At 39.9% G+C, this 57,671-nt stretch carries 49 protein-coding genes, 3 tRNA genes, 1 pseudogene and 1 riboswitch; of the genes and pseudogenes, 32 read left to right on the forward strand and 21 right to left on the reverse strand.

Going from position 1 to position 57,671, the window contains the following annotated elements:
* Positions 1 to 98 precede the first annotated feature (98 nt).
* The 9 genes from BCU57_RS00005 (at position 99) to BCU57_RS00045 (ending at position 9,059) form a co-directional block, all read left to right on the forward strand.
* Positions 99 to 175, forward strand: a tRNA-Asp gene (locus BCU57_RS00005).
* 680 nt (positions 176 to 855) lie between these two features.
* Positions 856 to 932: transfer RNA gene (locus BCU57_RS00010), tRNA-Trp, on the forward strand.
* A gap of 486 nt (positions 933 to 1,418) precedes the next feature.
* Positions 1,419 to 2,144 (forward strand): class I SAM-dependent methyltransferase, encoded by a 726-nt coding sequence (locus BCU57_RS00015; RefSeq protein ID WP_102436130.1) that lies wholly within the window; start codon positions 1,419 to 1,421, stop codon positions 2,142 to 2,144.
* Positions 2,145 to 2,360: 216 nt separating this feature from the next.
* Entirely contained in the window at positions 2,361 to 4,493 is a 2,133-nt protein-coding gene (locus BCU57_RS00020; protein ID WP_102436132.1) for a hypothetical protein, read from the forward strand.
* 125 nt (positions 4,494 to 4,618) lie between these two features.
* Positions 4,619 to 5,563: a viperin family antiviral radical SAM protein gene (locus BCU57_RS00025; protein WP_102436134.1), complete on the forward strand. Its 945-nt coding sequence runs from the start codon at positions 4,619 to 4,621 to the stop codon at positions 5,561 to 5,563.
* Positions 5,564 to 5,572: 9 nt separating this feature from the next.
* On the forward strand, positions 5,573 to 5,926 hold the full coding sequence (locus BCU57_RS00030) for a hypothetical protein (protein ID WP_102436136.1): 354 nt from the start codon (positions 5,573 to 5,575) through the stop codon (positions 5,924 to 5,926).
* Between the two features lie 169 nt (positions 5,927 to 6,095).
* On the forward strand, positions 6,096 to 7,259 hold the full coding sequence (locus BCU57_RS00035; RefSeq protein ID WP_102436138.1) for a PcfJ domain-containing protein: 1,164 nt from the start codon (positions 6,096 to 6,098) through the stop codon (positions 7,257 to 7,259).
* A 425-nt stretch (positions 7,260 to 7,684) separates the two neighbouring features.
* A tRNA-OTHER gene (locus BCU57_RS00040) sits at positions 7,685 to 7,766 on the forward strand.
* A gap of 309 nt (positions 7,767 to 8,075) precedes the next feature.
* Complete coding sequence (locus BCU57_RS00045) at positions 8,076 to 9,059, forward strand: MDR family oxidoreductase (RefSeq protein WP_102436142.1); 984 nt, start codon at positions 8,076 to 8,078, stop codon at positions 9,057 to 9,059.
* A gap of 112 nt (positions 9,060 to 9,171) precedes the next feature.
* Here BCU57_RS00045 and BCU57_RS00050 read toward each other — a convergent pair whose 3' ends face one another.
* The 4 genes from BCU57_RS00050 to egtB all read right to left on the reverse strand — a co-directional run bounded on the left by BCU57_RS00050 (position 9,172) and on the right by egtB (position 12,979).
* Complete coding sequence (locus BCU57_RS00050) at positions 9,172 to 10,098, reverse strand: LysR family transcriptional regulator (RefSeq protein WP_102436144.1); 927 nt, start codon at positions 10,096 to 10,098, stop codon at positions 9,172 to 9,174.
* A gap of 124 nt (positions 10,099 to 10,222) precedes the next feature.
* Positions 10,223 to 10,603 carry a nuclear transport factor 2 family protein gene (locus BCU57_RS00055; protein WP_102436146.1) on the reverse strand — a complete coding sequence of 127 codons (381 nt, stop codon included), beginning with the start codon at positions 10,601 to 10,603 and terminating at the stop codon, positions 10,223 to 10,225.
* A gap of 124 nt (positions 10,604 to 10,727) precedes the next feature.
* The gene (locus tag BCU57_RS00060; RefSeq protein ID WP_241903446.1) at positions 10,728 to 11,717 is read right to left on the reverse strand and encodes an L-histidine N(alpha)-methyltransferase; all 990 of its coding nucleotides are present in this window, start codon (positions 11,715 to 11,717) and stop codon (positions 10,728 to 10,730) included.
* Positions 11,714 to 12,979, reverse strand: coding sequence for an ergothioneine biosynthesis protein EgtB (egtB, locus tag BCU57_RS00065; RefSeq protein WP_102436150.1), 1,266 nt, complete (start codon positions 12,977 to 12,979; stop codon positions 11,714 to 11,716). The genes BCU57_RS00060 and egtB overlap by 4 nt, the downstream gene beginning before the upstream one ends.
* A 439-nt stretch (positions 12,980 to 13,418) precedes the next feature.
* Here egtB and BCU57_RS00070 point away from each other — a divergent pair, with 439 nt between their 5' ends.
* On the forward strand, positions 13,419 to 13,943 hold the full coding sequence (locus BCU57_RS00070) for a DUF3087 domain-containing protein (RefSeq protein WP_102436152.1): 525 nt from the start codon (positions 13,419 to 13,421) through the stop codon (positions 13,941 to 13,943).
* A 98-nt stretch (positions 13,944 to 14,041) separates the two neighbouring features.
* On the opposite strand, the gene BCU57_RS00075 is transcribed toward BCU57_RS00070, so the two are convergent.
* Positions 14,042 to 14,464 carry an organic hydroperoxide resistance protein gene (locus BCU57_RS00075; RefSeq protein ID WP_102436154.1) on the reverse strand — a complete coding sequence of 141 codons (423 nt, stop codon included), beginning with the start codon at positions 14,462 to 14,464 and terminating at the stop codon, positions 14,042 to 14,044.
* A gap of 421 nt (positions 14,465 to 14,885) precedes the next feature.
* Between BCU57_RS00075 and BCU57_RS00080 the strand changes: the two genes are divergently transcribed.
* Entirely contained in the window at positions 14,886 to 15,530 is a 645-nt protein-coding gene (locus BCU57_RS00080; protein ID WP_102436156.1) for a hypothetical protein, read from the forward strand.
* Positions 15,531 to 15,552: 22 nt separating this feature from the next.
* Here BCU57_RS00080 and BCU57_RS00085 read toward each other — a convergent pair whose 3' ends face one another.
* Together BCU57_RS00085 and BCU57_RS00090 are read right to left on the reverse strand one after the other, a co-directional pair.
* A complete protein-coding gene (locus BCU57_RS00085) occupies positions 15,553 to 16,344 on the reverse strand; it encodes a TIGR03899 family protein (protein ID WP_241903447.1) in 792 nt (263 codons plus the stop codon).
* Between the two features lie 228 nt (positions 16,345 to 16,572).
* The gene (locus BCU57_RS00090; protein WP_102440450.1) at positions 16,573 to 17,772 is read right to left on the reverse strand and encodes an MFS transporter; all 1,200 of its coding nucleotides are present in this window, start codon (positions 17,770 to 17,772) and stop codon (positions 16,573 to 16,575) included.
* 186 nt (positions 17,773 to 17,958) lie between these two features.
* Here BCU57_RS00090 and BCU57_RS00095 point away from each other — a divergent pair, with 186 nt between their 5' ends.
* From BCU57_RS00095 to BCU57_RS00115, 5 genes are all read left to right on the forward strand, one after another.
* Entirely contained in the window at positions 17,959 to 19,383 is a 1,425-nt protein-coding gene (locus tag BCU57_RS00095; protein ID WP_102440451.1) for a hypothetical protein, read from the forward strand.
* An 86-nt stretch (positions 19,384 to 19,469) separates the two neighbouring features.
* Positions 19,470 to 20,633 (forward strand): imelysin family protein, encoded by a 1,164-nt coding sequence (locus BCU57_RS00100; protein ID WP_102440452.1) that lies wholly within the window; start codon positions 19,470 to 19,472, stop codon positions 20,631 to 20,633.
* 250 nt (positions 20,634 to 20,883) lie between these two features.
* Positions 20,884 to 22,461 (forward strand): di-heme oxidoredictase family protein, encoded by a 1,578-nt coding sequence (locus BCU57_RS00105; RefSeq protein ID WP_241903592.1) that lies wholly within the window; start codon positions 20,884 to 20,886, stop codon positions 22,459 to 22,461.
* Positions 22,462 to 22,737: 276 nt separating this feature from the next.
* Positions 22,738 to 23,259 (forward strand): menaquinone-dependent protoporphyrinogen IX dehydrogenase, encoded by a 522-nt coding sequence (gene hemG / locus BCU57_RS00110; RefSeq protein WP_102440454.1) that lies wholly within the window; start codon positions 22,738 to 22,740, stop codon positions 23,257 to 23,259.
* Between the two features lie 66 nt (positions 23,260 to 23,325).
* Complete coding sequence (locus BCU57_RS00115; protein ID WP_102440455.1) at positions 23,326 to 23,856, forward strand: cytochrome b/b6 domain-containing protein; 531 nt, start codon at positions 23,326 to 23,328, stop codon at positions 23,854 to 23,856.
* A gap of 112 nt (positions 23,857 to 23,968) precedes the next feature.
* Here BCU57_RS00115 and BCU57_RS00120 read toward each other — a convergent pair whose 3' ends face one another.
* Positions 23,969 to 24,724, reverse strand: a complete 756-nt coding sequence (locus BCU57_RS00120) for a thiol:disulfide interchange protein DsbA/DsbL (RefSeq protein WP_102440456.1) — start codon at positions 24,722 to 24,724, stop codon at positions 23,969 to 23,971.
* Between the two features lie 509 nt (positions 24,725 to 25,233).
* Here BCU57_RS00120 and BCU57_RS00125 point away from each other — a divergent pair.
* The 6 genes from BCU57_RS00125 to BCU57_RS00150 all read left to right on the forward strand — a co-directional run bounded on the left by BCU57_RS00125 (position 25,234) and on the right by BCU57_RS00150 (position 32,611).
* Positions 25,234 to 25,800 (forward strand): phosphoribosyltransferase, encoded by a 567-nt coding sequence (locus BCU57_RS00125; protein WP_076541549.1) that lies wholly within the window; start codon positions 25,234 to 25,236, stop codon positions 25,798 to 25,800.
* A gap of 141 nt (positions 25,801 to 25,941) precedes the next feature.
* On the forward strand, positions 25,942 to 27,912 hold the full coding sequence (locus BCU57_RS00130; protein ID WP_102440457.1) for a peptidase U32 family protein: 1,971 nt from the start codon (positions 25,942 to 25,944) through the stop codon (positions 27,910 to 27,912).
* 79 nt (positions 27,913 to 27,991) lie between these two features.
* Positions 27,992 to 28,330, forward strand: a complete 339-nt coding sequence (locus BCU57_RS00135) for a DUF3622 domain-containing protein (RefSeq protein WP_102440458.1) — start codon at positions 27,992 to 27,994, stop codon at positions 28,328 to 28,330.
* Positions 28,331 to 28,505: 175 nt separating this feature from the next.
* Positions 28,506 to 29,090, forward strand: coding sequence for a hypothetical protein (locus BCU57_RS00140; protein WP_133126429.1), 585 nt, complete (start codon positions 28,506 to 28,508; stop codon positions 29,088 to 29,090).
* A 214-nt stretch (positions 29,091 to 29,304) separates the two neighbouring features.
* Positions 29,305 to 29,524, forward strand: a riboswitch (cobalamin riboswitch).
* A gap of 132 nt (positions 29,525 to 29,656) precedes the next feature.
* A complete protein-coding gene (locus BCU57_RS00145) occupies positions 29,657 to 31,642 on the forward strand; it encodes a TonB-dependent receptor (protein ID WP_102440460.1) in 1,986 nt (661 codons plus the stop codon).
* Positions 31,643 to 31,858: 216 nt separating this feature from the next.
* Positions 31,859 to 32,611 (forward strand): HDOD domain-containing protein, encoded by a 753-nt coding sequence (locus BCU57_RS00150; protein WP_102440461.1) that lies wholly within the window; start codon positions 31,859 to 31,861, stop codon positions 32,609 to 32,611.
* Between the two features lie 89 nt (positions 32,612 to 32,700).
* On the opposite strand, the gene BCU57_RS00155 is transcribed toward BCU57_RS00150, so the two are convergent.
* On the reverse strand, positions 32,701 to 33,633 hold the full coding sequence (locus BCU57_RS00155; protein WP_102440462.1) for a LysR family transcriptional regulator: 933 nt from the start codon (positions 33,631 to 33,633) through the stop codon (positions 32,701 to 32,703).
* Between the two features lie 346 nt (positions 33,634 to 33,979).
* Here BCU57_RS00155 and BCU57_RS00160 point away from each other — a divergent pair, with 346 nt between their 5' ends.
* Positions 33,980 to 34,198 (forward strand): dodecin, encoded by a 219-nt coding sequence (locus BCU57_RS00160; RefSeq protein ID WP_076541563.1) that lies wholly within the window; start codon positions 33,980 to 33,982, stop codon positions 34,196 to 34,198.
* Between the two features lie 37 nt (positions 34,199 to 34,235).
* Here BCU57_RS00160 and queG read toward each other — a convergent pair whose 3' ends face one another.
* The 3 genes from queG to BCU57_RS00175 all read right to left on the reverse strand — a co-directional run bounded on the left by queG (position 34,236) and on the right by BCU57_RS00175 (position 39,442).
* Complete coding sequence (gene queG / locus BCU57_RS00165) at positions 34,236 to 35,408, reverse strand: tRNA epoxyqueuosine(34) reductase QueG (protein ID WP_241901051.1); 1,173 nt, start codon at positions 35,406 to 35,408, stop codon at positions 34,236 to 34,238.
* A 179-nt stretch (positions 35,409 to 35,587) separates the two neighbouring features.
* Entirely contained in the window at positions 35,588 to 37,543 is a 1,956-nt protein-coding gene (locus BCU57_RS00170) for a tetratricopeptide repeat-containing diguanylate cyclase (protein WP_102440464.1), read from the reverse strand.
* A 3-nt stretch (positions 37,544 to 37,546) separates the two neighbouring features.
* Positions 37,547 to 39,442, reverse strand: coding sequence for a GGDEF domain-containing protein (locus tag BCU57_RS00175; RefSeq protein ID WP_198589987.1), 1,896 nt, complete (start codon positions 39,440 to 39,442; stop codon positions 37,547 to 37,549).
* A 1,180-nt stretch (positions 39,443 to 40,622) separates the two neighbouring features.
* Between BCU57_RS00175 and BCU57_RS00180 the strand changes: the two genes are divergently transcribed.
* Positions 40,623 to 41,057: a DUF3069 domain-containing protein gene (locus BCU57_RS00180; RefSeq protein WP_102440466.1), complete on the forward strand. Its 435-nt coding sequence runs from the start codon at positions 40,623 to 40,625 to the stop codon at positions 41,055 to 41,057.
* A gap of 30 nt (positions 41,058 to 41,087) precedes the next feature.
* Entirely contained in the window at positions 41,088 to 41,771 is a 684-nt protein-coding gene (locus BCU57_RS00185) for a Crp/Fnr family transcriptional regulator (protein WP_102440467.1), read from the forward strand.
* A 160-nt stretch (positions 41,772 to 41,931) separates the two neighbouring features.
* Here the strand turns inward: BCU57_RS00185 and BCU57_RS00190 are convergent.
* From BCU57_RS00190 to rpiA, 5 genes and pseudogenes are all read right to left on the reverse strand, one after another.
* A pseudogene (locus tag BCU57_RS00190) lies at positions 41,932 to 42,003 on the reverse strand (GlyGly-CTERM sorting domain-containing protein); the annotation flags it as partial.
* A 30-nt stretch (positions 42,004 to 42,033) separates the two neighbouring features.
* Positions 42,034 to 43,005 (reverse strand): DUF4097 family beta strand repeat-containing protein, encoded by a 972-nt coding sequence (locus BCU57_RS00195; RefSeq protein WP_241903591.1) that lies wholly within the window; start codon positions 43,003 to 43,005, stop codon positions 42,034 to 42,036.
* Complete coding sequence (locus BCU57_RS00200) at positions 43,002 to 43,619, reverse strand: anti-sigma factor (protein WP_102440468.1); 618 nt, start codon at positions 43,617 to 43,619, stop codon at positions 43,002 to 43,004. The genes BCU57_RS00195 and BCU57_RS00200 overlap by 4 nt, the downstream gene beginning before the upstream one ends.
* Positions 43,616 to 44,161: an RNA polymerase sigma factor gene (locus BCU57_RS00205; protein ID WP_102440488.1), complete on the reverse strand. Its 546-nt coding sequence runs from the start codon at positions 44,159 to 44,161 to the stop codon at positions 43,616 to 43,618. The genes BCU57_RS00200 and BCU57_RS00205 overlap by 4 nt, the downstream gene beginning before the upstream one ends.
* Positions 44,162 to 44,543: 382 nt before the next feature.
* A complete protein-coding gene (rpiA, locus tag BCU57_RS00210) occupies positions 44,544 to 45,206 on the reverse strand; it encodes a ribose-5-phosphate isomerase RpiA (protein WP_102440469.1) in 663 nt (220 codons plus the stop codon).
* A gap of 559 nt (positions 45,207 to 45,765) precedes the next feature.
* Here rpiA and BCU57_RS00215 point away from each other — a divergent pair.
* The 3 genes from BCU57_RS00215 (at position 45,766) to BCU57_RS00225 (ending at position 48,104) form a co-directional block, all read left to right on the forward strand.
* Positions 45,766 to 46,755: a cytochrome-c peroxidase gene (locus BCU57_RS00215; RefSeq protein WP_102440470.1), complete on the forward strand. Its 990-nt coding sequence runs from the start codon at positions 45,766 to 45,768 to the stop codon at positions 46,753 to 46,755.
* Between the two features lie 228 nt (positions 46,756 to 46,983).
* On the forward strand, positions 46,984 to 47,640 hold the full coding sequence (locus BCU57_RS00220) for a cupin domain-containing protein (RefSeq protein WP_102440471.1): 657 nt from the start codon (positions 46,984 to 46,986) through the stop codon (positions 47,638 to 47,640).
* A gap of 92 nt (positions 47,641 to 47,732) precedes the next feature.
* Positions 47,733 to 48,104 carry a HopJ type III effector protein gene (locus tag BCU57_RS00225; RefSeq protein ID WP_102440472.1) on the forward strand — a complete coding sequence of 124 codons (372 nt, stop codon included), beginning with the start codon at positions 47,733 to 47,735 and terminating at the stop codon, positions 48,102 to 48,104.
* A gap of 243 nt (positions 48,105 to 48,347) precedes the next feature.
* On the opposite strand, the gene BCU57_RS00230 is transcribed toward BCU57_RS00225, so the two are convergent.
* On the reverse strand, positions 48,348 to 48,866 hold the full coding sequence (locus BCU57_RS00230) for a hypothetical protein (protein WP_102440473.1): 519 nt from the start codon (positions 48,864 to 48,866) through the stop codon (positions 48,348 to 48,350).
* 393 nt (positions 48,867 to 49,259) lie between these two features.
* Between BCU57_RS00230 and BCU57_RS00235 the strand changes: the two genes are divergently transcribed.
* Positions 49,260 to 50,531, forward strand: coding sequence for an MFS transporter (locus tag BCU57_RS00235; RefSeq protein WP_102440474.1), 1,272 nt, complete (start codon positions 49,260 to 49,262; stop codon positions 50,529 to 50,531).
* 187 nt (positions 50,532 to 50,718) lie between these two features.
* Here the strand turns inward: BCU57_RS00235 and BCU57_RS00240 are convergent, their stop codons facing one another.
* Together BCU57_RS00240 and BCU57_RS00245 are read right to left on the reverse strand one after the other, a co-directional pair.
* Positions 50,719 to 51,306: a NapC/NirT family cytochrome c gene (locus BCU57_RS00240; protein WP_102440475.1), complete on the reverse strand. Its 588-nt coding sequence runs from the start codon at positions 51,304 to 51,306 to the stop codon at positions 50,719 to 50,721.
* Between the two features lie 249 nt (positions 51,307 to 51,555).
* Complete coding sequence (locus tag BCU57_RS00245; protein ID WP_157936463.1) at positions 51,556 to 52,641, reverse strand: GGDEF domain-containing protein; 1,086 nt, start codon at positions 52,639 to 52,641, stop codon at positions 51,556 to 51,558.
* 452 nt (positions 52,642 to 53,093) lie between these two features.
* Between BCU57_RS00245 and BCU57_RS00250 the strand changes: the two genes are divergently transcribed.
* The 3 genes from BCU57_RS00250 to BCU57_RS00260 all read left to right on the forward strand — a co-directional run bounded on the left by BCU57_RS00250 (position 53,094) and on the right by BCU57_RS00260 (position 56,603).
* Complete coding sequence (locus BCU57_RS00250) at positions 53,094 to 53,849, forward strand: outer membrane protein OmpK (RefSeq protein ID WP_102440477.1); 756 nt, start codon at positions 53,094 to 53,096, stop codon at positions 53,847 to 53,849.
* Between the two features lie 268 nt (positions 53,850 to 54,117).
* Complete coding sequence (locus tag BCU57_RS00255) at positions 54,118 to 55,074, forward strand: GGDEF domain-containing protein (RefSeq protein WP_102440478.1); 957 nt, start codon at positions 54,118 to 54,120, stop codon at positions 55,072 to 55,074.
* A gap of 416 nt (positions 55,075 to 55,490) precedes the next feature.
* Positions 55,491 to 56,603: a hypothetical protein gene (locus tag BCU57_RS00260; RefSeq protein ID WP_102440479.1), complete on the forward strand. Its 1,113-nt coding sequence runs from the start codon at positions 55,491 to 55,493 to the stop codon at positions 56,601 to 56,603.
* A 311-nt stretch (positions 56,604 to 56,914) separates the two neighbouring features.
* On the opposite strand, the gene BCU57_RS00265 is transcribed toward BCU57_RS00260, so the two are convergent.
* Complete coding sequence (locus BCU57_RS00265) at positions 56,915 to 57,355, reverse strand: PACE efflux transporter (RefSeq protein ID WP_102440480.1); 441 nt, start codon at positions 57,353 to 57,355, stop codon at positions 56,915 to 56,917.
* Positions 57,356 to 57,671: the final 316 nt, after the last annotated feature.

The following is a 57,671-nucleotide window of genomic DNA, read 5'->3' on the forward strand; positions in this document are numbered from 1 at the left end:
AATTTCTCGTAAGAGAAGCTCGAAAGAGCAAGTCTACTAACTTTGACACGTTAGCGACTTTAAAAGAATTTAGTATACTGCGTAAGCAATTTACTAAAGGAGCGGTAGTTCAGTTGGTTAGAATACCGGCCTGTCACGCCGGGGGTCGCGGGTTCGAGTCCCGTCCGCTCCGCCAACATAAAGACGAAAGCCTCATCGAAAGATGAGGCTTTTTTCGTTGCGTCGAATAAATATCATCATTCTATGATGATATTTAGTTTTAATATTAAGCATTTATTCCAGATGTCAGCAATGGTGATATTTTTACTTTTTAGATTAATTAAATAACTATGAAGTATTTTAAAATCATTAATTTGAGTGTTTATTGTTCAACTTTGTTGATGTTACTACTGTTGTAAATTGTTATATTTCCTCTCACTTATGCTAAATCGTAAACTCTTAGCTGGTTTCTCAAACTCGAAGCGTTAGGTTTTAACGATATCTAAAGCCGTTTCACCTAAGCCGTTATGACCTATTAAATACTTTAGTTCTAAACTGGTGAAGGGCAATAGCTCTAAATGCAGTTCATACCACTTGTAAGTGTTTATAAGCGACTATTCGTTGCGATTGGTAATTGTGCTGCTTGTACTCAAGCAAGTCATTTGTAAGTCTCCTTAAGCTCAGTTACGTAACTGTTTAAGTAGAGTATGTGATCCGACATCATGTAAATACCGTATGTAAGTGAGCTTCGCATTGCCAAAATAGCAAAGTAGATTATAAATTGCTTAATTTGGCTGAAAAACCCACAGTCAGTACGTTTGTGATAAATAATGCTTTACCTTTCGCAGTGGTTTTAGCATAATGCATTCCGTCAACAGGGGTATAGTTCCAATTGGTAGAACAGCGGTCTCCAAAACCGATGGTTGCGAGTTCGAGTCTTGCTACCCCTGCCAAATTTAGAAGGCCTAGCAGAAATGCTAGGCCTTTGTCTTTTCTGGCTTTTATTAATTTCCCTGTCTTCAAATCACTCTTAAACTCATACTCATATTTTTCAGTATTTCCTATTCGGTGACCAAACGGTGACCAAATGGTGACCATAGCTTTTAGAGGCAGCCAATCTTTCTATTGATAGTTTAGAACTAATATCTAGTGTTAAAAGTTTTTCAAAATTAATAACGATAACCGAAACTAGATAGTTAGCTTGGGAAGACTATTTACATTAATAGATAAGAACCTTCCTATTATTAAGCAGGGAAGTCTACACCGCTTTTGTCAGTTTTATTTTTAGAAAGTTATCCTCGATCGACCAACCTTCCATTATTAATAACTTATTGAGCACTTAGACTTTAATCAAAATAAATCACGGTTCTTTACTAAGCTATCGCCATATGTAACCTAGCCGTATATCATGAGTTAACAAGGATATATGGCGCATTTTTATGAAATCAACCTCTCTTTTTTATAGTCAGAATGCTATAGAACTCGCTGAACAATATAATAGTCTTGATTTTAAGTCTGTACACCAATCGTGGAAGTTATATTGGCCAGAATCTGGATCTAATGTTTTAGATATTGGTGCTGGTTCTGGGCGTGATGCTAAGTGGATGAATGAGCAAGGTTGTGAGGTCATCGCTGTAGAGCCAAATAATGCATTGCGTCAAATAGGGCTGCAAAGTGCAGGCCCAGAAGTCACTTGGCTTAATGATTCACTTCCAGTTCTTAAAAACGTGCAAAGCTTAGGAATGCGTTTTGACTTAATACTTGTAAGTGCAGTGTGGATGCATTTAGCCCCTTCATTACGTGAAAGAGCATTTCGTAAACTTTCAAAACTATTATCCCCAAATGGTAAATTAGTCATTAGCTTGCGTCATGGAGAGTTTACTGATGGCCGACAAGGCTTTTCTGTCTCGGTTGAAGAGCTAGAAAAACTTTCAAAAGATCACGGATTGCAACTTCAATTAGTATCGGGTAGTGAAGATAATCTTCAACGGGCACATGTGTCTTGGCAGACTGTTGTATTGAATTTGCCTGATGATGGTTCCGGTAACCTTAACACTGTTCGTCGAATTATTGTTAACGACAGTAAATCGGCGACTTATAAGCTTGCTCTATTGAGAACGTTACTTCGTATTGCCGATGCTCACTCTGGGGCTGTAGGGGTTTAGCAAAACTGGCCACTATTTTGTAGTTAATTGGTGTGTTTGTTGACTTAATTGAAAACTTTCTTTATGGTAAAAAAAGACTAAATTGCAGTCGGCTACCGAGCTTGATGCTCACTTCTTTACTCCGCTCCCATCTTTGCCTGGGAGGTTTCAACTGCAAACCAGATATCGATCTGGATTCTTATTGTGAAACCTAATTCATTTTATATGGAGAAAACTATGTGCATTACTGATGCGTTATTCCACTCTAATTCCCTAGATGAAAAAACAGATCCACAAGAGCGATTTATACAGGCTCTTGATGAGAGTCATATTGGTGGCGATTTTCGTGAATTACTCATTAAACACTTTCAAAACGATTGGCTGCGTTGTTTTGGCTCAGTTTCTAAATTAGAAGATGTTCTAAATCAAACTACTCAGGTAAAAACAGCATCCGAAAAGTGTTTAGCTATAGTCATATCCCAAGACATAGAGCTATCCCTCGCCTTTGAATATTATCGGAGTGGTGTAAAAACGACTAACCCCAGATTTTATGATTTCTTAATTGATGTTAAGAATATTTATTTTCAATTCTCCCCATCAGCACTATACCAAGCAGGCATGAAAGAGATAGCAGGTAACTACTATCAATTTGTGTGTTGGCTTTATGGTGAAGACTATTGTTATTCAAAAGCATTTTTTAATGATGAAGCGCTTAATGAAATGAGTGGACAAGAGCGAGCTAAATATTTCTGGAGATTTTTCGAGTTAATTTCACTTAAATTTCAAACTCTTGATGAGAATCAAAGGATTAATGAGTTAATACGTATTAGTTCTTCAACTGATGATTACGTTGGTCCACTGACAAATGGGTTGAACTTCATAAGAGCCTGGGTTGAGTTTGACACACAAAATCAAATGCTTTCTTCTGATTTATATGACATTTTTTATGGATATCATTCGCACTGGGAGGAGCTCAAAAACTTAGCTCGTGATGAAGTAACTGGTAGCTCTGATATTACAAAGCATCTTAGAAAATGGCTCGATGACTTTCGTTATGATTGCATAAAGCTTTCGCTAATAAACACTGATTTAACCAAGGCATCCAAAGATGAGATTGGAGTGTGGGTTCGCGAGGTTGTAGGTTATTTAACCCATATAGATGTCGGGTTAACTTGGGACGAGCTGAAAAGTAACGAGTTTGAAAGCTTCGAGAAAAATAAGCTTTATGAATTATGTGCCGAGTTCAGTCATGTTCAAATGAGTAAATGGATTGAATGGTCAATACAAGATGATTTTACTAAGATCCTAGGATCTAAAAAAAACTCATTTAAACAGTTAAGTGAATATCACGGAAGATGGATCACAGCCGAACACTTTGAGCTTTGGAAAACAATATTTTTAGAGGAACTAAACAGACTAAACATTGAAGAGCAGTTAATCATTCTGTCTTGCACGCCTCCTTATACTGAAGATTATTATTCAGAAGGGTTTCAATGGTGGTTTGAACTATTTATTAACCTAGTAGACTCTGATGACTTTCCAAAGCACTTATTACCATCTTGGACATGCGTCGCTCTGAACTCAAACATTAGGGACAAGGCTCTTCCTTATGTCGATAAAAGCATTGGAATCTTGCGTGGAGAATTATCTGCTCCTGATAAAACAAATGATGAAATAAAAGACCATCATAAACATCTCTCCTGTTTATTACCTGCTATCGATAAAATATCAATTCGAAAAGGGCTTCGTCATCGCTTAATGTTACAACGTTTTTCAGTTACCCCATACACTAATGATAAGCTCGCGTTGTATAGCGGCGCTCTTTACCAAGGTCACTTTTACGATTGGTATACCTCTTTCAATAATCTAGTTGATGAATTGTCTTGCAAGCTACGAAATAACGATAAAGAAATAACTCAGGCGAGCAGTGAGCAAATTGAAATAGATTTTTATACAGCGTTTTCTTGTGAACTTGTAGAGTTCTTTCTGAGCCGCCTTCGTCTCCGTAAAGGAGAAAAAGCAAATAATGACCAATATGACAATCACCAAGTAACAGAGCAATCAATTATTTGGCGTAAAGGCTATGTGAATGCTTTAAAAGAGCTAGGGTTTGATCTTGGTGGTAAGGTTCATAAAACTATTAATTTTATCAAAAAATCTGATCCTGATGAGGGAGTTAGAGAACTGGCAGGGCAATGTTACAAGGCTGTTCGTAGACATGCTAAGTCAAACCCGTCAGTAAAGGATATAAAGCGTAGCATTGTTGCTGCCGAGTGGTGGCTTTTACTCTGTCAACGACAAGGACTAAAAGAGGAAGTTAATGAGCAAGAAGCAATCAAAACAAGGCGTAACCTAATGCGTAATCCATAGATTACCAATAATTTAACCAATCCAAACTTGGTGTACTGGAGCCTGATGCTCCTCCCCTGACGCTAGTCGTCCGCCATGTTGAAACTTTACGGTCTGCATGTGCAGGCCAGTCAAGGAGTATACGAATGTCTATACAAAACAACTTTGTCGAAAATTCGACTTATCCAACTACCCATAAAATAGATGAGCTAGTCATCAATTGGCACATTACCGAAGTCTGCAATTATGACTGTCGGTATTGTTTTGCTAAATGGGGAAGACCTAATGAGTTACATCGCTCACTTCAAGAAATTGAAAAACTATTAGATAACTTATCTGATTACTTCATCAAAGGCTCACCAGCAATAAAGAACATTTTAGGTTACGAAACTGTTCGGCTCAATTTTGCTGGAGGAGAGCCGATGATGCTCGGAAGTACATTTTTTATAGTGCTGATGTTAGCGAAACAAAAAGGCTTTAAAACCTCAATCATTACTAATGGGCATTACCTAGTAAATAGCCGCTTGGATTTCCCTAAAAATGTGCTGGATATGGTTGGTATTAGCTTTGATAGCCAAGATTTGATCACACGAAAAAAAATCGGCCGAGTTGACCGTAAAGGTAATTCGCTGAGCGCAGAGGATTTAAAAATCGCATTAGAGGGTTTAATAGAAACTCAAATAGGCATCAAAACCAAGATCAATACCGTTGTGAATAGCTTAAATTATGAGGAGGACTTTTCATCACTGATTGGCGAGTTAAAACCTTATAAATGGAAAGTCTTACAAGTGATGCCCTATGGTGATGACGATTTACTTATTTCAAAAGAAAAGTTTAATCAGTTTGTAGAGCGTCATAGTGGTCTAGGGCTGCCACTATTTGCTGAATCGAACTCAACGATGACAGAGTCTTATTTGATGATAGACCCGTTAGGTCGCTTCTATCAAAACTCTGTAAACTCTAGTGGTTACCAGTACAGTGACCGTATTAATCAGTGTGGTGTGGAAAGCGCGCTTGCTCAGATAGCCTTTAATCCTATAACATTTTTATCAAGATATCGTCAAATTGATATCGATGTTATTGAGTCTTAGGAGGCCAATGTGAAAAGTGAAACTTGTTTTGGAAAGGCCTCCGGTAAGGCATTAACACAATATTATTCTGAGGAAGAAGCACAAGATGCTGCGGAATACTCAAAAGAAAATTATGGTAACGATTTGAGTCCCTATCATTGTGGCAAATGTGATTTATGGCATTTGTCGCCTAAAAGTCGACAAACTCCCAGCCAAAAATGCACTCGTTGCACTGGTGGATATGGTGTTGAAAAAGCATCATATCGCTCCAAATGCGAGGCGCGTTTAAGAGCTGATATTATTTATGATGAACAGGGCATTAGCTTACGAGTTTATAAATGCAAGTATGGTTCGGGGTGGCATTTGACGAAGAGTAAATTTTAGGTACTACATAATATATCTAATTAACTATTAAGGGATTACTTAAGTGTCGTATTTCGTTACCTGATTTCGTGAGTCAAATTAGGTAGCGAAAGCTTGTCATTACCGATGAATGACGAAAATGACACTGAATAGTTACCAGTAACAAGTTTGGGATTAAATAGGGGGTTAGATGGGAAAGCTAAGCTATAGAGGTAAAATGAACCAACATATAGTTATACCTACACGAAGCTTGGGCTTTGAGTACGATTTAGAGTTACATAATTGGCATCATAAGCTTAAAGCTTTCAGAGTGTTTGAAGATAAGCCTAAGGAGCCTTTAGATGGTGGACTTGGGCTCAGCTTAAATCTTATTAGTCAGTGTTCGTCAGATAGAGAATGGCAGAAAAGTATACCAGAGCAATACTTAACTAAATCGGCAGTATTTCCAGAGCACCAATTTCAGATGTTATGGCTTGCGGCTAATGCAGAGCAAGCTGCCCAGTTATTACAAACTCGGTTTCTATTATTGGTACTGATTTGTGAAGAATATCCCGTCGACAATAATGTCGCATTAGAAATATGCAAGCTAGGTCAGCGTGAAATTTTGGACCGGTTGGGCTATGACAATGGCAAAGGGGCGCTAAAATTCATAGATAAGTTGTCACTAGACTTTGAGAGAGATATTGAACTGCAGCATGTTAAGAAACAACTCGATGTGCGATTTAGTCGATATAAAGTATTCAAACATTATCCTAGTGTAAACCTTAATGCCCTGAGCATAGATCAGAAATATCCTTTTTTAACCAGCACTCGGTTAGGGAAAATAATTGCTAACGAGGACAAAATAAAAAAAGGGTCACTGTTAGCCTATTTGGCCGATACTTTTACGTTAGGTGTCAATTTAGGTGTCAACGATCCTGCTAAAAGGATAGGGGAACTTCACTCTATTGATGCTTTGGTACAGTTGCATCAATTATGGGTAGATCGACAAAACGATATCAGAATATTGAAAAAAAGACCTGAAGATGCAGATATTTCTTACCCAAAAATGATAGCGGGAAATGAACACATTGTGGCGGTTAATAATTATGATGAACTCTTCGAGGAAGGTGTAAAACAGAAACATTGTATTGCCATTTATCATAGACGTATAGTATTAGGTGAATATTGTGTTTTTTCAATGCTTACTCCTCAGAGGGTGACAATCGGTATTAAAATATTAAGTAAAAAACCAATCATTATTCAGCTTGATCAAATAGCGGGCCTCAGGAATGCTCTTCCTGAAAATAAAACTAGAGAGATAGTTTATAAGTGGCTTGAGCAGGAGAAGCAAAATATTAATAATATTAATTAATGTTAAAATTAAATTTTATTTGGTTGTGAAGGTTGATTGTTTTATTTGATTTAAACTAGGTTGCCATTTATGGAGCGTTTTTATCTGTGATATTGGTCTTTGTGTAGGGCATTTATAATTAAGTTTACAAAGTTAAATGTAAGTTTAAATATAAATTTATGGCCTGTTTATTATAAAGTTGAATTGAAAGTTATGGCGAAAATCGTGCAGATCGCTACCTTATTTATCTTCGTTTTTTGAGTAACCATTTTCCTGTTATGAGTAAAGTCAGTATAAATATTATACTGGAAGTGGTGACCATAATGTGACAAGAAGACTCGTAAATAGCCTTAAATGGGGCCAAGTTGATTTTGAATGTTTATTAACTTTACTGGTTGTAACTTATTGTTTGTTCCGCTTATTTTGTTTGATATCGAAGTTTGTTACTGGGTATCGATTAACAACATTTGGTCTTTAAGCGGTCTCCAAAACCGATGGTTGCGAGTTCGAGTCTTGCTACCCCTGCCAAATTTAGAAGGCCTAGCAGAAATGCTAGGCCTTTGTCTTTTCTGGCTTTTAATTTTTTAGATATAGCCAAATCCGTTTCAAAATCTGTATTGCTTATATTTATCCCTTTGTCTCCTCGCTTATGGCCAATTGTGCCTATACTCATTGATGTTTTTTTGTCTAAATTGGTTTGAATAATTAACATGCAAGTGACTGACTGAAACGTTACTGTGTATGATTACGTTGCATGTGTGGCATGCAAAGTATGCAGTATATTCATGGTAGTTTTTACACTATGATAATTTTATCTAAAATGTAAGGAGCGCCACCATGTTTAACGCACTTGTATTAACCCAAAATGATAAGCAGACCCAAGCTGAGGTTCGCCAATTATCTGTTGCTGATCTTCCTGAAGGTGAAGTGTTAGTTGATGTAAGTTATTCATCGCTAAATTACAAAGATGGTCTAGCGGTCACTGGGTTAGGCAAAATTATTCGTAATTTCCCAATGGTACCAGGGATTGATTTTGCGGGTGTGGTAAGTGAATCTGCAGATCCGCGTTATAAAGCTGGTGATGAGGTAATCCTAACGGGTTGGGGCGTTGGTGAAAACCATTGGGGCGGTATGGCCCAGAAGGCTCGTGTTAAAGCTGATTGGTTAGTACCTATGCCTCAAAATGCTGATGCTGCTAAAGCTATGATGGTTGGCACTGCAGGGTTAACTGCGATGTTGTGTGTGCAAGCATTACAGCAGGCTGGTGTTACACCTGAACAAGGTGAAGTGCTAGTAACGGGTGCCAGTGGCGGTGTTGGCTCTGTTGCTGTGACGTTACTGTCAGCGCTTGGCTATCGCGTTGTGGCAAGTTCTGGCCGTGTTGAGTCTAATGGTGAGCTGCTTAAACAGCTTGGTGCCAGTGAAGTGATTGACCGAAGCGAGTTTGAACAAGCGGGTCGTCCTTTAGATAAACAGCGCTGGGCTGGGGTGGTTGATACCGTCGGTAATCAAGTGTTGGCTACCGCGTTAACCCAAATCAATTATGGTGGTAGTGCCGCTATTTGTGGTTTAGCCGGTGGCTTTGCCTTACCAACCACAGTGATGCCGTTTATTTTACGTGGAGTTAACTTGTTGGGTGTTGACTCTGTTGCTTGCCCGTTTGAAAAGCGCGTGAAGGCATGGGAGCAAGTTATTGCCTTGTTGCCAGAGAGTTTTTACCAGCAAGCCTGTCAAACTGTTGCTCTTGAACAAGTACCTGAATTTGCACAGCAGATTGTTAAAGGTAAGGTGACGGGGCGGGTATTAGTTAATTGCCAATAATTTATTAGCTTGAAGCTATTCATTAAAGATTAATTTTTTAGCTCAAGCATTTATTTAAAAGATCGTAAAGCGGCTTTAATAGCCGCTTTTTTGTGTCTTTTTTTAGTGCTCATTATTGCCTGTTACTGATAAGCAAAGGCTTAATTAAGTCGACTATTTTATCCCTTAGCCAGCGCTGACCTTTATCTAATTCACAGCGTGCATGCCAAAATAAATTGTAGTTTAGTGGCGCTATTGCAAACGGCAGTGGCTTTACAATTAAACCGTGTTTGGCTGCGGCGATTTCAGCCATACCTTCTGGCAAGGTAATAATTAATGGATGCAGGTCAAGCAGTGCCAGTGCACTGTCTAAGTTTGGCGCCCTTAATAACTCTTTACGTTGTGGGAATTGCGCGATAGATGAGTCGACAATGGCTTTAACACCATCACTAATGGCAATGGTAGCGTGGGGAAAGCGTAGGTAATCTTCTAGTGATAGGGCTTTATTTGCCACAGGGTGGTGATTGGATACTAAACAGCTAACGCCCACTAAACCTAACCTTGTTTGTTGTAATTGCTCTGTTTGCCCTATGGCGCGGCAAATTGCCATGTCAGCGCCTTGTAAACTTAGTTGCGATTGAAGGTATTGATGCTGCACCGGAATGACCTCAATGCCAATATTGGGTGCTAGTTGATAGAGCTTAGGTAACACCAGTGGCAGCAGACCTTGTGCGGCAAAGTCAGTGGTAGCTATGGTGAATTTTTGTTGGCATTCTTTGGCAATAAATTCACTGGGGGTAAGCAGTTGTAGTAATTGACCTGTAGGGCCTTGCAGCTGTTGATAGCAATCTAGAGCATATTGGGTTGGTACTAATTGTTGGCCGACCCGTGAAAAGAGAGGGTCGTTGAGCATTTCCCGCAAGCGACTTAAGATTCGACTGGTGGCAGATTGACTCAAGTGCAGCCGTTTTGCTGCTTTTGTAACACTACACTCTTCGACTAAGATTTGTAAGGCGATAAGTAAACTAAGGTCTTGTCGGTAAATTTCTTCAAGTTTCATAAGATTATTAGCAATTATTAGTCGATTTAGGTTTGATGGTTAAGCTATCACGTTAATGATTTACTGGTTTTGAAAGACTTCTATAGATAAGCAAGAAATAGCTTAATTTACGCCTAATGACGGCTTAATACATTGTATTACTATGTTTTGATTCAGCGGGTATTTGTTGAATAGAGTCCCAATGTTCGACTATCTTGCCTTGGTCATCAAATCGAAAGAAATCCATGGTGACATACTGATCGTTACCAGGCCACACTTGATGGGTATGCAGCGCCACTAAATCATCTTCTGCTATGGCCCTGACAAACTCAATTGTTTTTCCTTTATATTCAGCCATCTCAATGAAGTAATCGATGAAAGCCTGTTTACCATCTGCCACAATCGGATTGTGTTGAATGTATTCTGCGCCAACATATTTTTCAACGGCCTTAACAGGGTCGCCTAAATAAGCGCAGCGGTAAAATGCGATAGCATTGTGTTTATTGGCTTGAAGATCTTGGGCCATAGTTCGCTCCTGAGTTTGAATGGTTTTAAGTCTCTTTCATGCAAGGTATTAAATCGCCATTGCCAAAGCCTAGTTTGCCGCTGTTGTTATCGCAAGATGACGTCATAGTATTGAAATAGGGTGGTTACTTGTTAACTTGCCACAATGAATCAATGAAATAGTCGCGCTCATCTGAAAAGTGTTTAATGACCTCAAAACCGGTATGTTGGCTAATAAAGTCAATATCACTTTTGAGAAACTTAAAGGAGTACTCTAAATGAATCGGTTCAAAGGCGTCGAAATGAAATTGTCTTTTTAGCGCCGAGATATAAACATTTTGAGGCTTTGAGGCGATGACGTAGCTTTCCATAGCGCCCAGAAGGGGGCTGTAAATGCCAAAGTGCTGAAAATTATCCACCACAAAGTTAGCCCCAAGCTCGTTGTTGATCCGTGTTAATAAATTCAGGTTAAAGTCTTTGGTGAGTCCACTGGAGTCGTTATAAGCTCGGGTCAGTACATCGACATCTTTTTTTAGGTCAAAACCCACCAGAGCGTAGTCGCCAGCATTCATGCTCATCCACAAACGACGTAAAAAGCCTTGGTTTTGAACTCGATCAAAATTGCCAATATTGGAGCCTAAAAACAATACCAGTTGTTTGTTGGTCGATTTTTCTCTCACCAGCCTTAAGCCTTCAAAGTATTCCGCTACTATGCCGTGACATTCAACATTAGGGTGATCGCAAATGTTGTCTTCTAACATCAGCATGGCTTCTTCTGAAATGTCGATGGGGTAGTAATTGACTTTGCAGTTGTGATCCACGAACCCATCAATGATTAATTGGCTTTTATGACCGTCGCCTGCTCCGAGTTCGATAATATCAATTTCCTGTTCACCTATAAGCTCCGCCAGTTCATGTTTGATGGTGTTTAAAATTTCAAACTCAGTGCGAGTGGGGTAGTAATCTTCATGTTGGGTAATTTGCTGAAAAATCTTACTGCCAGTATCGTCGTAGAAGTATTTAGCTTGTAAGGTTTTTGGGCTAGCGCTAAGGCCAGTTAATACATCAATCGCAAATTGCTCTTTATTTATTGCGTCAATATTGTCACTTTTATAATCAATTTTAGAAATCTTCACACGATATCCTTTGCTAATCTGATCCCTGAAAACATCCATTGCTGGTGTGGTTGATAAAAATTTCTATAACTATGTCGATAGTGATGTGGCGGTGTGGCAATACAGCCGCCTCTAAGCACAAACTGATTACACATAAACTTGCCATTGTATTCTTCTAACTTGCCTTCAAAGGGCTTATAGCCGGGGTAGGCTGAATAATGGCTTTGGCTCCAACACCAGACTTGACCTGAAGTATCACCTGCATTGATGGGGTGTAACTGAGGTTGATGATAACTTGCTGGTGGCAGGCCTTGGGCTGAGATTAAGGCTTGATTGTCGCTACTGCGTAAATAATGCTCTAGCTCTTGCTCTGTGGGTAAGCGGCATTGGCGCCAATTGGCAAAGGCGTTGGCCTCAAAATAACTGACATGAACCACAGGGGCACTTAAGTCTAAAGGTGTTAGGCCATGAAGGGTGTATTCAAACCATTTTCCATCGAGATTTCGCCAATACAAAGGCGATGTAATACCGTTCTCGTTAAGCCAATCCCAGCCCATGCTTAACCAGTATTTTGGCGTTTGATAGCCTGCTGACTCAATAAACGCTAAATACTCACCATTAGTGATAAGAGTGTCAGAGATTGAGAAATCTGTCAGGTAAGTTTTATGAGGCGGTGATTCATTATCAAATGCGTAGCCTTCGCCACAATGACCAATTTCCACCAGTTGCTGAGTATAAGTGTGCCATGAGCCAGTGACCGCTTGTGCGCTCATTAACGGTGTTTTGCTGTAGCGAGGACTGCTGGGATTGCAATGCAGAATATACTTAATGTCCATATACAGAAGCTCTTGATGCTGCTGCTCATGATGAATACCAATTTCAATAATGGTAGCAATTTCTTCTGATATCCCAGCATTGAGTAAGCTTAGAATTAGCTCATCAATTTGCTGACGGTATTGGGCTATTTGCGCTACCGTAGGCCTAGACAAGTTACCGCGATCTTTTTGGGTCCAATGCAGGCCTGCTGATTTATAGTAAGAGTTAAAAATTAAGCTAAAATGCTCATCAAAGCGCTGATAACCTGCAACAAACTGGCGTAATATTAGCTCTTCAAAAAACCAAGTAGTATGTCCCAAATGCCATTTAGGTGGACTGACGTCGGCGCAGGGCTGAATACACAGATCTTCTATTTCTAACGGGGCGCATATTTCGGTTGTGGCGGCTCTGGTGGCAATATAGCGTTTAATTAACTGGTTACACTCTAAGTTCCCCTTGATATCCATCTATAAATCCCTTTCTGCAACGATATACTTAGAAGCACTATGACAATAATTTCTTTCAAGCTGATGACAGGCAACAGCAATAGGCATCTATAATTCATCTTTTGGCTTTTATGTGTCTTTTAAGACTTATCAACTGAGCTGGTTGTTTTTAATTTTTTCTAATTGGTTAAAATAACTACTAATGTTAAGCCTAGTCAAAATAAACCAAGATGAAAGTTTTTTATCATAAAATCATCTAGGTAGCATTTTACTAAGTGGTTAAGTTAAATCTGAAAATATTGGCTATAGGCTGTTGACGCGTGCACATTAAAAACTAAGGCTGAAGTTTTGCTACTAACACGACAAAGGTTTACTCCCTAATTAAAATAGCCTTAGCAATGGCTACTTTGCGATCTTATTCAGTGTAAAATAAGTCATCATATTTTTTTAAGGTTGTTGCATGCAGTTAATGAAGGTTGATAAGGCGCTATATCGTCAACGTTTGAATGTGGTTCTAGTGTCATTAGTGGCGAGTTTAACCCTATTATCCCTCGGTTTTGGTACCGTGCTAATTGAATTTTTTGGTAATAAAACGGTGGCCAGTGGTGAATCTACTGGGCACTTTCACCTAAACTTGTTAGGCGTTATCCTCGCGGTACTCACCTGCAGCTTAGTAATGAACTTTTATAAGAAGCATGAATACCTAAAAGAGATTTACTGGGTATGGAAGTTAAAACAACTGCATAATCGAATTTATCGCAAACTGGCTAAAATCAAACTGGCCGCTAGGGACAATGATCCAGATGCGTTAACGGTTTTATTGTTTTATTTGACGACTCAAAAGCAAGTGTTTGAGTTAGACAATAACACCCTGACACTGGCCACACTTCAAGCTGATATCAGTGCTATCGAATCAAAACTTGCCGATTTAAACCTTGAAATAACGACAGCGGACTTCTCTGAAAATTTACTCGAAAAGTTCTAAATCATTTAAACAAAAAGCCCCTAATTACGCTATAAATGAGTAATTTGGGGGCTTTTTTGATCAGTGTTTAGAGCAATAGTCTCAACAGCTGTTTATGCTTAAACCAGTGACAGCTCAACGCGAATGTTACCGCGAGTTGCATTGGAATAAGGGCAAACTTGATGAGCTTTTTCGATTAACGCTTGCGCTGCTACTTTATCCATTGCTGGTAAATCAATGCGAAGTGCCACCTCAATGGCAAACCCAGCGCCTTGGGTATTTGCGCCAATGCCCACGGTTGCTTCTACTGACAAATCAGCACTGAGTATTTTCTTATCTTGGGCCGCAACAAATTTCATCGCGCCAATAAAACAGGCTGAATAACCAGCAGCAAAAAGTTGTTCAGGGTTGGTTCCTTCTCCGCCTGCGCCACCTAATTCTTTTGGCGTGCTTAACTCAACAGAAAGTTTGTTGTCTGAAGATACTGAGCGTCCATCACGACCGCCGGTAGTTTTTGCTGATGCTGAATAAATGATGTCCATTATTACTCCAAATTACATAATTAAAATCATTATCTTGATACGCACACTTGAATTTAGGTTGTGCGCAACTTAACTGGGAGTAACAATAAACCTAAATTATATTGCGCGCAACCTAATTGTGGTTTATTTATTTTTCCCAAGATTATTTTGAAAATGATATGGCGCTAAATAGCTGGCGCTAGATTTACTCACAGTGGGTGGATGACTTGAGTATGCTTGAGATAATTGATTCGAAAGTCGTTGAATCACGAGCTGGTTTCAAGTAGGTGGCTAACTCTTTCTAGGTATAGGGTAAATGTTGAAAGCCTATAATTTTATTGGTTTTTATTAAAACTGAACATTTCTACATGTTTGAATAAATGTAGCTTGCGTGTTAATGTTTTAGGCTATCTTAAAGTATAAACATCAGGGAGGATTGACAATGACTTCAACATTAACCAAAGAAGAGTTAGCCTGTTTCAGTGAACTTTTTGCCAAGCAGTCTCCTATTGTTAGTAAAAGTGATACTGATTCCGTTGCTGTGACCACTGAAATGCCCGAGGCTTTAGCCAGCCTGTTAGGGAAAACTCAGATGACGTTACTAGCTGAAATTGGTCACTACCGTTTATGGTTTCCTTTCTCTTTAAAAATGGATGAACTGGGCCAATTTGTGTCTCAACTGGGGATCCCTGAAGTCGTGGATACCCGAGGTGCAGATAGAAGCTGGCGCATGAAAGAGCTAGATAATGTCAGAATTATTGATTTTGATACAAATTTAGCCATTGATGTGTTGTCGCTTTCAAGCACTGGCGTCACTTTAGATGCACCGCAGATTATCGAGTCAAGCAAACCTAGGCGTGGCACCTTGGTGCTTACCCATGAAATTAGTTTTGATATTGAATATAAAAAAGTTCGCTCAGACAATGGCGTTATTGCAGCAACAATTATTGTCGGAGAAGACTCAAGAGAAACCCTCAGACAATTTTTATTTTCGATGCATAAAGCTCAGCATTCTTCTCTTTATGAGCATGGTGAGACGCAAGCGGATGTTCAAGCCACAGTCGCCTCAACTAAAGACTTTAAATAGTCTCGCATCTATATAGCTGCTATTAACTTTCTACCTTAAAGTCTCTGCTAAGTAGTGCGGTTAAATCCTTTACAAAAGCACTATCAACCTTAGGATGAACCAATTGGCTGAGTTCATCTCCAATGGGGGTAAAACGGTAATAACTGAATAGTAAGTTATTGCTATTAGGCTCAATAGCTATTTTGTTGTCTATCATATTTAATTGAATTTTAACGCCTTTGTCTAAGGTGCCAGTTTCAAATTCACTGCTGTGAAGTATTCCCGCATCAATTAAGGTCAATATACTCGAATAGGGCAAACCATATTTCGATAGCCCGAAATTCATCAGAGTCGATTTTCTAAAATATTGTTTGATACCGCCATGTATACGGTAGCCACTGAGCAGTTTATAACGGCTTTCGTGATTAAGTTTTACTGACATTCCCAAGGCTTTTTCAAGAATATGGGCTTCTCTTTGGGTCAGTTGTTTAAGGGTTGCCAATGTTCTTAGGCTAAAATTACCCGGTTTAACTATTTCACTGGCTAAAATGCGTGCCCATAAATCTTGCATTCTGCGGCTATTAATTTGCTCAGCCATTTGAAAAAACTGGTAACTCCAATCAGGGTCTAAATCTTCTCCTGTCACATCTGTAGGCGTATAAGTGAGAGCCAATTTAAAGATGGTTTCCAGATTAAGCTGATGCTGAGAGTGTAGTTTTCGTAGTCGAAACTCAGCTCGCTCAGCAATGGATGCACTGGAAGGGCGATAATCTTCTTCACTGGCTAATCCCAGTACTTTACCCAGCAAAAGCGCTTTTTTACTTGCTGAAACCATAGCGCCGTTGTCGTTTGCCTGTGCTGAGTTTAGCGGCTTAGTCGAAGCTTTAGTTGAGGCCTTAGTTGAGGCCTTAGTTGAGGCCTTAGTGGAGACTTGGGCTTCAGCGATTTGCGGTTGAATGTTTGCCATTGTTTTATTCTTATTGTTTATTCTTATTGTTTATTCTTATTGTTTATTCTTATTGTTTATTCTTATTGTTTATTCTTATTGTTTATTCTTATTGTTTTATGGTGTTTTGAGTTTTGATGTTTTTGTTACAAAACGCCAATTAGTTTCATTGCCAGCAGCAGGAGATGTCGGGATGTTTAATGCCAATATTAACGAGCATATAGCAAAGCCGACTCCAATCATAAATACCCATTGAGGCGAGCTTAACCATAATATGCCTAACAGTGCCGGAATAATCACTGCGGCAATATGATTAATGGTAAAGCTTACCGACATACTAGCGGCAATATCTTTAGGATCGGCAATTTTTTGAAAGTAGGTTTTCATGGCGATAGCCATAGCAAATAATAGATGGTCAAAAACATACAGCGCAGCAGCGATAGTGGCATGTTCAACTACGGCGTAGCTAGCAAAAACAATAATTAAGCCAAGGTATTCAATCACCAAAGCCTTACGTTCACCGATGCGGCTAATAAAGCGGCCGATAGCTGGGGCAAATAGCAAATTAACCACGTAATTGATTAAAAACAGTGAGGTGATTTGGGTGACTGAATAGCCAAACTTTTCCACCATCATAAAACCGGCAAAGACCATAAAGATTTGTCTTCTGGCGCCTGATAAAAACGTCAGTGCGTAGTAAAGCCAGTAACGCTGTCTAAAGATAAGCTTTTTGTGCTGCGGCTCAGCAATAGGGAAATGTGGGTAATACAGACTCATCATGATAACCGCAATTAAGCCTAAGCCGCCAATGATGGCATACATCCACACATAATCGAGTTTAAGCCAAGTCATTACCAGCCAAATACTGCCATAACCCAGTAATGCAGCCGCAGATCGCCACGCTAATGCTTTACCTAAAAACTCTGCGGTGTGTTGTTTATCGACCCATTGTAGTGTCAAAGATTGATTAACGGTTTCAAAATAATGAAAGCCAATCGACATTAAAACTGTGGTGATATAAAGCCCTAATACACTGGGGAAAAAGCCAGTTATAGCAATGCCAATGGCTAATACCGCCAGTGACAACAGCGCGAAGGTTTGCTCTCTAATTAGCAGTAATACAAATATAGCGGTAAAGGCTAAAAAGCCGGGTACTTCACGCAAACTTTGCAGCATGCCAATTTCAGCCCCAGTAAATGCCGCCTTCTCGATAACAAAGTTATTGAGTAAGGCTTGCCACACAGCAAATACCATCGACATGATAAAGGTCATCCACAATAACAATTGCTGTGGATTTTTGTCTGAAACTGCGGGCATTACGGTCACTTTTTCTTGTCTGTCAATATTAACCTCATAGTTACATAGATAGCCTTTGATCGCTAAGTGTAAATTTGATGTAAACTAAGTTGCGAAAATAAATGTAAATTCTAATGCAAATGATTCTTATTTGATATACTGTGTCGATGTATTAACAAAAGGCACGCAATTATTGTGGAGAATGAGATGAGTAAAAAGTTAACACTGTTGGCAGTATCGATAGCAAGTGTGATTGGTTTTGGGGCTACAGCCAATGTCAGTGCTGCAACTTCAGCTGATGATTTGGCAAAAGCAATTGCGAAACAAGAAGCTGAAATCGCAACATTAAAACTTGAATTACAGCAGCTTGCACAGCAACAGTCTGAGCAATTAGCATCTCAAAAACAGATTGAGGTGACTCAAGAGCAACAAGGTAACGCTGTAAAAGATGTCAGTAACACTGTTTCAACTGCAGCAGAACGTTACAGTAAATTCTCATTCAAATCCTACGGCTCAGCTAACTTCACTAGCGATGAGTATTTTGAAAATGTGCAAGATACCTCACCTGAAAGACGAAATCGTTTTGACCTTGAACGTATTGTTACCGAGTTTGGCTACCAGTTCACTGACGAATGGAGCATGGAGGTTGAAATAGAATACGAGCACGGCGGTACTGGTGCTGCACTTGAATATGATGGTTTTGATGAGTTTGGCGAGTTTGAAACTGAAACAGAAGCGGGTGGTGAAGTCGTCGTTGAGAAGGCTGAAATACGTTACCGACCTAGTGATGCGTTCGGGGTTAAATTCGGTAACATTCATTTGCCTATTGGTCTTTCAAGCACTTTACATAAACCGAATCAATATCTCACTGTGCTGCGCCACAAAAGTGAAGCTGCGATGATACCAGCTGTGTGGAATGAAAACGGTATTGGTGTTTACGGTGAACTTGCAGATTTTCATTATCAAGCACAAGTTGTCAGCGGCCTTAATTCTGAGTATTTCAGAACATATGATTGGGTTGCTTCAGGGCATCAGAAACGTTTTGAGCATGTTAACGCTGATGATTTAGCCTTTGCTGGCCGTATCGACTATGGCAACTTTAAAACCGGCAGTGCAATTGGTGTGTCTTATTATTATGGCAATACCAGCGGTAACCGTAACAAAAGTAATAAATTAAATGTTGATGGCACATTGAGCATTGTGACAGCTGCAGCGGCTTTTGTTGAAGGCCCTTGGGTGCTTCGTGGTCAATATATGTATGGCACGTTAAGTGATGCCGATGCCATTACGCTGGCAAACAAAACCACCCCAGGTTTACAGCCAGGTAACTTCGCCCAGTTAGGCTCTAAGTCGCAATCATTTTTTGTTGAAGCTGGCTTTAAGTTAGATGAATACATCGATGTTCCCTTAACTGTTTTTGCCAATATTGATTACTCAAACCCATTAATGGAAGTAGAAAGCGGTACTGCTACCCAGCGTTATGAAAATACCTGGAGCAGTATTGGGGTTAACTATTTCCCTATTCCAGAGATTGTGATTAAAGCTGAAGGTGGCCTGCAGCAAGTGGCTGTAGCCAGTATTCCAGATACTAACTTTTTTGCCCTCGGTGTGGGTTATCAGTTCTCGCTTTAACAGCAGCAGATTTTAGCTAGTTTAATTTTAAGAAAAATACTGACCATCTTCAGTAAAAAATATTATCGATTAAAATGGAGTATTACATGAATTTTAAGTACACAGCAATTGCATTCGCACTAGTAGGAACCCTGTCAGCATGTGGTGGTTCAGGTTCAGAGATTGAAGAAGTTATAGCACCACTACTACCAGAAACAGGGTTTACTTTTTCAGCAACAGAGTTGGTCACCAATTTAACTGATGATGTCATTGTTGCTGGTTATGCTAATCTAGCTGCACAAGGCGTTGCCTTGTTATCTGCGACGCAAGTATTGTTAAATTCTACATCTCAAGCTGACTTAACAGCAGCGCAAGATGCATGGAAAGCCGCTCGTAAACCATGGGAACAAGGTGAGTCACATATCTTTGGTCCTGTAGATTCATTAAGTATTGATCCACATTTAGATAGCTGGCCGTTAAACACCACTGACTTACAAACCCAATTAGCTAACAATAGTGGTTTTGATGCTGAGACTATTAAAAGCTGGAACGATGATGTTCAAGGTTTTCATACCATGGAATATTTATTATTTGGTGATGGCGTAGATGACAATACGAAATTAATTGCAGAATTAACGACGGCTGAACGTGAATATGTCATTGCATTGGCTGAAGTATTTCGCGACTACACAGCGCAGTTAGATGATGCATGGCAGGTTTCTCATAACCCACAAGATACCAATGCACTGCCTTATGCAGATTTATTGAAAACGCCTGGCTCTGCTAATAATACCGTTTATTCATCAGAACTTGCGGTTATTGAAGAATTAATTAACGGCATGATAGGTATTGTTGATGAAGTGGGTAATGGCAAAATTGCTGATCCATTTGGTGACTCATTAGCCACAGCTGACACCTCAAAAGTTGAGTCGCAATACTCTTGGAATTCATTGACCGATTTTGCTGACAACATCCAAGGTGTTCGCAATGTATACCAAGGTGAGTTTATTGGCGGTGCTGACAAGCAAGGCATTATCGACTTTGTTGCAGCTGCAGACAGTGATTTATCAGTGCGTATAGCAAGTGAAATTGATGATTCAATCCTAAAAATTCAGGCGATTTCTGGCAGCAACAACATGCCATTCCGTCAAGCGATTTTAGATGAGGATGGACGTGCTCGCATTGAAACGGCAGTGACCGCATTAACAACCTTACAAGCCTCATTAGAGTCAGATGTTATTCCACTATTATCTGAGTGGAATGCCCAGTAATTTCTATTAAATAGTAATAACAATAGCGCTACTGATACTGAGCCAGTGTCAGTAGCGCGATTTGATGACATTGATGAAGTTGGCCGTAAGAGCATGACAAGTCAAATAAAGTGTTTTGAACACCGTCGGTAGAGATACCGGTCTTGATATAAGAGTGTCTAAGATGAGCAAGAATCCCAAAGCTGTTAACGCCCCTAATTCCCCTAATTTAAATGGTAAAACCTTACTGGCCTCCATTATCAGTGTACTCATGTTATCTGCCTGTGGTGGCAGTGGTGATGATGAAACCCCGACAGTAACCGAGCCTCCAGTTGTCATCTACCCTGACTTTACCGATATTACTGCCAGTGGTGGTGATACCACTACTTATGATGCGGGTAATTCAGGCCATGGTTTTTCAACGCCTTCACCCAATTTAACCGAAGCCGATTTAGCCCTGCATCTCGAAGGTGATGCTAATTTTGAGATCTCGTTTACCACAGCACCCAATGAACAGCATCCAGAACAAGATGGCTTAGGTCCAGTATTTAACAATGCAGATTGTAATTCTTGTCACCAACGTGACGGCCGCAACTCAACCCCATTTTTAGCGGCAGATGAAACACGGGTTAAATTAGGCTCTGATGCGGGTATTTTTTTACGTATTAGTAAAACTCCCGCTGAAGAGTGTATTACCCCAACTGCGGATAACGACTATTGTGCGCCGATTGCCGTCCCTGATTTTGGCGGGCAGTTATTTCACCGTGGCGTATTAAAAGCACGTGCTGACTGGCAGGATAATGCTTTTGGTGGTCAAGCGGATGTGTACTTGTCTTATGAGCGCAGTGCAGTGACTTATAGCGATGGCACTAGTGTCGAATTGAAAAAGCCAATTTTTGAAGTCGAGAATCCTTATGATGCCCCAGGTGAAACTAAGCAAAGCGCTAACGTCACGTCCAATCTACTCCAAGATGACGTGTTAATGGGCTGGCGTAATGGCATGCCGGTGTTTGGCTTAGGCTTATTAGAAGCAATTCCTGAAGCTGACATTCTAGCTAACGCAGATGCTGACGATGCCAATAATGATGGTATTTCAGGGCGTCCAAACTGGGTATTTGATGCGATAAAAGCGCAGAATGGCGCTGAAAAGCCTGTGTCAATGGGACGTTTTGGTTGGAAAGCGAATACGCCAAGTGTCAGAGTGCAGTCATTAGGCGCTTTACGTGGTGATATTGGTATTACTAATCCATTATTCCCTGATGAAAGTGTTGTTGGCACCAGCTTGCATGACTCTTACTTAACCCGTACTGGTTTTGTTGATACTGGTAGTGATGAAAATGGTGCGCCAGAGGCGGATCAGGCCTTTAGTGACGCAGTAGTATTTTATGCTGAAACATTAGCGGTACCGGCAAGACGTAATGTCGATGATAGTGATGTGCGTGAAGGCGCACGTTTATTTACACAAGTTAATTGTAGTGGCTGTCACACACCAAGCTTTACCACTAAAACGGTAGGCGATATTGGTGGTATTGAGATAATAGATTCGCTCAAGGGACAAGTCATTTACCCATTCACCGATATGTTATTACATGATATGGGTGATGACTTAGCCGATGGTCGCCCTGACTTTTTAGCCAATGGTAATGAGTGGCGCACGCGTCCTTTATGGGGCTTAGGCTTAACGCAAACCGTTAACCCGCAAGCGGGCTTTTTACATGATGGCCGCGCAGCGACAGTGGAAGAAGCCATTTTATGGCATGGCGGTGAAGCAAGTAATAGCAAAGAAGCCTTTATGGCACTAACTAAAGCTGAGCGCGACCAGTTAGTATCATTCTTAATGTCGTTATAATTTTTAACCCAGCTGCAGCCATAATCAACAATTTTAAATTGCTGATTTGAAAAAATTAAGTGGATAACTCATCAGAGTTATCCACTTTTTTGTGAGCCACTCAAAAGTCTTAACTATTAATAGTCGATGTTGCTAATTTGGCGTGATCTGATCCATGTAATTATATTTCGCTTTCTATTAAGATTAGATGTAATAGCATGGTTGGATAAAATCTTGCTGAGTCGTTAACGGTTTAATAATCGTAACTGCTTTTTCTTTATTATCGTCGAGGTGAACGTGAGCAATATTCTAATTATCTATTCAACTGTCCACGGTCAAACCCGTAAGATTTGCGATTACATGCAAGACAAGCTTACCGCAGCAGGTGAAACCGTCACCCTCGAAGCACTTGAAGATAAGCCTGATTTAACTGCTTTTGATAAAGTCTTTATCGGTGCCAGTATTCGCCATGGTAAACATCGCCCTGAACTTTATCAGTTTGTTGCTGATAACAAAGAGGTGCTTGATAGCAAGGCTAATGGATTCTTTTCAGTGAGTTTAGTGGCGAGAAAGCCAGGTAAAAACACCCCTGATACCAACATGTATATGCAAGCCTTTTTGAAACAAAGTGACTGGCAACCCAAAGTGCTGGAAGTGTTTGGGGGGAATTTAGATTATCAAGGTTATGGCCCAATGGATCGTAATATTATTCGCTTTATCATGTGGATGACCAAAGGGCCCACCGATCCGAATACCCAAGTTGAGTACACAGATTGGGAAAAGGTTGATGCTTATGTCGCCAAAATTCACGCCGCTTAACGAGCTTAACGAGCTTAAGACTGAGAATAAGTTAAGTGCTTATCATTGCAAAAGGAAGGTAAATTCATGAGTCAAAAGTCATCTGCTTTGGTTAGTGCTATTGCCGAAAAACTGCATGTCATTGTGATAACCCTAAGCGTATTTTTGGTGGTAACTAGCCCATGGATCCTAATCGGTCGGCAATTAAGAGCTAATGCCAGTATTTGGGACAGCTTGCATGTTTATCTAGGCTTAGTGGCAGCCATATTTGGTTTGTTATTTATGCTGAAGAATCTGTTAAATGGCCACTGGCGTCAGTTCTTTCCGTGGTTAAGATTAGACTTTTCCCAATGTGTAGATGAAATTAAGCAGTTAAAAAAGGGCAAATTACCGAGTTCTGGTGGCAAAGGTATTTTCAGTGTTGTGGAAGGTATTGGGCTAATTTTAATCGCGCTAGTGAGTATTACCGGCATCGCATGGTTTATCACTCAAGGTAGCAGTGATGCGTTAATGTGGCGTAAATACCACATTCTTTTTGCCCAAGGCTTTGTGGGTTTCTTGATGGTACATATCGTGTTTGCCATGTTCCATATTATTGATATGGTCAGAAACTCTTAAGACTGTATAAATGCCATAATTTATTAAAGATAATAAAAAGCCCAAGCATGATTATCATGATTGGGCTTTTTAATACGCTAAATATCATACTTAGAAATGATACTTTTCTAGCTTATTTCTTTTCTAACGCTAGGTAATTCATCACGTCAATTAGATCGTCAAGAGTACGCATTTCATTCATGTTGATAGCATATTTATCGTTAACGATGAAAGTCGGTACGCTTTGAACGCGGTACATGATTTGCTGTTGGCGCCATTGAGACAATTTCTTATCTGTAGCTTCGCTGTCAGCAATCTTGTCATAAGCGGCACTATCGATACCGTGAGCTGCAAACACTTGTTTGATATCGTCACGATTGTTGATTTCAGGCTCGTCATGGCTATGACCTGGAGCACTGTGGTCGTGGTGTCCACCTTCGCCTTGAATCGCTTGGAACATGGCTTTATTTAATACATCCGCATTACCCACTTCATGAATAACGGCTAAGGCGCGCATGACTTCAGTACCAATATCACTGTTCATAAAGTCAACGTGCTTTGTTTCAAAGTTAATCTCTTTATTCAAGTTACCTTTAATTTCTGGCAGGTACTGGGTTTCCATGTTGTAACAGTTATGGCAGTAAAAAGAGAAAAATTCAGAAATCTTAGGTTCACTTGATGCTGGTGCATCAGAAACTTGAGTGTAATGTTGACCTTCAACAAACCTAGATGGAGTTACAGCAGTTTTTTCAACAGTTTCTCCAGCCGTTTCAACAGCAGTTTTTTCTGTAGTTGTAACCGTTGTATCAGCAGGTTTGCCACAGCCCGTTAGGGTTAATGTGAATGCAGCAACAGCCAGAGTGAATGCAATATGTTTAATCTTTATCATGTATGCCTCGACAAAGTGGGGTGATGTTGGCGATATATCGCGAGAGATAATTAAGCTTACGCAACTTAAATAACTCAAGCAACTTAAGCACTTGCTTAATTGCCATAAAGTTAGCTGCGATTATGACTGAATCCGTTAGCAGTGTCAGTGCTAAAACTGTGATGGCCTAGTGCTTTTTAGTAAAAAGCACTGCAATTTAAACTAGCTTTTATAACGACTCAGTAAGCAGAATTTGCCAAGCTTCACAAACTTGCCGAAATTGCTCACTGTCGTCACTATTGTCTCTTTGCCACTTTTGTCACTTTTGTCACTATAGCCCGCTTAATTGTGACTATTTACACTGGCACTTTGATGAGTGGCAGTTGAGACTTATTATATTTTGGTGATTTTATACCAAGTCGTCATTGTGCGGTTTGAGGCTTATTTGATAAATATTTCTCTTCCTCACAGACAAGTTACCTATAATTGGTATAAAATCCGCCGCAATAAAATAATAGGGGCCTTATCCAATGACAGAGAAACATTATATTAGCGCACAGCAGTTGCTTGAAGACTCATTCAAATTAGCAGCACAAGTGTACGATAGTGGCTTTAGACCGCAATTTATTGTGGGGATTTGGCGTGGCGGTGCTCCAATCGGTATTGCAGTGCAAGAATTTTATGATTTTAAGAATGTTGAAACCGATCATATCGCAGTAAGAACGTCATCTTATTACGGTATTGGCACTGATAAGCAAAGCAAGAAAATCAAAGTTCATGGCCTACATTACATCATTGAAAATGCAAATGCTGACGATGGGCTATTAATTGTGGATGATGTATTTGATTCTGGCCGCAGTGTTGATGCATTAATTGATAAATTGCAAAAATTTATGCGCAAAAATATCCCGACAGATATTCGAGTGGCTTGTCCTTATTACAAACCAAAAAATACCGCAGTTGATTTAAAACCGGATTATTTTATCCATGAGTCTGAAGAATGGCTTGTTTTTCCTCATGAAGTGTCAGGTTTAAACCCGCAAGAAATCGCTGAAGGTAAAACAGATTTTAAGAATATTCAGCATTTGTTTAAGTAAAAGCATCGATATTGGTTATTTTTTGCTAAACTAGCAGCTCAACAGTGCGTCAAGAGAGTGCCTGACACGTGGTTATTGTCCGTGTTTAATTCACCTTCTTGATGCATTTTTTATTATTACCCTGAAAAGATACTGCCCATTATGAGCTCTGTTGAGATATTTTCCCCACAACAAACCACTGATAAGCCTCTAGATACTCAATCTCTAGGTTCTCAATCTTTAGCGAGCAAGTCGCAAGAGAAAAAGCAGCTTGAACTACTGGCACCCGCTAAAAATGCTGATTACGGCATTGAAGCTATTCGTCATGGTGCTGATGCTGTATATATTGGCGGACCTGCATTTGGTGCACGCCATAATGCCGGTAATAGTGTGGAAGACATTGCCAGACTGGCAGAGTTTGCTCATCGTTATCATGCTCAAGTGTTTGTAGCGTTAAATACCATTTTAATGGATGACGAAATTGCCAAAGCGCAGGCACTTATTTGGGAATTATACGAAGTAGGTGTGGATGCATTAATTATTCAAGATATGGGCTTGTTGCAGTTAGATTTACCGCCAATTGCACTGCACGCGAGTACCCAAATGGATAATCGCACCCCAGAAAAAGCAGTGTTTTTAGAACAGGTCGGTTTTTCACAGGTGGTATTAGCCCGTGAGCTGAATTTACCGCAAATTAAAGAAATTGCAGCCAGTACGCAACTTAAGCTTGAGTACTTTGTTCATGGCGCATTGTGCGTCAGTTATAGCGGCTTATGTAATATCAGTCATGCGTTTTCTAATCGCAGTGCTAACCGTGGTGAATGTTCACAAATGTGCCGTTTGCCTTGCGATTTATCCACCCGTGATGGTGAAGTGTTAGCTGAAAATCAGCATTTGTTGTCATTAAAAGACAACAACCAAACTGAGAATTTAGAAGCATTAATTGATGCAGGCGTAACATCATTTAAAGTGGAAGGCCGTTTAAAAGATATTAGTTATCTTAAAAACGTCACCGCCCATTATCGCCAGCAGTTAGATGCGATTATTGATCGCCGCAGCGATCTTGAGTCAATGTCTCATGGTCGAAGCGAATTTACTTTTACGCCAGATCCTGAAAAAAGCTTTAACCGCGGTAAGACAGATTACTTTATTAATCAACGTACTGAGCAAATTGAGCATTTTAGCTCGCCAAAGTACATTGGTGAAAAAGTGGGGGTTATCACCAGTGTTGGCCGCGATTTTATTAAAGTCGATAGCAGTAAAGCGGGTAAAGCCGTTGAGTTTAATAACGGTGATGGCTTGTGCTTCTTTATTGATGGTTATCAAAAGCAGCGTTTATCTGATAACAAAACCAAAGGCTTAAGGGTTAACCGCGCTGATGGTAATACTTTATATCTGACCGATGTGTCGAAAGACTTAAAAGTCGGTGTGGAGTTATTTAGAAACTTCGATCATCAATTTGATGCTTTGCTATCAAAAGACTCTGCTAGCCGTAACATTGCGGTTGATATGGTATTGGCTGATACGCCGCAAGGCATTTCACTGACCATCAGTGACAAGCATGCCCATAGCGTTACAGTAGAGCTTGAGTGGGTAAAAGAGCCGGCGAAAGATTACGCTAAAGCAGATGCAAGCCTGCGAACGCAGCTCGGCAAACTGGGTAACAGTGACTATCAGTTACAGCAGTTAACGATTGAATGTGCTAATCGTTGGTTTTTACCAGCGTCAGTGATTAATGGTTTAAGGCGAGATGCCATTGCCGCCTTTGATGACGCCAGAGTAAAAGGCTACCAGCGACCACAGCGAGCTGAGCATGATAAGTCAGCGCGTTTCCCGCAAAAGTATTTAAGTTTTTTATCTAATGTTGCAAACGATAAGTCTCGTGAATTTTATGAGCAACACGGTGTGGTTCAAATTGAAGACACTTACGAGAAAAACAAACTATTAACCGATGCACCATTAATGGTGACTAAGCATTGCTTACGTTACAGCTTTAATTTATGCCCTAAAGAAGTTGAAGGCATTAAAGCTGACCCAATGGTGCTCGATATTGGCAAAGACCGCTTAAAGCTGGTTTTCGATTGCCTAAAATGTGAAATGATGATCGTTGGATCAAATCAATTAGTAAAGTAATCAGGTGATGTCATCTTATTACTCAATAACCATTATCACGCGCGATGCGTGGCGATAAATTTGTAGGAAAAAGCCCAAAATGACTAAAGCAAAAAAATATGATTTTAGAGTAAAACAAGTTGGTACAACTTGGAAAACTGAAATCACTCGTCGTATGACTGCAACTAAGACTATTGTGTCTAAAAGTCATGACGGATTTGCATCAGAAGCCGAGGCTGAAGCTTGGGGTAAGCAAGAGCTTCCCGCTTTTTTAACCACGCAAGCTGAACGCAATAAACGTAAAACAGAAAAACAACTTAAGGCTAAATCAATTGCAGATGCAATTGCTGCAGAAGCATTAACCGATGAAGCAGATGCATTATCAGATGATGCTAAGCAAATAGATGCTGCCGATAGCGCAGATGTTGTTGAAGATTAAGCGTTAAAACATTACAGTAATGCAACAACTTGGTGACAAGGTTTGCCGTATTTATTTTTGAATAAACCAAACTTCACCTTTCAGCACCAATACCAAGGACGAATTAGGTATGAAAGCTTGCTTTACGACAATAATATTTTCAGGGCTGTTGTTATTAGGCCCTGGAAATAAAGTAATGGCCAAAGAGTCACAGTCTTACCTCAATAGCACCACCAATCAATCAGCAGATGCAACTAACGCTGCAAAAAGAGAGTTATCAATATTTTCCAAAAGTGTGTCTTTTGAGCTGCCTATTGGCTGGAATATGGCATTTAATTCTAGCAAAGGGAATATGTATAAAGCTGAGTTTGTTCCTGCTGGGGAAAGTTTAAATAATTGGTCTGATTTATTCTGTATTCAAGGCTTTGAGGGCTTGGCAGAAAATATCGAGCCTGAGCGATTTTTAAATAATTTTGCTAGCACCTACCAAGACAGCTGCCAAGGTGAGGTGGTTTATGAGCAACTTGGAAAAACCCAGATGGGTGGTCAAGAAGCGTATCACGGCATTATCGGCTGTACCGTTATGGCTAACTTTTTACAGCAAGGTGGCTCAGTTAAACAGCAAGGTGAAATAGGTTATTACGCCGTAATTAAAGGCGTTGAAGACTTGTACTTTATGCATAAGTCTATGCGCGGCGATGTTTTTAATAAAAACTCAGCGCCATTAAAATCGACCAATCATCGTCAATTTATGTCGAATTTTAAGCAGTTACGATTCTAGAAATTTTCTTTTTATCAATAATTGGTTTATCAACAATCCGCTTATCAGTAAGCGAGCTATTAATGAGTAATCATATTATTCAGACTATTTTTCAATAAGTTGAATAATATGATTGATTCATTTTCGTTATATCAAAAATCCCCATAAGCACGTTATACTATATCAGCTTGTTATATGGCTGCTTTAAGTCGTAGCAATCAAAAATTTATATAATTTATCGTCAATTTATAGTGGTGCCTGTGTATGACACGGGATAATCGGGAAACTAGTGAAAATCTAGTACTGCCCCCGCAACGGTAATGGTGAGGACTGAGTGCGATAAAGCTTGTAGCTGTGAAATTTAAGCTGCTATTTAACGTTAAAAATTCATGTTCGTCAGTAGCTTTGCTACTTTAACCTAAGTCCGGAGACCGGCCCTATAGATGATTTTGAGATTTCGGTGGGCAGATCTCGAAATGTAGCTCGTTGCTTGTAAATAATCATGGCTTATCGCTAACAGATAAATTTACGAGTACGATGCGCTGCGGCAAATATGCCCCATTTTTCCTTTCAGGAGTTAAAGGTAAATGGGTACAAATCTAACAAAAATCGCATCAGCATTAAGCCTAGTATTAGGTCTAGCTGCTTCAACAACCTCAGTTGTTTACGCTGACACCACAACAGACAATTCTGCCAATGCAGAGGTTGAAAAAATTGTGGTTATTGGTCGTCAAGATGCAAATCCTCTTAATATTGCAGCGAATGTAAATGTGATCGACCAAGCTGATATTCAGCTTAGTGGTGCGGTGAGCTTAACGGAGTTATTACGTTCTCAAGCGGGTATTCAAGTGTCTGATAACAACTCAGGTACGACTTTTGCCATGCGCGGTTTTTCAGCGTCTCAAGCCGCCAGCAATACCTTAATTTTGATTGATGGTCGCCGCTTAAACAATATTGATATTGCGGCTCCTAGCATTAATGCAGTGCCGTTAAATCAAGTTGAGCGGGTGGAAATATTATCAGGTAGTGCTGGGGTACTTTATGGCGATCAAGCTGTTGGCGGGGTGATTAACATCATCACTAAAGCGCCTAATAAAGACGGCGGCGGACTGCAATTAAGTGCTGGCAGCTTTGATACTTATGAAGCTAAAGGGGATATTTCAGGCAAAATTAATGACGCTTGGCATTATTACTTGGCCGGCAGTTACAATCAAAGTGATAACTATCGCGATAATAACGACAGTGAAACTGGCTCAATTCTAGGCCGTTTGCAATATCAAACTGATTTACAAAATTTCTTTGTTGAAGCCAGCTACTTCGATAATGATCGCCAGGCCCCTGGTGCGCTAACACTGGAGCAGTATCTGCAAGATCCAACTCAGGCCGCACCTTTTACCGATGATGATTATGTTCATGAAATGACCACAGCGCTGCGCAGTGGCTATGAGTACCAATTAACTAAAGAATGGGCTTTGGCCACTGATTTAACTTACTCTGATACTCTAACCACTAACTTTATTTGGGGCAGTGCTGGGCGTATCGAGCGAAGTTTATTAAGCTTTTCACCCAAAGCCACAGCAAATTATCAGCTAGATAATGGTGATTTAGACATTATTGCTGGGGTTGATTTAAGTATCGGTGAGGCCGATTTTGATACTGCTTACATTCAACGTAATAATGAACAGAAAGTGACCAGTGCTTATGTGCAAGCCTCAGTGCCATTAACGCAGTCATTATCCTATGTAGTTGGTGGGCGTTACAGTGAAGTGACAGATGACTTAACAGATCAATTATCATACGCAAATGGTGTTGAGCTTGATAATGATGCCCATGCATTTGAGTTAGGGTTAAATTATCGTCCAAGCCTTGCGCATCGTTTTTATATTCGCGCCAATGATAATTTCCGTTTTGCCAAAGTGGATGAGCAAGCCTATACCCCAATTACCACCCTTGGTCTTGATCCACAAACCGGCCGCTCATATGAAGCAGGTTGGGACTGGACCACTACAACACAAACCTTCAAATTAAACCTTTACCGTTTAGATTTGGAAGATGAAATTGTATATGACGCAGGGCGCACTGATGGTCCACAGGGCGGCGGTGCTAACGTTAATGCTGATGCTTCAACTCGTTTTGGCGTTAATGCCGCTTATGATGTGCAAATCGCTGCAGATTGGTTGCTGGGCGCATCATATGATTACATTGATGCTGAATTTACCGAAGGCGAGAACGAAGGCAAGGCGCTTTCTTGGGTTGCGGAGCATAATGCCCGTGCGTATGTGAGTTATGATATTGCCCAACAGTGGCAGGTTTTTGCTGAAGGTATTTATACTGGCGAGCGCTTTATTGAAGGTGATAATGCCAATGTTGACCCTAAGTTATCCAGTTATGTATTAGCTAACTTAGCCATTAACTATACCCGTAATGAGTGGAGTGCCAGTTTACGTGCTGACAACTTGTTAGATAAGCAATATGTCAGTGCTGGCTATTATGTTCCTGAGGAATGGGGCGGCAGCGGTTATTACTCGGGTAATGGTCGCTCAATTCGCTTAACCTTAGGTTATCGTTTTTAAAATCCCTTTGTAATGAACTAACAGATAATAAGCGAAGCGTCTGATTTTTAGACGATAATAACTTGTTATCTAGCTAATTACACTGAAGATACTAAAGCCGACAAAGCACTTGTCGGCTTTTTGTCTTAATCAGCATTAATCACTTGACCTTTGTAGGGTTTCTATGGATAAATTCGTTAATCGAGAACGAAGAATTATACAGGGAAGCATCGCTTTATGACCTACCTTGAGCAGCAGGTACTCACTCAAGTAAAAGCTATTATTGGCAACGAAGAACAAGTCATTGGGCGCCGTGGTATTTTGATCCCTTTAAAAAAGGCCTTAATTAATGAAGCAGATATCCGCATTATTATCGATATCATTGCCAGCGATCCCGCGCTTGCCGCTCATTTACTTTGGCGCAGTAATACCGCTCAAGCTGGTGGCGTAATCGCGACAAAAAATCGCAGTATAAAAGATGCGCTTATCCGTTTAGGCCAAGTCAATATTTACCGCTATAGCTTCTCATTTTATCTAAAAGAACGCTTAGATGAATTACCTGAACCATATTGTAAATTAGTTAAGGGCTATTGGGCGCTTACTGAAAATATCGCTACCGATGCAGTGCATTATTTACGTGAGCTTGAAGACAATAAACAAGCTATAGATATTGATGCAGATGAACTGCAAACCTTGGCGCTATTTAGTGTATTTGGTCAAGTGATTACCTTAAGTGCGTTTGCATTTTTAAATGCCGCCTCAGAAAAACCCATAGCATTACAGGTGATAAAAAAGCTCATTGATACCCAGCAACAAAGTTTATCTATAGAAGCATTTGAGGCTCTTGGGTTAGATGATGAGTTACGCAATGAATTTATGGTGGCCCATAATATTAACCAAACGAGCAATGTAAACTCTGCAGGCTTAGTGCTTAGAGCTGTGCTGAGCAAATGTAATGTATTGATAAACCCAATTAATGAATCTAATTAATGAAGCTAGTATAGCGAGTTGATTTAATCCCATGACATAAAAAATGCCACCTTAATCGTGGCATTTTTTATGGATTTTTCACAACTTGTTTATGCACATTCTAAGAGCGATTGGTGCTTTTGACTTAATCTTTGTAACTTTAGCCCTTCAGCAGCCACTAAGGTTAGCCATTTTTGAATTAAATGGGTATTGGATGTATTAAGGCGGTAGGCTGCAAATAACGGCCTTTTTAAGCCTTCGCTGCCAAGTTTTACAGAACTTAAGTTAAGTCCATGGCCTTCATTAATTGACCAGCTTGGCAGCGCCGCTACGCCATCATTACAAGCAATACGTTGAAGCAGCATCGCTGTTAAGTCACATTGCTTTTGTTCACCCACCTCAACACCAGCAGGTTCTAAAAAGTGCTTATAAATATCAAGGCGCTGCAATGGAACAGGGTAAGTGATCAGTGTTTGCTTGGCGAGCTGCTCAGGTTTAATGAATGGCTGTTTTGCTAGAGGATGCTCATTTGAAACGACTAACTTCACTTCAAAATCAAACAAATGTTGATAGGCAAGTGCATGCCCTGGTACTGGATCTGAAGTGAGTACAATATCCAACTCACCAAGCGCTAAGGCATTTAATGAATCAAATAAATGACGGCTAGATAAATCAATACGGCCATCTGGTGCGATTTGTTTAAAGGCCTCGGTCACCGGCATTAACCAGCGAAAGCAGCTATGGCATTCAATGCCCAATTTTAAAGATTGCGCCTCTCCATCAAGGCCTTTTTTCAGATCTGATTCTGTCACCATCACTTTAGGGAGAATTTCCTCCGCCAAATTAAGTAGTCGAGTGCCTTCTTGAGTAAAAGATAATGGTTTGCTCTTTCGAATAAAAATAGACGAATTAATGCGTGTTTCTAATTCTTTTATTTGATGAGATAGCGCTGATTGAGTTACGAAGCGTTTTTTCGCAGCACCAGCAAGGCTACCACTTTCTTTAAGTGCCATCAGAGTTCGAAGGTGTCTCAGCTCTATCATATAATCCTCACATGAATTTTGCTCAACTTACGGGTGAAATCAATTCGGTTGCTTGTATCAAGACTATCACAACAAACTTCTAGACGTCCAGACGCCTGTGTAATTTATTTACGAAAATGTAGTCTCATTGTTAACTTTTGTGATTGTTTTGACGTGAAAATTACAGCTTTTGATTTTATAAAAAGTGACTTTAATAAGTGATCACTAGTTTAAAGGTCATTGAGAGAGGGCTTTTTGAGGTTTTTATTCTGCGACTACGCAGTTTTGCTAGGCTTATCTATACTCAGACTGGTATTGCTTTACTGAATTTCTATGTTGATTGAGTTTAAAATGACTGGAGTCACAAATGAGCCACACTTATAAAATTATTGAGTTAACAGGATCGTCACCTATCAGCTCTGATGATGCGATAAAAAATGCAATTGCAGCAGCTAATGAATCGCTTAAACATTTACGTTGGTTTCAGGTTGTTGAGACCAGAGGTCACCTAGAAGAAGGTTTAATTGCTCACTGGCAAGTCACTATTAAAGTCGGTTTTACTTTAGATCAGAAATCACCTCATTGAAGACGTGGTGTCTGAAAGATGACAATAAGTAAAAGGTTTAAGCGTCTCTAGGTAAGCCTTTTTCAACACTGCGGATCACTCGCAAGGTTTTACGGCTTAAATGACTTTTAGGCGCCGTTTTTGTTTTATCGTCAGGGGTTAAATCTTGCTGTTTAAGTGCTTGTTGCGCTAGTGCCCAATCAATATGTTCTATGACCATTTCATCGACTTCATCGCTACATCTGCGTAGGTTAAGCGCATCAATAATTTGCTGATTAAACGGCGCGTTACCTAAGGCAATCGCAATGTTTCTTAACCAGCTTTTATGGCCAATTCGACGTATAGGGCTGCCTTCTGTAAGTGATAGAAATTGCTTTTCAGTCCAAGCAAACAAGCTTAGTAAATCAGGTTGGATCAGTTGTTTACGAATATGAAAATCAGTTTGCTGAGTTAGCGGCGCTTTACTGTTAACAGGGCACACTAATTGGCAATCATCACAACCATAAATGCGATTGCCAATGGCTTGGCGAAATTCTTCAGGTATCACGCCTTGTAATTCAATGGTGAGGTAAGAGATACAGCGGCGACCATCGACGACATTGTTGTCTAATATGGCATTAGTCGGGCATGATTTTATGCAGGCTACGCAGCTATTACAGCTTTGGTGGATAGGAATATCTACAGGCAAAGGTAAGTTAATTAACACTTCGCCTAAAAAGAACCAACTGCCAGCCTCAGGGTTTAGTAATAATGAATGTTTACCTGTCCAGCCAAGACCTGCTTTTTCCGCTAATGGCCGTTCAAGGATTGGGGCAGAGTCCACAAACGGTCTGAAATCAATGCCATCAAGCCCTAAGTTATGGCAGTGTGACACGATTTTATCACCGAGTTTTTTAAGCTGTTTACGAATCAGTTTATGGTAATCTCTGCCGCCTGCATAACGAGAAATATAACCTAAGTTTGGGTCTGATAAATTAGTGGCAAAGCCCGCTTGTGGCGGTAAATAGTCCATTCTGGTGCTGAGTACGCGAACGGTACCAGGGTGAAGCTCATGGGGGCGAGCGCGCATCATGCCGTGGCTGGCCATATAGCCCATTTCCCCGTGATAACCATTATCGAGCCATTGTTGTAACTTGCTCTCTTCACTTTTTAAATCGGTATCGGTGATCCCAAGCTGAGAAAACCCTAATTCAAACGCCCAGCTCTTTATTAAGTAAGCTAACTCCGCCATCTCAGTGGCTGAAAGCTTATGCGCTAATGGCTGTAATAGTCCTGAGGGGGTTGTGGCAGACTCCTTTTCCCTAGCATTAAGCGCAGTATTAGTATTAGCCGCTGGATTAGCATTAGGAGGTATATTTGAATTAGGCATGATGACAGCTATTTACGCTAGGTTAGTGATCCACTGTTTTATTATAACCTCTGTGAGTCATCATGGTAGTACGATAGCTGATTTCGGCCATTTCTTTTGGCTTGGTAAAGTGCCATGTCTGATTTTTTTATCAGTTCAGATAATGTTTGTTCATCATAATAAGTGCTCACCCCAGCACTGATGGTGACCTTTAGCTCGGGGTTAATTGCTGAGAAATCATGACTTGATACGTCCTCGATGATCGCTTGTGTTAGTGATATCGCAGCAGTGGAGCGAATTTGCGGTAATAACACTAAGAACTCTTCACCACCTACTCTACCAATGACTGCGTTTGCTGGTAATTTGCTAGTACAGATCTCTGCTAATGTTTTAAGGACAGTATCACCAGCGTCATGACCATAGGTGTCATTTACTTGCTTAAAATGATCGACATCAAAAGACACAATAGCCAAAGTTTGCTGATTGATTAAGGCATTATTAAATAATTGATTTGCCTGTTGATACAAGGCAAGGCGGTTTGGCAACTGGGTTAGTAAATCGGTCAATGCTAACTGTTTAAATTGTTTCGACTTCTTGTTTGAGTAGAGAGTAAATATAAACAGTAATATTAATGACGCACCGCCCAGTATTAGTGCAATAATTTGTAATCTTTTATTGTCTTGTTGGGTGACTAACTGTTGCTCTTTCAGTAATTGGAATGCGATCAATTTAGCATTTTCAGCTTCAATTTTTTCACTATCAAACTTGACTAGCATTTCAGTGCTGCTTTGATTTTCCATCGCCTTATCAATTAGCTGATGTATCTCATACAGGCTAATTTGTGCGTCATAGGCTTGCTGCCAATCTTGTAAGGATTCATATATCTCTATTTTTGATTTGAGTAGCATTTCATGGCCGCGCTTATTGTGATTGCGCTCAAACCCTGCGGTAGCTTTGTCTAAATAAGGTATTGCTTGCTCTTCGAGCCCTAACCCATGTTTAGCTTGGGCAAAGAACAATTGCATAAAACTATAATGAGTATCTACATTAGGGCCGATGACATCTTCATATTCCTTGAGATAATCAAGGGCGAGTTGATATTTACCTAGTTCAATAAGTGAATACGACATATCTACAGCTACCCGTGCAGGGTATGTAGGGTCGGTGTAGATAGTCTGAAAATAGTCCAATACGGTTAAATAGTGGTCGGCAGCTTTTTGGTATTGGTGTAAATCTTCATAGGCATAGGCCATGTCCATTTTTACCATCATGGCTAACTCAAGCTGGTTGCTCTTGGTAAAGGCTTGCTCAAGCTGGAGATAATATTTTAGGGCGGTGTCCGTTTCGCCCATACGGCGATAAGTGACCGCTAAATCTAGTAGGCTGAGGTGCTGTCTAGTGGGTAAATCAAACTCTTTATACAGCTCATGAGCCAATAATAAGTTTTTCAGCGCCATCGCGAAATCAGCGGTATAGGAGGCGATTTGACCAAGCTGTGAATAGGCATCAGCCATTAAGCGGCGATTGTTAATCCCTTCTGCTGCTAACAAACTTTCACGAATAAGGGCATTTGCCGCTGAGGTATCGCCGCGGTAACGCATGATAGTTGCTTCACAGAGCTTTAACTCTATTCGAGTGCTTGCTGGCATTGCTGGATAAGTTTTTAAGGTATCAATAATGAACTGATCGGCTAATTTATTTTCATCGCCATGGAAAACATTATGACTAAGACACTGTTTAGGCAGTAACAAGTAAGTGCGTTCGATATCTTCTACATCGAGCAAGCTTTCAAGGTCTTTAACCATTTTCGGAAAACTAGGATCGTTAATATCGGTTTGATCGGCGGCGTTAAAGAGTGTATCAAACTCAGGGTTTTCTATTTTGGCAAAGCTTGAGAAACTCATACTGAGCATAGTTAAACCTAAGCCAGTAATGAGCAATGGCTTACGAACTAGCATTTGGATAAACAGGTTTTTATTAATGCCGTGAAAAAGGCTTTTTTGATTGCCGCTGTGCATATATCAATGCTCTCCTTTAATGATGTTTGGGAGATATTGATAATGCCTATAGCAGTCTCTGCCGTCATTTTTTGCCTCATAGAGGGCAATATCAGCTTTTTTCAAAATAGTAGAAATACTGCTTTCATCAATCACGCTTGTAATGCCGATACTGACTGAAAATATCAAGTTATCGTTTAACTGCGGTGAGTTCACAAGTTTCATTTTATGATTAATTCGCTCAGCGAAAATCATCGATTGCTCGATATTTGTCTTTGGCATAATGATCAGAAACTCTTCACCACCAATACGCGCCACAGTATCTTCCTCGCGGCAATTTTGCTGACAAGTTTGAGCAATGAGTTGTAGTGCTATATCACCGATGTCATGGCCGAATCGGTCATTGACACTCTTAAAGTGATCTACGTCGATAAGTAAGATAGAAAATTGCACTTTTTGCTTTAGCAGCTTTTGCATGACCTCGTAGGCATGTAAGCGATTAGGGATGTTGGTGAGTGGATCTTTTAATGCTATTTGTCGATATTGTTGTGACTTTTTTTGCAGCTTAATAATTAAAATAACTAATATTAACAAGAAGATAAATGTCATTGCGAGGGCGGTGTATTGTAATTTTTGCTGAGTTTTTACGGCATTAAGCTGAATGTCTTTAAGCGCTTGGAACTCAATTAACTGTGCTTGTTTATCTTCTAGGTTATCTGAGTCAAACTTGAGTCTCATGTCGGAATTATAGGTGTCCAGCCTTAACTGATCGAGTTGTTTATGAATGCTTAAGAACTGATGGTGCCAGTAGTTAGCTGACTTATAATCAGCTTGGATAGCAAATAACTGACTGGCTAACTGATAACTAATAGCTAAACCTTTTTGCATATTATACTTTTGAAAGTTAGCTGTTGCTGCATTGAAATGCTCAAAGGCGCTAGCATAGTTGCCTTGTAACATGCGCAGCTCTAAATAATAACTATGCATGTAACCATAGTGAGAGTACATCTCGGGGGTCATGTAAGGTCGAGCTTGATTTAGCCACTTTTCTGCTTCTGCTAATCGGCCAAGTTTAATCAGCGGCGCTGACATATCAATCGCAACTCTAGCGGTGTAAAGCGGATCATTGATCCCCTCGATGACCTGATAGACTTTTTCAAAGTATTCCAGTGCTTGCTGATATTCACCGCGATCTAATTCTATATAAGCGAGTGAGTTTTCAACATTGGCAAGTAACATTAAGTCTTTGGTTTTATTGAGGTAACCCTTTATTCTGTTGTAGTAATAAAGTGCTTTTTCGTTATCGCCTGAGCGCCGGTAAATACCTGCTAAATTCAGTAAGTCTAAGCTAGCTGCATGCTGTAAGCCTATTTGTTGATTGAGCTCAAAAGACTGAGTGAAGCTATCAATCGCTTTGGAAAATTGACCTTGATAAAGTGCTTGTTTGGCAATGTTATTATGGGCTTTGGCGATGATATGCTTGTCATTTAGTGCTAAGGCTTGTTCAAGTGCAGCCTGATTTAGTTTAATCGCGCTGCTATGTTGGTCAAGGTATCTGAATGCTTTTGAACGACATAAATTCAGCAAAATTGGAATTTGTGGACTAAAAAAAGATTGCTGCTCAATGTTGTTTGTCGTGGTAATAAAGTTGTTGTTTTGCTCACTGTCACTGGAGCTAAAGGTTTTACATTGCTCAGTAAGTAACAGCTGCTGGCGCTCAATATCGTTACTGGCAATAATGTTCTCGAGTTTGAGTAATGTTTGCTCTATGACAAGTAAATCTGTGATCTGTTCTGTTTTTAATTGATGGAACAAGTCATCAGCTGCCTTGTTATCAAAAGTAAAAGCAGTCACTGAAGCACTATTCAGTAAACCGACTAATACCAACAATAACAGCAGCTGATTGATGTAACGACTCACCTTGTGACAGTAAAGGCCGTTAAAAACGCTAATTGTTGAATTATAATTATTATGCAATTTTTTATACTTGCTTTACGCAGTTCCTTCATGCTGTTTTTGTTTGTTAACTAAGGCTGTAAACTGGCTTGTTAACTCGCAACAATCCTTTTAAGCACAACTTTTACAAAAGTGCTAATCAACTTGAGCAAAACAGTGCTCAGTGCTTTTTATTGTTAGGCTACAGGTTAAAAATTGGCCGCTTTGCTTAATATCGGCCATGCAACTTTTCCCTGAATTAATATTTTTGTATTTTATTATTTAGTATTTGATAACAATATAAAAAGTTCAATTAGCCACTAGGATCAATAATATCTTTTTTCTGCAGGTGAGTATCAATAAATTTACTTAACTTTACTAACTTATTGTTATCAGCTTGGTAACTATTGCTGGTGCAGCTATCTAGGTATGTCGAATTACGTAAAGCTGCATAAATCGTTAAGCAGGCATAAAAGTTAATAAAAAAAGAGATAAGATCTATATCAAAGATTGCTAATTTAACTTACTGGCTTCACAACATTATGACAGAAATTTTGGTTTGTTCAATCAAAGCTGAATAAGTAGCGCTGTTATGGCTAAGCTTCTGTTTAAAAGGGTAAATAAATAAGTATGTATCACACAAAGAACACTTCAGCCTGTGCTTTTGTTAATATTTACTCGCGTTTTTTTGTTTAAATGCACTGTGAGGTAATCTGATTAATTGTTTATTTCATCTTTTAAAAATAGCTGTTGCTAATATAGTTCGTTAACTGTGTTTACCATAGTGAAAACACCTTAAAAAGAGTCGATAAATGTTAAAAGCATCATCATTCATGAGTCAAGTTGTTTGCATTCATTTTATGTGTTTAACGGGCCACTTTTAATCTAACTGGATAAGATCACATTATTGACTGGGTAGGTATTTGCAGCTTCACAAAAACAACCAATATATATGTCTATAACCTATAAAGGCGTTGATAATATCGTTTATACTAGTCTGTTGCTAAATAACATAAAGCTTAAAGGTTTAATGGCAGTATTTTCTGCGATAGAAACCTTATGCCTGTGCCATTTTAAGTGCTGTTAATGCGACTTAGTTACTCAAACTGCGTTAATCACATGAATTCATGGCGCTAACTTAATCATTGAAATAGAGAACAAACTAATGAGTCAACTAAGCGAAGAGTATAAAGCAACAGCAAAGCAGATTTCTTTTAATGTCGCTAATAAAGTGCTGCCGATGGATAAATTACCAGAGACTTTACTTGAGGCTTATGAAGGTTTGTTTAATGAGCTAATTGAAGACAAGGCTGAGTTATTTGCTAAAAGCTGGCAAGCAATGCCTGCGAGTGCACAAAAATTACTGCCTAAGGCGGAGTTTCATGGTTTTTATATTGCCAATGCGTGGATGCAGTTAAGCCGTGTTGCCCAAGAAATTGCAGATGAGGCTGAGTCAGAAAAAGAAATTGATGAAAAAGAATATGATGGTGTATTTGGCCGCTTGGCAGAGCAATCATTAAAAGAAAGTATTAGAAAATTAAAAAAAGCACGTACAGATCGCTCAATGCTTAATAGCTTTAAACAAGTTATGTCTGCTTAACGCTTGCTGAAATGTTTGACTGGAGAATAAATGACACTCGCGTTACGTAAACAAATAAACTGGCCCTGTGAATTGAGCGAAAGAACCAAAGCTGAGATCATGGATATTGCTGTCGATGATCAAGGCATTGAGAAATACAGTAACCTACTGGCTGATGACAGTGAACGGGGGTATTTTTACTGTATCGATGGTCTGGGTACATTTGCCACCACCAGTGCTGATAACCGCCCTTTAGCGAGTTTTATATTTGGTAAAGAAATGTGGGTTGGGGCTGTAGCGGTTGAGATTTTCCCTAAAATTAGTCTTTATACCAATGAACTGGAACCGATCAACAGCTTGTTTTTCCCTAAATGTGAACTCACTGAGTTAGCTAACATTAACCCTGAGATTTATAAGTTTATTTATAGCATTATGCGCCGTAACACCCCTAAACTGGTTCAAGGTATGCACTTGTCATTTTATGGTATTGAAGAACGTATCATTCATTTTTTATTAGAATTAGTACGTGCTAAACGCATGATTGATTTGCCCGTTATTGAACTAAAAATCACCCAGCAGCAACTGAGTGAAATTGCCAATGTAAGTCGCCCTCGAGTCAATGAAGTACTCAATAAGTTGGCTGAAGATGGCTATATTGATTTAGTCAGAGGCAAGATGATTATTTTAGATTATACAAGGTTGTCAGAATTATTAGCGCTACGAGTGACAATGTAATACGAGTGATTATGTAAAACGAATGACTATGTTATACGAGTGAATTGTCATAATCTCGACGGGTTTATAGCTGCTATTCGGGTTAGGTTGTGAGCTGGCGTTAAATGAAAAAAAAGGGCCTTCTTTGTAGAAGGCCCAAGCACTAGTTTGGAATGCTATCCTAGTGTAGTTTACGGCGACGTTTAGCGCCTAATGTGCCGAGTAATATCAGACTTAAGATCCCCATGCTAGCGCCTGTAACTGCAGCATGAAGATAAAAACGCTACTTCAATTCGATATTGCCGCTTATGGTATTAACGCTGAATTTACCTGTGGCATCGCCGGTTGTAAATTGGATGCTTTCTCTTGCTGAATACTTAGTTTTTAGCGGTTTATCATCGGTTAATTCGTTATTAATATCGCCACCTGGGCCACCATCAATCTCAAATGTCAGGTTAGGCATTTGAGTGAATTTGACTTCAACATCACCGCTAACCGTATCAAATGATGCCTTAGTGACTTTGGCGCTTAAACTGATGTCGATATCGCCACTGACACTGACAATTTTGATTTTTTCTACCGCGCTAAAGTTGCCTTCAATATCACCTGATACTTGATCGATACTAAGCTTAGTGACTTGGTTATCTTTAGACTCTAACTCGCCACTGACGAGGCGATACTGAGCTTTGCCTGCAGAGCTTTTATCCTTGATATCGCCAGAAACGGTTTCTAATTCAAGCTTGCCATTGAGCTTGTCTGACTCAATATTGCCTGACACTGTTTGTAGTTTTATGTCGCCATCCATGTGGTTAGCTTTTAAGTTACCACTGACTAATGCCAAGTCTATTTCGCCTGACAGATTTTCAATCTTGTAATCTGCTGAAACCCCTTCAGCTTCAAGCATTAGCTTTATGGGTAATTTGATGACTAAATTTGAGCCATCTTCATCATGACCCCGATAGCTGTTGGGTAGCTTATCTTCAATAGTGATTTGATTGCCTTTTTGCTCAAAGATAAACCCTTCAGACAATTCATCTAACTGACCGGATACTGTGATGAGGTCTTTGTCCCAGCCGATGATCTCTACTTTGCCGCGCTGCACTTTTAGCTCAATTTGTGGTTTCGCATTAACCGTCATTTCTTGTTCAACGGATTGTGCTGCAAAGGCCATTGTTGATGTCATGAGTGTTGTTGTGAATAGCAGGCTGCCGCCAATGATAAGTCGGCTGATAAACTGGCTAGTTTGATTGTTCATATGGAATTTCCTTGAGTCGATGGAGTCGTGTTAATTGGGGTGCGTTGTTGCTGTTGTAACAGCTGTATTTCGCGCTTCATTACCCATAACCATAAATCCCACACTTGCTTGTTATTGGGATCGCTTTTAAGGGCTTTTTGGATCTCTTTTGATGCAAGCTGCAATTCGCTATAACCCTTATTGAATGGATTAGTAAGGTCATCAAGCTGCATGCCAACAGTATATTTGTTGTCATCAAAGCCATTAATTTGCTGTTGATGGGTCAGGGCTATTTGATCAACCAAGGCAATTAAATCTTCAGTAGACTGATTGCTAAGGGCATTTGTGACGGTGATAGGCTCAAGGCTTGGCTTTTGTGCTGTAGGGCTTGTTAATAGCCAGCCTAATACCAATACAAAACTAATACTGGCGGCAACGGCAAGATGTCGCCAGTATTGCGAGTTAGCGCTGCGGTACTGAGTTGCAGCATCAGTTTGCTTTGCTGGCACTGAAGAATTTGTTGGGGCGCTTATTTTCGCCTCAATGTCTTGCCATAGATCTTTGTTTGGTGAGATCTCTTTTGGCAAGCTATCAATAAGCCTTGTTAATTGTTGCTGCTGATTGCTATTTTTCATGCCAACATCTCCTGTAGCATCTGCTTTGCTCTGTGGTATTGGGCTTTACTGGTGCCAACGGCAATATCCAAAATCTGCGCAACTTCATCATGTTGATAACCTTCAATTGCGCACAGTACAAACACCACGCGGGTGCGTTGTGGCAGTTGCATAATTAATTTATCAAGGCGGTGATACTCTTGATGGCCGTTTTGCGTTTGATGATTTTCGCTGAGACTTTGATGATGCTCACTCAAGCTCGATTCTGGTAAAAATCGATGCCAAAAGCTTTGCTTTGCTTTCATGCTGTTAATAGCTTGGTGGACACACAGCTTATATAACCAAGTCGTAAACTGACTATCGCCATTAAACTGATTTAGCTTTTGCCATAATCTGACAAAGCAGTCTTGGCAAATTTCATCGGCATGATCAGCGCTACCACTTAAACGCAAACAAATTGCATACACACGGCCTTGATGGCGCTGATAAAGTAGCTTAAACGCTGCTTTATCGCCGCCCTTAGCTTTCGCCACTAAAGCGTCATCTAAGCAGGCATTATTGATTTCACCAGCTTCAGCAGCGCGAGTATTACTGCTGAGTTGATTATCAATGTCTGTGATATTGCTTGAGGTTAAGTTCACCAATTATTCCAATGTGATGTGAGTTACTAGATTAGACATTAGCAAGTTGCTAAAAGGTTTACTTGATTAAATAAAATATTTTTTTGATTACTATGGGGAGTCAAAATGCTGAAAAGCATCTGCTTGAGTAAGCTTAGGTGTGAAAGGTTAAAGTGAAAATTTTAAGTGGAAGCAAGTAGGATAGGGGCTTGGCACAACTTTAAGGGCTTTATGGTTATAAAAACAAAAATGCCCAATGGTGAATTGAGCATTTTATCAGTGCGATTAACTTTAATTACCGGACTTAAGCAACTAGCCTTTAGGACTATTTGGCGACAATCGTGTTAACGCCATCTGGGCTGCCAACCAGCAATACATCAGCACCGCGGTTAGCAAATAAACCATTAGTGACCACACCAACAATATCATTTAATTGCTTTTCTAAGGTTTTAGGATCAAGAATGCGGTAGTTGTACATATCCAAAATTACATTACCATTGTCAGTGACGACACCTTCACGGTAAACCGGATCGCCACCTAATTTTACTAATTCACGAGCAACGTAAGAGCGCGCCATTGGGATCACTTCAATAGGCAGTGGAAACTCACCTAAAATCTCAACTTGCTTGGTATTATCAACAATACAAACAAACTTTTTAGCCACAGCCGCGACAATTTTTTCACGGGTTAATGCCGCGCCGCCGCCTTTAATCATGTCCATATGGTCATTGATTTCATCAGCGCCATCAACGTACACAGATAGATCTGAGACACTATTGAGATCAAATACTTCAATGCCTAAACTTTTTAGTTTTTGGGTTGAGGCTTCAGAGCTTGATACGGCGCCTTCAATGTCATCTTTCATTGTCGCTAACGCATCAATAAAGTGATTAACCGTTGAACCTGTTCCAACACCAACAATTGAACCTTCTTCAACATATTTAAGTGCAGCCCATCCAGCGGCTTTTTTCATTTCGTCTTGGGTCATATCAACATCCTGAGGTGGCAATCTACCAATGGTAAGTAATAAATTTGGTTAAGTATAACAAATGCTAAGCCATAGCAGGTACGTTGTTGGCTGATTTATTAACTGGCAGTAACACGAATCGTTACACTCAAGAGTTATAAGTGTATTGCCATATGCGTCAGTAAATCCCTATATACTTAACTTCGGTAAATAATATAGCTAAGCCATATGGGCGAGAAAATCAGCTTTAAGGAGTGATGGAGCTTAATAGGCAAGAATAAGCTGCATTTTTTATCGCGATATTACACCTGTAAAAAGTCATTTGTATCAATATTGGCGCAGTGTTTGATACAAAAGGATGTGATCTACAGCAATCTTAATCGCTATTGGTGGTGTGCAGGTTTAATTTAATCGAATGGTTCGTTAACCTATCTTATTTTTAAAAATAAACAGTGACTTAAGCCGCATAAATAGAATTTGCGATTGCGATGGACTTAATCGGATTTTACCGTTTTAACCTAAGATATAGAACAATTAAGATGCTTGCCATTAAACCATACTATGAACAAGGTTATTTATTATGACTAAGCTGACCACCGTTGCTGTAATGCTAGCTTCGATTTTTTCTATTTCAACTTCTCAGGCCAGTGAGCCCATTGAAGTCATTATGCCTGCGGTGATCACCGAGCCTGAAAAAGTTGAGCTAGGTAAAATGCTTTTCTTTGAGCCACGTCTATCAATGTCTGGTTTTATCTCATGTAACTCATGTCATAACTTGTCCCTTGGTGGTGTGGATGCACTGCCGACCTCAATTGGTCATGAGTGGCAACAAGGTCCAATAAACTCGCCTACAGTCTTAAACGCTGATTATATGCTGGCGCAATTTTGGGATGGTCGTGCTGCAACTTTAAAAGATCAAGCTGCAGGTCCTATCGATAATCCAAAAGAAATGGGTTATACCCATGATTTAGCAGTAGATACTATCGCTTCAATGCCTGCATATGTTGCGCGTTTTAATGACATTTATGGTTCAAATGAAGTCAACATCGACCGTATTACAGATGCCATAGCGACATTCGAAAAAACCTTAGTGACGCCAAATAGCCCATTTGATAAATATTTAGAAGGCGATAAAAAAGCCATCTCTGCAGATGCACAAACGGGTTATCAGTTATTTAAAGACAAAGGGTGTGTCGCGTGTCATAACGGCCCAGCGGTTGGCGGCACTATGTACATGAAAATGGGCTTAATTAAACCATTCCACACAGACAATCCAGCGGAAGGGCGTAAAGGGGTTACCGGTAAAGAAGCTGATAAGTTCGTCTTTAAAGTACCAACCTTACGTAACATTGAGCTTACCTACCCATACTTCCATGATGGTAGCGTATGGAACCTAGATGAAGCGGTTAATACCATGGCCGACATTCAACTAGGCCAGAAAATGTCAGCTAAAGAAACTGCACAAATGGTTGAGTTTTTGAACAGTTTAACCGGTGAGCAGCCACAAATTATGTTGCCGATTTTACCGCCTTCAAATGCGAATACACCGCGTCCAGTGCCGTTTAAATAATAGTGCCGTTTAAATAATAATGCCTTTTAATAATAGCGGCGTTTAAACAGTATTGAAGTCGCGATAACACTTCAGCTTAACTTTACGCCTAGCTGAACATTATCTGCAACTCCCTCAAAACCTGCGCTAGTAATAGTGCAGGTTTTTTATTTCCCCGCTATTTAAGTGTGCGCTATTCATTTAGTTTAAGTCCTATTACACTGATATAAAAAATAGCAGGAACTCATAATGCTTAACATGGACTTTAGTCAACGGGTTGTAATTGATACCAATAAACTTCAATGGGACAAAAGCCCAGCTCAAGGAGTGTGGCGTAAACGATTGGCCAGAGAAGAAGCTGAACGTGGTCATGCGACCAGTGTGGTGAAGTATGACGCTGGAGCAAGTTTTTCATCGCACCCGCATCCATTAGGTGAAGAGATATTAGTGTTATCAGGGGTGTTTTCAGATGAAAGCGGCGATTATCCCGCTGGCAGTTATATTCGTAACCCTGAAGGCTTTAGTCATGCACCATTTAGTGAACATGGCTGCGAGTTACTGGTAAAGCTACATCAATTTCAAGCCTCCGATAGCGCTCAAATTCGTATTGATACTAACAATACACCATGGTCTGCTGGCCAAGGTGATTTAAAGGTGATGCCGCTGCATCAGCATTTAACCGAGTCGGCAGCATTAGTGTTTTGGCCAGCAGGATGCCAGTTTCAACCTCATCGTCATTTTGGCGGCGAAGAGATATACGTCATTAGCGGTGAGTTTATTGACGAGTTAGGTCGATATCCAGCAGGCAGCTGGATCCGCAGCCCGCATTTAAGTCAGCATAATCCCTATGTTGAACAAGATACGCTGATTTGGGTGAAAGTGGGCCATTTGCTGCAGGATGAGTAAGTTACGCATTTTATAAGGACGATGGGTTAATCTTTTTATATGATGTTTATAGGATTTTTCACACTGTTTATGACAGCAATACAGGATTTAACATGACTGAACTGACAAATACTCAAGCTGATGTTGTTAGCTTTATCGAAACACTGTCTCAAACAACTGCTGAACCCGTTCGCTTTGAAGACACGATGGCAATCATCGATGCTCACTATGATTTCACTCCAAGCGCTTTTACTAATGGTAAACAAGCTAATGACGCTGGCGAAAACTCAGGTTCTTGTAAGGTGTTTTCGTTTGCGCAAATTCACCATTTAACCCAGCCTCAAACGCTGCGCTTGTTTAGCCAATTCTATGCTGATGTATTAGCCACCCCAGAGGGCAGTGATCATCAAAACATTCGTCAATTTATGCTTAATGGTTGGCAAGGGATTGAGTTTAGCCAAGTGGCATTAGTGCTGAAAGCTTGATTTTTGCACTTTTTTGCTAATGAATGTCGGCGCAATTGTGGGAAGCATGTAGCAATGATTGCTGAAATTAAAGTGGTTTAATGAATTGAATCATGTAAGGGCTGAAAAGGTATTAGCCCTTAAATGATTTTTCTAAGCTCGTAAGTCATTAATTGTTACAAGCTCAAGTTTTGGCAAAATTGTTGATTGATAAAATAAGGCCTAATTTGAAAGGACTTAATACCCGCCAATTTTTAAATTTACTTATTGAAGATCAAAACTAACAATATTGGTTACGCCGCGCTCTAAAGTCACCATTCCAGAAGCATAAAATTTACCGGTATCGGCCTGTGCCTTGATATAGTAATTACCACTATTGATGGTGACTAATTTTGAATTAAAGTTCACGAATGGTTCTTCACTCAACCACCCTTCGGCTGAAACCTGATAAAGGTATTGATTGCTCTGCATCGGCGCACCACTATCAAGGTGATAGGCTTCGAATCGAACCTTGGTCATGCCTTGAGGGTTTTTTTCTGTGCGTAATGGACGAATTTGACCAATTTCAGGGTTCATTTTTGTCGGTTTGGTTATACGGAATGTTTGACTTGTTTTTGCGTATTGCTGAGTCGGGTGCGAATAAGCTTGGTTAGTTGGTACACTCGTTGAGTTACCTTGTGCCGCTCCGGCAATGTCTGAAACTGAGTCAGCAATATTACGGATATCAGTAGTTTTACAGGCAGTCATAGCTAATATACATGCACATAGCAGTATTTTTTTCATTGGGCATTCCCTTGTGTGTTTATAATCCATTAAGCAAAATAAGGTTTAAGCATTTAAAACTATGCAATTAAAGCCTCACTTCGTCACTGACAAGTAAATTAACAATATCCCCCATTAGTGTCAATTATTGGTCATTATAAACTGTCGATGGAAGGGATAAATAAGATTAAGTTTTTAAGCTATTTTCATCATGCCCCTAGGCGTTCAGCTTAATTTAATAGAATTGCTCTTTATTATTTTTAATTTGCTTGACCATTTTAGAGTCCGCTATGCAAACACGGCTGTATTCGTAATAACCAGCGCATCTTGTTACGCAATTGTTGCTTTAAAGGCGCCAACTCTTTAGATTTGGTCAAGATCACTTCTTTTAGGCTTTCCTTTAAAGGTTTTACAATGCAAAGCGATGTTTCTATAGCCCGTGTTAAGCAGTTTCCATTACTCATGTGGATATTGTTGTTTGGCTCGTTTATTACTCGTGGCAGCTATTATATGGTGTGGCCGTTTCTCGCGGTCATTTTATATGACAGGTTTGCGTTAAGTGCCACAGAAGTGGGATTGATTTTATCCAGTGCTGCATTGGTGTCTGTATTCACCAGTTTTATCGGTAGTGCATTGTCAGATCGTATTGGTCGGCACAAACTGATGTACATGACTGGTGTGCTTTATATCATTTCATTTTCATTGCTAGCACAAGTCGACAGCGTTAATGGTTATGTGGTGGTGATGACCTTATGTTCAATCGCGACCTCGATATGGCGACCGCTCACCTCTGCCGTTATCGGTGACATAATCCATGATAAGCAAACACGGGAATTGGCGATGCAATCATTGTATTTCATCGTCAATGTCGGCTGCGCTGTTGGGCCTATGCTTGGCATTTGGTTAGGACTAACGGGTAAGCAATCGAGTTTTTATATAACAGCCGGTGCCTTTGTGGTGTTACTGATAATGCTTTATTGGGGTTTTAGTCATCAATCAAATATTGATTCCGCTAAAAATACCGCTGATAAAGAGGCTCATTCGGGTGTAACAAAGCCTGTTGCAAAAGAGACTCGCCAGCAAGTTTTTGCCATTTTAAAACAAGATAAATTGTTTCAATGTCTAATATTGGCCAATACTTTATGCATGTTCATCTACTCGCAAATGGACAGCTCGTTGATTCAATACTTAACTCGCGCAGGGGCACCTGATTTATTGGCTTTGATATCGAGTATGATTTTTACCAATGCATTAGTGATCATTTCTACGCAGTTTATCTTATTAAAACTGATGGCTAAATATAGTTTAATTCAGCGAATTCAATTTGGATTAATTCTATTAATGTGCTCACAAGTTTGGCTAGCTTTAAATCCAGTAGACCTTTTTTGGGGCTGGATAGGGGCCGTGGTGGTGATGAGTCTTGCTGAGACGATTTTATTTCCGACCATGAATGTACATATTGATCGATTAGCGCCGCAACACCTTCGAGGTGCCTACTTTGGCGCAGCTTCATTTAGTGAAATTGGTTTTGCCATGGCGCCGTTAGGAGGAGGGATCATTCTTGACCTATTCGGAGGCCCGTGGCTATTTATGATAGGGGCGGTTTTATGTGTTGTGGTTATCTATCTTTATCGGATATTAACCAGACTTTCTCGACCCAATATTGCCGAAATGAAACTGAGTTAGCCCTCTAAAGTGGGTTTACTGTTTATCTACTTGTCGAGATAGTGGCGTCGTGTTTAATTTGCGCTGTTCTATATGATTAACGGCAGTGATTACCTATATTCCAGTGTGTTTGGTGATATACCTTTGGTATACGGTGGTCATACATGTTCATCTTATCGCAATATATAACCGTCTTTGGAGGATAAAGTTACCAGCCTTCTACGCCTTCCATATCTGGTAGTTGATGGGCAATACCTTTGTGGCAATCAATACAGGTTTGTTCGCCGCTCTCTAAATACTTTGAGTGCATATTAGCTGCCCTATCTGATTGGCGAGTGAAGTCCATATAATCGTATTCATGACAATTTCGACATTCAAGTGAGTTATTGGCTTTTAATCGACGCCATTCATGTCCAGCAAGCTCACGACGTTTTGCTTCAAATTTTTCAGGGGTATCAATGGTGCCGACTAAGTCTGCCCATATTTCTTTAGACGCTTGCATTTTTCGGGCAATTTTATCGGTCCATTTATGGGGCACATGACAATCATGACAAGTCGCTCTTACACCACTGCGATTGGTGAAATGAATGGTAGGTTTCATTTCTTCGTAAACATTTTGATGACAACTACTACAGAATTCTTCAGTGCTCGACATTTCTAATGCAGTATTAAACGCCCCCCAAAATATGACACCCGCTATAAAGCCGCCGATAACTAAAAAGCCTAGGCTGTAGTGAATGCTGGGTTTTTTAATTACTCGCCACACAGTACCTAATAATGCTTTTAATTTCTCCATTGAATCACCTTATTGGAATATCGGGGCAAATTGAGTGGTGCAAATGATGTGAGGTAAATGAACTAGAGCTATAAATATAGCTGAATAATACCTAAGTGGTACTTATAATTTGGTTTTTTTGCAGAAGTGAATGACACAAAAATTGGGTGCTTTATAGAGCTTAGTTTATGTGTTTTAAGCTTGCCGTAGTTATGAATCATTGTAAAAATAGATCTTTAGTATTAATACCCTACCACCTAATGGTAGTGTTTATTGCGTGTATTGGACAAAGCAATTACGGCCTTGTTCTTTGGCTTGATAAAGCGCTTTATCTGCTTTTTTGACCATAGAGATTTTGTCTGATAGCTGATTAATTTGCTCTAAATAGAATCCAACTGAGCAAGTGACATAATGCTGCCCTGCTACTTTGCCGTGGGGTTCTTTTAAATCTCGCCATTGGTTAATGATGTTATTGGCAAGTTCAAGGCATTGCTCTTGCGTCACTTGCGTTGAAACCACCACAAACTCCTCACCGCCATATCGGGCGACAATATCAGATGATCTACGGAAGACTTTTTTTAAGTTACTGGCTTGTAACTTAATAATATTGTCTCCTTTTACGTGACCATAGCCATCGTTGTAACCTTTAAAATAATCAAGGTCGATAATAAATACACAAATACAATTTCCTGATCTGTTTTGCAAACTGAGTTGCTCTGAAAAGCGTGCTTCAAAAGTCCGGCGATTATAAATACCGGTTAAATGGTCTATCTGACTTAATCGATTCAATTTTTTATTAGCTTTTGACAGCTGTTTTAATGCCCGTTCTATTTGTAATACTCCTAGCAGGCCAACAATCAAGCCTACGACAACAAAACCTAAACTGACGGCCGTTTTATTACCATAAATAGGCTCTGTGAGTACGATGCTGGCAAAACCAATCAGCACTATTAATGAATAAGGTACAGAATATTTAAATGACATACGAAATACGAATAGGGTAAATAAGCTATACATAACAGTGCCTTCATAAGGAAAGGCAAAGGCTTCCATTTGCCAACACATTAGTATTAACCAATAGTTGATAAAGGTGAGCAACAGCATGGTGACGGCAAGCGCCATTTGGTAGAACTTCGAAAATTGCGGGTGAAAAGAGGCTAACAAAAAAGTAATACAGACAGGCAACTGCAGGTATAAACGAGAAGTGATGTATATATCGCTTACGGCATCAGGTACTAGGGCTAAATCTGCAATCATAAAGCTGCCAAGTAAAGCCGTGCCAATAATGACCAATAGCCTAAATTGAAAAAGGCTTAAAGACGTGTTGCCTATGGTGTTGGTATGTTTGTTACCCAAGCATATTGGCCTTTGTGTCATTAATTCGTTTAATATCAATATAAATAGTATGGTCATTTGATGTTAGCACAAATCGTTAATGGCGAAACAAGTCTTTATAGTCTCAATAATATCATCGACATAGCACAACTAGTGTAGCGGCGCTTTTTGTACTGGAGCTTGTTGTTTTAACAAGTCCTTGATTCAGAATTCACTTATCAAGCAATTTGGCAATGTAACGCTTAAGTATCTAAAACGTTACTGGCATAATCTCCACCGTTGTTATTGCATTACTATTGATGTCGCTTGTGATAGACACTCTGATATCGACTCGAAAGCGATAAAATTGTTATCACAGCAAGGATCATAATACGCTGTTACCTTATGAGAAACCTATTGCACTAATGCTGAAATCATTCAAGGCCAATCCCTTAATGGCTTATATCAATTAAACTTATTTAAAAGGATGTAATATGAAACGCCTGCTTATAGCCTTGTTAGCGAGTTACGCACCATTTGCTGCTGCCAATGACGTGGTTCAGTGGCAAGACAATAGTTTAACTTACCTATATGGTGACGACTTTAAGGTTAATCCTGAAATTCAACAAACACTGACTTTTGAACATGTTAGCGGTTGGAGTGTTGGCGATTTATTTATGTTTGTCGATTTCACTAAATACAATGGTGAAGAAGACTTTTTAAACGGTAAAAGCGCCTATTATGGTGAATTTAGCCCGCGCTTTAGCTTCAGTAAAATGCTTGGTGAACCGGTTGAAATGGGGGTTGTTAAAGATGTACTGCTAGCAACCACCGTTGAGTTTGGCGAAGGCGATGTTGAATCATTTTTAATTGGTGCAGGTATTGATTTAGCCATTCCTGGTTTTGATTTTTTTCAGCTTAATATGTATCGCCGCTTCCCCGATGGCCGCGATGGTGATACTTGGCAAATCACCCCTGCCTGGAAAGTCACCTGGCCTGTAGGCGATTCAAATATCGTATTTGATGGTTTTATTGATTGGGTAGTTGATTCTGATGGCAGTTATGAAAAGAACTTTCATTTCAATCCACAACTTAAATATGATTTAGGTAAGCAAGTCGGTATGCGAGATAGTGCACTTTATGTGGGTATTGAATATGACTATTGGAAAAACAAGTACGGTATTAAGAGCAGCTCGGGCTTTAATACCAATCAAAATGTGACTAGCTTATTGGTAAAGTACCACTTTTAAATATGCGAGTTGAACATTGCTAAGCGATCAGGGGAGTCACAGTCAGATCCCCCTGAGTTTTGTTGTTAATGATTATATTTTAATTATCCAGTGACACTCCAATCATTCATTTTGTCCCCTGACATCCCCTCTAATAGTTGCCCATAAATAAGCCCTAAACATTTTAGTTTTTAACGGACTGCTAAATTGCCATTAATTGCAGGCTTGAGGAAAGTGTTAGCTAACATGTCTATACTCAAAGAGCATGATTTTTTACTAGTGAGTAGATATGGCCTTAACAAACCCCTTAGCTCCACACGATTTATTGGTGTTTTTTAGCGCGGATAACCCTCTTTTGCAGTTTACGATTGATACGCTTCCGGTGCCGATTTTTTACAAAGATGTGAATGGGGTTTATTTGGGCTGTAATCGGGCTTTTGAAGACTTCATAAAAATATCGAGACAACAACTGGTGGGGTTTAGCGTATATCAATTGTTTGATAAAGCCTTGGCGGATAGTTACCAACAAGCGGATCAAGCCTTGTTTGATAATCCTGGGGTGCAAATTTATGAAAAAGAAATTCGCACCAATAGCGGAGATATTGTGTTTGTAAAATTTCACAAAACCAGCTTTTTTGATGCGGAAGGTAATGTGGCTGGTTTAATCGGAGTAATATTCGATGTAACCGAACAAAAAGCCTTAGAAGCCAAATTGACTCAACATGCCACTTTTGATGACTTAACAGGCTTTTATAATCGCCGTGAAGGCGCGGCTATCGCGGTAGAAAACATGGTATTAGCGGTAAATGGCGAAATTGAATTTGGGGTGATCATGCTGGATGTTGACCACTTTAAACGTGTAAATGATCAATTCGGTCATGGCGTTGGAGATCTGGCCTTGCAACATATCGCTGCCATTATTAAGCAATCAAATTCGCTTGAAACTACAGTAATTCGATGGGGCGGTGAAGAGTTTCTTCTATTAATCAAAGCGCCTCTTAGCGATACTGTTGCTAGCCGCTCTAATGATGAGCACGATTTTAAACATGACATGCTCGTCATTGCTAACGATATTCGTGAGGCTGTTGCTTCAACGCCAATTAAACTCGACTCGCAACTTGTTCATCTTAGCATTAGCTGTGGGGTGAGTTGTTATACGAAGCAAAGCTTACGCGCACTCATTAATGAAGCTGATGAACTTTTGTATCAAGCTAAAAATAACGGCCGTAATCAAGTTTGCGGTTAATTTAGCGCTATGACCGCAAACTTATAACAAGCAGGACGATAGCGTTTTCTGAGGTATTCTTTTCATACAATCGCTTTCGTATTTCGGGCTGAACAAACTTATTCCTCAATCTTTACTCCATAAACCTTAACCCACACACCTTACGCCATACTCCACATGCCATCGTTTTAGCAGACTAGCTTCAAAATTATTGAGTTCAAGGGAGGGTTACAGACTGTCTCGCAGATTAAGCTTTTTATCAATAACGCTAGTTGTTGCATAAAGGTTAAATGATGTTTACCTTAAAATATGTGATTAAAAAATAATAAAAATTTAGCTTAGCAGTTCTTGTGCTAACGAGAACTCGATAACAAAGTTGAACTTAAGACGGAGAAAGTAAGCTGCAACTGACTCATAAAATAATAATGGACTCAAACATGATTAAGGTAATACAGATTTATTTTATCCCCGCAGCGGTATTTCTGTCAGTGCTTATTGGTGGTGGTTATGGGACGGGCAGAGAGGTTATCGAGTTTTTTACCCAATACGGCCAAATGGGAGGCGTATTAGCCATATGCACGGCAACGGTAATTTTTGCAATAGTATTAGGAATAACCTTTGAATTTGCACGGGTGTTTAAGGTTTATGATTATCGCCATTTCTTTAAGAAATTAATTGGGCCTTTTTGGGTTGTATTTGAAATCTTATACATCTTACTGTTTTTGTTAGTGCTGGGGGTGGTGAGCGCCGCTGCGGGTAACACTTTGCAAGAGCGCTTTGATGTGCCTGCCACAATAGGGCTAATTTTAATGCCAATATTGGTGGCTTTGTTTGTGCTTTTTGGGCGACTGGTGGTTGAGAAGGCGTTAGCCTTGTGGTCAGTGCTGATGTACGGGGTATTTATTACTTATTTCGTCATTGTGGTTGGCCAATCTGATACGGATTTATTAGCCGCTACTGCGCTAACGGATATTGAGCCAAGCTGGTGGTTTGGCGGCGCATTGTATGCGATGTATAACTTGGCGATTGCCCCAGGGTTATTATTTTCTACCCGCGATATTGTAACTCGGCAGCAGGCTTTCGTGTCAGCTGCGATTGCCGCAGTTGCTATTATGATCCCGGCGTTGCTGTTCCACTTAAGTTACAGCGTTGGCTATCCTGATGTATTAGATAAACCGCTGCCCAATTATTGGATGATCCAGCAATTTGCCCCCGATTGGCTGTTAATGCTATTTATCATCGCTTTGTTTGGCACGCTTATCGAAACCGGTGTCGGCTTAGTGCAAAGTGTTATTGAACGTATCCCTGCCACCAGTGATGAGGCTAATGCAAAGCCTTGGTTAAGAGCGCTCATCGCCTTCGGTACAGTGTCATTGGCTGCATTGCTTGGCACCATAGGCATTGTCGATCTCATAGGTAAAGGTTACAGCTTGATGTCTTACGGATTTGCATGTGTTTATGTGCTGCCAATATGTACCCTTGGTGTTTATAAGGTGGTTAAAGCAGGCAATGGTGGGGCGCTAGAAATGCCACTGACTGAGGTTCAATAACAATAAAGTTTATTCTTCATCGCATGTGTCGAGTTAGATGCCTATATCGTCATTTTAGATGGCGTAACAGGCGCTATTAACACAGCGGGAACATTAATCAAAACGGACTGTTAAGCCTATTCAGTGCATCTTTCAGCATGAGGTTAAGAGCGAACTCTGTCGCTCTTGACTCTAGATTCTATCTCTTAATTCTTAATTCTTAACTCCTAGCACCTAACGCCGATATAGACTGTCACTCTAGTATTATTGCTTTATTTGACGAACTTGGGATTAACCTAAGTATCGTTTCATATACCTAAAGCTGGGCTAGCTTAACTGACGGCAGCATTATTGGCTGCAGCGCGAGCGGAGACAATACGCGCTCGAAGTTGGTCATAGCACCAATTGTATATAATCGCGTATATCAAGAAGAATACCACCACCCCAATGTTCATCATAAACACCGTCCAGAAATCTAACTGCAACACCCACATCATAAAGGGCTGTGTGGCAAAAATAAGACCAAACTCAAAACCTAGACCATGACCTAAGCGCATTTTAAGGGTGCGTTTAATACGGTTATGACCAAATATATGGTCAAAGCCTAAGTTGTATGCATAATTCCAACTCATTGCAATTAGCGATAAGCCTACCGCTAAGCCTGTAGCAGACTTTGGGCCCGCATCAGTAAATAAAGTTGCGGCGCCGATAACAAATGCTAAAGCAATCGCTTCAAATAATACGCTGTGAAAAATGCGCTCTTTGGTGTTCATGGTCATTCTCATTTCTGTTGGGTAGTGGTTCTTGGTTGCTAAAGTTATCATTAATGACAAAAGAATAAAGTGAGTGACTACCTTAAAAAGTGATAGATAAAATGTAAAACAGCTTGGAATATTGTTGTAGCAGCCCAGTAAGGGGGATTTTCAGCCTTTTGCAAAAGAAGTTTCACACTAAACCTATGAGAAATCCCCGGCGTTAATGTGGCTTAGCGATGTCATCGTTGACGTCTTAAATCATTAAAGCTCACGAGACTGTGGCATTATTAATAGGAAGCTATTCAATAGGATTTTATAAATCGAGTTTTATAAA

The sequence above is a fragment of the Shewanella sp. 10N.286.48.B5 genome (assembly GCF_002874355.2).
Lineage (GTDB): Bacteria > Pseudomonadota > Gammaproteobacteria > Enterobacterales > Shewanellaceae > Shewanella.

What these genes read in the sequence shown, in the direction of transcription:
- BCU57_RS00015 (WP_102436130.1), top strand. Translation starts at nt 1,419, where the DNA reads ATGAAATCAACCTCTCTTTTTTATAGTCAGAATGCTATAGAACTCGCT.
- BCU57_RS00020 (WP_102436132.1), top strand. Translation starts at nt 2,361, where the DNA reads ATGTGCATTACTGATGCGTTATTCCACTCTAATTCCCTAGATGAAAAA.
- BCU57_RS00025 (WP_102436134.1), top strand. Translation starts at nt 4,619, where the DNA reads ATGTCTATACAAAACAACTTTGTCGAAAATTCGACTTATCCAACTACC.
- BCU57_RS00035 (WP_102436138.1), top strand. Translation starts at nt 6,096, where the DNA reads ATGGGAAAGCTAAGCTATAGAGGTAAAATGAACCAACATATAGTTATA.
- BCU57_RS00045 (WP_102436142.1), top strand. Translation starts at nt 8,076, where the DNA reads ATGTTTAACGCACTTGTATTAACCCAAAATGATAAGCAGACCCAAGCT.
- BCU57_RS00050 (WP_102436144.1), bottom strand. Translation starts at nt 10,098, where the DNA reads ATGAAACTTGAAGAAATTTACCGACAAGACCTTAGTTTACTTATCGCC.
- BCU57_RS00055 (WP_102436146.1), bottom strand. Translation starts at nt 10,603, where the DNA reads ATGGCCCAAGATCTTCAAGCCAATAAACACAATGCTATCGCATTTTAC.
- egtB (WP_102436150.1), bottom strand. Translation starts at nt 12,979, where the DNA reads ATGGATATCAAGGGGAACTTAGAGTGTAACCAGTTAATTAAACGCTAT.
- BCU57_RS00070 (WP_102436152.1), top strand. Translation starts at nt 13,419, where the DNA reads ATGCAGTTAATGAAGGTTGATAAGGCGCTATATCGTCAACGTTTGAAT.
- BCU57_RS00075 (WP_102436154.1), bottom strand. Translation starts at nt 14,464, where the DNA reads ATGGACATCATTTATTCAGCATCAGCAAAAACTACCGGCGGTCGTGAT.
- BCU57_RS00080 (WP_102436156.1), top strand. Translation starts at nt 14,886, where the DNA reads ATGACTTCAACATTAACCAAAGAAGAGTTAGCCTGTTTCAGTGAACTT.
- BCU57_RS00085 (WP_241903447.1), bottom strand. Translation starts at nt 16,344, where the DNA reads ATGGTTTCAGCAAGTAAAAAAGCGCTTTTGCTGGGTAAAGTACTGGGA.
- BCU57_RS00090 (WP_102440450.1), bottom strand. Translation starts at nt 17,772, where the DNA reads ATGCCCGCAGTTTCAGACAAAAATCCACAGCAATTGTTATTGTGGATG.
- BCU57_RS00095 (WP_102440451.1), top strand. Translation starts at nt 17,959, where the DNA reads ATGAGTAAAAAGTTAACACTGTTGGCAGTATCGATAGCAAGTGTGATT.
- BCU57_RS00100 (WP_102440452.1), top strand. Translation starts at nt 19,470, where the DNA reads ATGAATTTTAAGTACACAGCAATTGCATTCGCACTAGTAGGAACCCTG.
- BCU57_RS00105 (WP_241903592.1), top strand. Translation starts at nt 20,884, where the DNA reads ATGTTATCTGCCTGTGGTGGCAGTGGTGATGATGAAACCCCGACAGTA.
- BCU57_RS00115 (WP_102440455.1), top strand. Translation starts at nt 23,326, where the DNA reads ATGAGTCAAAAGTCATCTGCTTTGGTTAGTGCTATTGCCGAAAAACTG.
- BCU57_RS00120 (WP_102440456.1), bottom strand. Translation starts at nt 24,724, where the DNA reads ATGATAAAGATTAAACATATTGCATTCACTCTGGCTGTTGCTGCATTC.
- BCU57_RS00125 (WP_076541549.1), top strand. Translation starts at nt 25,234, where the DNA reads ATGACAGAGAAACATTATATTAGCGCACAGCAGTTGCTTGAAGACTCA.
- BCU57_RS00130 (WP_102440457.1), top strand. Translation starts at nt 25,942, where the DNA reads ATGAGCTCTGTTGAGATATTTTCCCCACAACAAACCACTGATAAGCCT.
- BCU57_RS00135 (WP_102440458.1), top strand. Translation starts at nt 27,992, where the DNA reads ATGACTAAAGCAAAAAAATATGATTTTAGAGTAAAACAAGTTGGTACA.
- BCU57_RS00140 (WP_133126429.1), top strand. Translation starts at nt 28,506, where the DNA reads ATGGCCAAAGAGTCACAGTCTTACCTCAATAGCACCACCAATCAATCA.
- BCU57_RS00145 (WP_102440460.1), top strand. Translation starts at nt 29,657, where the DNA reads ATGGGTACAAATCTAACAAAAATCGCATCAGCATTAAGCCTAGTATTA.
- BCU57_RS00150 (WP_102440461.1), top strand. Translation starts at nt 31,859, where the DNA reads ATGACCTACCTTGAGCAGCAGGTACTCACTCAAGTAAAAGCTATTATT.
- BCU57_RS00155 (WP_102440462.1), bottom strand. Translation starts at nt 33,633, where the DNA reads ATGATAGAGCTGAGACACCTTCGAACTCTGATGGCACTTAAAGAAAGT.
- BCU57_RS00160 (WP_076541563.1), top strand. Translation starts at nt 33,980, where the DNA reads ATGAGCCACACTTATAAAATTATTGAGTTAACAGGATCGTCACCTATC.
- queG (WP_241901051.1), bottom strand. Translation starts at nt 35,408, where the DNA reads ATGGCGGAGTTAGCTTACTTAATAAAGAGCTGGGCGTTTGAATTAGGG.
- BCU57_RS00170 (WP_102440464.1), bottom strand. Translation starts at nt 37,543, where the DNA reads ATGCACAGCGGCAATCAAAAAAGCCTTTTTCACGGCATTAATAAAAAC.
- BCU57_RS00180 (WP_102440466.1), top strand. Translation starts at nt 40,623, where the DNA reads ATGAGTCAACTAAGCGAAGAGTATAAAGCAACAGCAAAGCAGATTTCT.
- BCU57_RS00185 (WP_102440467.1), top strand. Translation starts at nt 41,088, where the DNA reads ATGACACTCGCGTTACGTAAACAAATAAACTGGCCCTGTGAATTGAGC.
- BCU57_RS00195 (WP_241903591.1), bottom strand. Translation starts at nt 43,005, where the DNA reads ATGAACAATCAAACTAGCCAGTTTATCAGCCGACTTATCATTGGCGGC.
- BCU57_RS00200 (WP_102440468.1), bottom strand. Translation starts at nt 43,619, where the DNA reads ATGAAAAATAGCAATCAGCAGCAACAATTAACAAGGCTTATTGATAGC.
- rpiA (WP_102440469.1), bottom strand. Translation starts at nt 45,206, where the DNA reads ATGACCCAAGACGAAATGAAAAAAGCCGCTGGATGGGCTGCACTTAAA.
- BCU57_RS00215 (WP_102440470.1), top strand. Translation starts at nt 45,766, where the DNA reads ATGACTAAGCTGACCACCGTTGCTGTAATGCTAGCTTCGATTTTTTCT.
- BCU57_RS00220 (WP_102440471.1), top strand. Translation starts at nt 46,984, where the DNA reads ATGCTTAACATGGACTTTAGTCAACGGGTTGTAATTGATACCAATAAA.
- BCU57_RS00225 (WP_102440472.1), top strand. Translation starts at nt 47,733, where the DNA reads ATGACTGAACTGACAAATACTCAAGCTGATGTTGTTAGCTTTATCGAA.
- BCU57_RS00230 (WP_102440473.1), bottom strand. Translation starts at nt 48,866, where the DNA reads ATGAAAAAAATACTGCTATGTGCATGTATATTAGCTATGACTGCCTGT.
- BCU57_RS00235 (WP_102440474.1), top strand. Translation starts at nt 49,260, where the DNA reads ATGCAAAGCGATGTTTCTATAGCCCGTGTTAAGCAGTTTCCATTACTC.
- BCU57_RS00240 (WP_102440475.1), bottom strand. Translation starts at nt 51,306, where the DNA reads ATGGAGAAATTAAAAGCATTATTAGGTACTGTGTGGCGAGTAATTAAA.
- BCU57_RS00250 (WP_102440477.1), top strand. Translation starts at nt 53,094, where the DNA reads ATGAAACGCCTGCTTATAGCCTTGTTAGCGAGTTACGCACCATTTGCT.
- BCU57_RS00255 (WP_102440478.1), top strand. Translation starts at nt 54,118, where the DNA reads ATGGCCTTAACAAACCCCTTAGCTCCACACGATTTATTGGTGTTTTTT.
- BCU57_RS00260 (WP_102440479.1), top strand. Translation starts at nt 55,491, where the DNA reads ATGATTAAGGTAATACAGATTTATTTTATCCCCGCAGCGGTATTTCTG.
- BCU57_RS00265 (WP_102440480.1), bottom strand. Translation starts at nt 57,355, where the DNA reads ATGAACACCAAAGAGCGCATTTTTCACAGCGTATTATTTGAAGCGATT.